Consider the following 57,671-nt stretch of genomic DNA (forward strand, 5'->3'; position numbering starts at 1 on the left):
ATGGTGGAAAAAATAGCCTAAATAGGCTAATTCGATGTGTTTGCGGGAAAAAAATCGGCCCAGATCCGCGAAATTTTAATCAGCGAGTCAGCTTGGGAAGAAATGACCTGCTTATTCGCACCTTCCCAAAGCCAATGGTTCTCTCACCATGACCACAGGGACTGTTAAAAATGGCGGCTACCGCTGCGGCTTTTTAAATCTGGCAACCTGCGGTAAAGGCTCTATTTCCGCTAACAAGCTGGTCCTTAACTCTTATCATAACTATGCCTCTGAAATGGGCGGGCAACAGCAGTATAAATATGCTGAAATAAATACTATTCGTTAAAAAATAAGCGATGCGCTGGTAACGGCGCATCGCCAATAATTAACCACAACAGGCCACGCCTTGCATCAGGCAAAGCCCATCCACCTTTAGCAAGCGATCGCCATCGTCACCTCGTGCATCGAGCATCTTATTGCAAACTAATTGGGTCAATAGAATATGCGGTGATACCTGCGATGGGCTGCACGATAATCCGTAGCTGAGTGAAAAAATGTGTAGCAAACCAGTTGAGATAAAAAAGATGCACGACGAATTCTTAAAACGGAAGCCAATATATAACTTATATTGGCTAAAAAATTTACAATTAATCATTTTTAATCGGGCCCGATGCAATAATTATGCACCAGACCCGATCGATCAGGGCTCGAATGGACGACGCTGGAACTGATCGTGCCCGCATTTTGGACAACGCGGCAGCACGTCCGGCGTATAAACCGGCAGATGATAATGACACTTCTCACAAACCAGATTGCCGAGTCCAACCACTTCGCCGCTGTGATAAACGCCGTGGTGGCTGAGATCCTGGAAGACTTCGCGCCACTCAAGCTGGGTTTTGTCAGTGATATCCGCCAGCTCCTGCCACAGACTCTCCTTAATCACGCGCATAAAGACGCTATCGGTGAGCTCCTCCTGGCTCTCTTCATAGCTGAGAGCAAACTCTTCCAGATCGCGTCTGACGGCGCGAATGACGTTGTCGATTTCACTCTGCGTTAACTCGCCGGACTGGCTAATTCTTACCCTGGCCTGCTCCACCAGCGCATCGATATCGCGTTCTCCATTGCGTAACCGCTCGCTGAGCGTCGACACCAGCTCTCGGTAAAACTGAGCTACCTTGTTCATCTTTTCGCCTCCGGTGTGGTTAACTTCTTCTAATGATAGACGTTATCTGCGCATAGCTCTGCCCGTCATGCCACAGAGTCGTGAAATATTCTCTGGCGCTTTCCTCGCGGTAAGTGTGTGAAAGGCTGTTTTGACGTTGGCGTTTGGGCTATGCTATGCCGATCTGAAATAACACATCCATTGGCTACATTTTGTAGCTGTATTGAAAACAGGACCACTGGCTGCCATGCAAGAGCAATACCGCCCGGAAGAGATAGAATCAAAAGTCCAGCAACACTGGGACGAGAAGCGTACCTTTGAAGTTACCGAAGACGAGAGTAAAGAGAAGTATTACTGCCTGTCGATGCTTCCCTATCCTTCTGGTCGACTACACATGGGCCACGTGCGCAACTACACCATTGGCGACGTGATTTCCCGTTACCAGCGCATGTTAGGCAAGAACGTGCTGCAGCCTATCGGCTGGGATGCGTTTGGCCTGCCTGCGGAAGGCGCGGCGGTGAAAAACAACACAGCTCCGGCACCGTGGACCTACGACAATATCGCCTACATGAAGAATCAGCTGAAAAAGCTGGGCTTTGGCTATGACTGGAGCCGCGAAGTGGCGACCTGCACCCCGGAATACTACCGCTGGGAGCAGAAGTTCTTCACCGAGCTGTATAAAAAAGGCCTGGTCTACAAAAAAACCTCCGCGGTGAACTGGTGCCCGAACGACCAGACCGTTCTGGCGAACGAGCAGGTTATCGACGGCTGCTGCTGGCGCTGCGATACCAAAGTTGAGCGTAAAGAGATCCCGCAGTGGTTTATTAAAATCACCGCCTACGCTGACGAGCTGCTGAACGATCTGGACAACCTGGATCACTGGCCGGATACCGTGAAGACCATGCAGCGTAACTGGATTGGCCGCTCCGAAGGCGTCGAAATCTCCTTCGATGTTAACGACTACGCCGACAAGCTGACCGTCTACACCACCCGCCCGGACACCTTTATGGGCTGTACCTATCTGGCCGTGGCGGCGGGTCACCCGCTGGCGCAGCAGGCAGCAGCCAATAACCCCGCGCTGGCGACGTTTATCGACGAATGCCGCAATACCAAAGTTGCCGAAGCCGAAATGGCAACTATGGAGAAAAAAGGCGTCGATACCGGTTATAAAGCGATTCATCCACTGACCGGTGAAGCGATCCCGGTCTGGGCGGCAAACTTTGTCCTGATGGAGTACGGCACCGGCGCGGTAATGGCCGTTCCGGGTCACGATCAGCGCGACTACGAGTTTGCCAGTAAATACGGTCTGGAGATCAAGCCGGTCATTCTGGCCGCCGACGGTTCCGAACCGGATCTCTCCGAACAGGCGCTGACCGAAAAAGGCGTGCTGTTCAACTCTGGCGAATTCGACGGTCTGGATCACGAAGCTGGCTTTAACGCCATCGCCGATAAGCTGGCTTCACTTGGCGTCGGCGAACGTAAAGTGAACTACCGCCTGCGCGACTGGGGCGTTTCCCGTCAGCGCTACTGGGGCGCGCCGATTCCAATGGTGACGCTGGAAGACGGTACCGTAATGCCGACTCCGGAAGATCAGCTGCCGGTAATTCTGCCGGAAGATGTGGTCATGGACGGCATCACCAGCCCCATTAAAGCCGATCCTGAGTGGGCGAAAACCACCGTAAACGGCCAGCCGGCGCTGCGTGAAACCGATACCTTTGATACCTTCATGGAATCCTCCTGGTACTACGCGCGCTATACCTGCCCGCAGTACGACCAGGGCATGCTGGACCCGGAAGCGGCGAACTACTGGCTGCCGGTGGATATTTATATCGGCGGTATCGAACACGCCATCATGCACCTGCTGTACTTCCGCTTCTTCCACAAGCTGATGCGCGACGCGGGCATGGTTAACTCTGACGAACCGGCAAAACAGCTGCTTTGCCAGGGCATGGTGCTGGCGGATGCCTTCTACTACGTTGGCGCGAACGGCGAGCGTAACTGGGTCTCTCCGGTTGATGCGATCGTTGAGCGCGATGAGAAAGGCCGCATCGCGAAAGCGAGAGATGCTGAAGGCCATGAACTGGTCTATACCGGCATGAGCAAGATGTCCAAGTCGAAAAACAACGGCATCGACCCGCAGGTCATGGTTCAACGTTACGGTGCCGACACCGTGCGTCTGTTTATGATGTTCGCCTCGCCGGCTGACATGACGCTGGAGTGGCAGGAGTCCGGCGTGGAAGGGGCCAACCGCTTCCTGAAACGCGTCTGGAAACTGGTTTACGAGCATACCACGCAGGGTGAAGTTGCCGCGCTGGACGTTGCCAGCCTCAGCGAAGATCAAAAAGCGCTGCGCCGCGACGTACACAAAACGATCGCTAAAGTGACCGATGATATCGGCCGCCGTCAGACCTTCAATACCGCGATCGCGGCGATTATGGAGCTGATGAACAAGCTGGCGAAAGCGCCGCAGGAAAGCGAACAGGATCGCGCGCTGATGCGTGAGGCTCTGCTGGCGGTCGTTCGCATGCTCAACCCGTTCACCCCGCACGCCAGCTTTACCCTGTGGCAGGAGCTGGGCGGCGAAGGCGATATTGACAACACGCCGTGGCCGGTTGCGGACGAAAGCGCTATGGTTGAAGACACCACGCTGGTTGTCGTCCAGGTAAATGGTAAAGTTCGTGGTAAAATTACCGTTGCGGTAGATGCAACCGAAGAGCAGGTGCGCGAGCGTGCGGCTCAGGAGCATCTGGTCGCGAAATATCTCGACGGTGTGACCGTGCGTAAAGTGATCTACGTTCCGGGTAAACTGCTCAATCTGGTCGTTGGCTAAGCGCGGGAGGAAGCGTGCGATATCTGGCAACATTGTTGTTAACTCTGGCGGTGTTAATCACCGCCGGTTGTGGCTGGCACCTGCGTAGTACTACGCAGGTTCCGACCGCAATGAAAACCATGATCTTCCAGTCGGGCGATCCAAATGGTCCATTAAGTCGCGCTGTCCGTAATCAGCTGCGCCTGAACGGCGTCGAGCTGGTTGATGCCAGTACGCTGCGCAAGGATATCCCTTCCCTGCGTCTGGAGTCATCGTCCATTCAGAAAGACACGGCATCTATTTTCCAGGATGGCCGTACTGCTGAATATCAGATGGTGATGACGGTGAATGCCAGCGTCCTGATCCCTGGTCATGATATCTATCCCATCACGACCAAAGTCTACCGTTCGTTCTTCGATAACCCGCAGGCGGCGCTAGCGAAAGATGCCGAGCAGGACATGATCATTCAGGAAATGTACGACAAAGCAGCCGAACAGCTGATCCGTAAGCTGCCGAGCGTACACGTTGCGGATGTCGAAGCCACCAAAGAGGATGAGAAGCCGGTGAACGCCGCTTCCACCTCCGGCAATCGCGTCTCCACCACGCTGGGTAACTGATGATTCGGTTGTACCCGGAACAGCTCCGCGCGCAGCTCACTGAAGGGCTGCGCGCGGCCTATCTGCTGCTTGGCAACGACCCGCTGCTGTTGCAGGAAAGCCAGGACGCCATCCGCGAAGCCGCTGCCGCCCAGGGCTTTATCGAACACCATACCGCCAGCATTGATGCCAGCACCGACTGGTCTGCCCTTTTCTCCCTCAGTCAGGCGATGAGCCTGTTTGCCAGCCGCCAGACGCTGCTGCTGATCCTGCCGGAGAACGGCCCCAATGCGGCAATCAACGAACAGCTCGCCACGCTTGTCAGCATGCTGCATGACGATCTTCTGCTGATCGTGCGCGGCAATAAGCTGACGAAAGCGCAGGAGAACGCCGCGTGGATCGCCGCTCTTGCCAGCCGTGCCGTTCAGGTTAGCTGTCAGACGCCGGAATATGCCCAGCTGCCGCGCTGGCTTGCCGCGCGCGCAAAGCAGCATCATCTGCAGCTTGATGACGCAGCCAGCCAGCTGCTGTGCTACTGCTATGAAGGCAATCTGCTGGCGCTGGCGCAGGCTCTGGAGCGCCTCTCGCTACTGTGGCCGGACGGTAAACTGACCCTTCCGCGCGTTGAGCAGGCAGTCAACGACGCCGCGCATTTCACGCCTTATCATTGGGTTGATGCGCTGCTGGCGGGTAAAAGCAAACGCGTCCTGCACGTTTTGCAACAGCTGCGGCTGGAAGGCAGTGAACCGGCTATCCTGCTGCGCACCCTACAGCGTGAACTGCTGCTGCTGGTCAACCTGAAGCGGCAATCAGCCCATACGCCGCTGCGTACCCTGTTTGACAAGCATCGGGTGTGGCAAAACCGACGCCAGCTGGTCAGCGACGCGCTGGCCCGCCTGAGCGCCGACCAGCTGCGCCAGGCCGTCACGTTGTTGACCCGCGCCGAGCTCACCTTTAAGCAGGATTACGGGCACTCCGTCTGGCCCGAGCTGGAAAGTCTCTCTTTGTTGCTCTGCCATAAAGCGCTGGCAGACGTTTTTATTGATGGTTGATATGACTCAGTTACAGGCGATGTACGGCGGCACCTTCGATCCGGTGCATTACGGTCACCTCAAACCGGTGGAAATTCTGGCCAACCAAATCGGCCTCAATCGCGTCACCATTGTGCCTAACAACGTGCCGCCGCATCGCCCGCAGCCCGAAGCGACCAGCGACCAGCGACGGCATATGCTGGAACTGGCTATCGCCGATAAGCCGCTGTTTATCCTCGACGATCGTGAACTTAGGCGCGACACGCCGTCCTATTCTGCGCAGACCCTGCGCGAGTGGCGCCAGGAGCAGGGTCCGGGACGGCCGCTGGCGTTTATCATAGGCCAGGATTCGCTGCTGACTTTTACCTCCTGGCACGACTATGCCAGCATCCTTGATAACGTTCATTTGATCGTCTGCCGACGCCCCGGCTACCCGCTGACGATGGCGTGCGAGCAGGATCAGCAGTGGCTGGACAAGCATCTCACCCATGACGTCGAGCGGCTGCATAGCGCCCCGGCAGGCGTTATCTACCTGGCCGAAACGCCGTGGTTTGATATCTCAGCAACCCTTATTCGCCAGCGTCTGGAAGCAGGCGAGTCCTGCGCGGACATGATGCCGGAAAGCGTGCTTGAGTATATCCACCAGCAAAAGCTTTACTGCTAGCCTGGCAGCCAGGACGGTCTCAGAGACGCCTTTCGAGAGGGTCATCATGAAATTATGGTTAGTTCGGCATGGTGAAACCGAGGCCAACGTCGCAGGCCTCTACAGCGGGCATGCCCCCACTGCGTTAACGAAACGTGGAATCAGACAGGCCCAAACGCTCGGACAGCGTCTGCATGCCGTTCCGTTTGAGCGCGTGTTTTGTAGTGAGCTTGAGCGCACCCAGCGCACGGCCAGCCTGCTGCTGGGGGAACGGAGCATCCCCCGTCATACCTTCGCTGAGCTCAATGAAATGTTCTTCGGCGACTGGGAAATGCGCCACCATCGCGATTTGCAGCAGGAAGATGCTGAAAACTACGCCGCCTGGTGCGCCGACTGGCAGCATGCGGCGCCTACCAACGGAGAGGGCTTTCAGGCCTTTTCCGAGCGCGTTTGCCGCTTTACTGCCACCCTCTCTCAGTGTCAGGAACTTAATCATCTGCTGATCGTCGGTCACCAGGGGGTTCTGAGCCTGTTAATCGCTCATCTTCTGCACATGCCGGCTTCGGCGATGTGGCACTTTCCCATCGAGCATGGTGCGTGGAGCCTGATCGATCTCCAGCCTGAATTCACCACTCTGCGGGTGCTAAATAGCCGGGCCGTTTGGCTGGCGGAAGAAGAATTGCGCGCAGACCATTGACAGTGCAAAGCAGGCTGCTATTCTCCGCAGCCAGGCTGTATCCGCCATTTGAACTTTGCAGAAATTGTTTTACAAAAATGGCGATGCAATCATCGGCGATGGATGGGATGATAGCCGCCTTCACCGCCCGTTTATCGACATTTATCCCGACTTTGCCAACAGTTCGGGTATACTGTCAGGCTGTTTATTGTTTTTCACTCTTCACACACCCAGGGGGAACTCTTGCAGGGTAAAGCACTCCAGGATTTTGTTATCGACAAAATTGATGACCTGAAAGGTCAGGACATCGTTGCCATTGACGTTCATGGCAAATCCAGCATTACAGATTGCATGGTCATCTGCACAGGCACTTCCACGCGCCATGTTATGTCCATCGCTGACCACGTCGTGCAGGAGTCTCGCGCCGCCGGGATGCTGCCGCTGGGCGTTGAAGGCGAAGCCGCCGCGGACTGGATCGTGGTCGATCTCGGCGACGTTATGGTTCACGTCATGCAGGAAGAGAGCCGTCGTCTGTACGAGCTGGAAAAACTCTGGAGTTAACGCGTGAAGCTGCACCTGGTAGCCGTTGGCACCAAAATGCCGGACTGGGTTCAGACCGGCTTTAGTGAATATCTGCGCCGTTTTCCAAAGGATATGCCGTTCGAACTGGTGGAAATCCCCGCCGGTAAACGCGGCAAAAACGCCGACATCAAACGCATTCTTGAAAAAGAGGGCGAAATGATGCTGGCGGCAGCAGGCAAAAACCGCATCGTCACCCTGGATATTCCGGGGAAACCGTGGGATACGCCGCAGCTGGCGCGCGAACTGGAACGCTGGAAACAGGATGGCCGCGACGTCAGCCTGCTTATCGGCGGCCCGGAAGGCCTTTCACCCGCCTGCAAAGCGGCGGCGGAACAAAGTTGGTCGCTCTCAACGCTCACCCTACCTCACCCGCTGGTTCGCGTACTGGTGGCCGAGAGTCTGTATCGGGCGTGGAGCATTACCACCAACCACCCTTACCACCGTGAGTAATGATGACCAGGGTAGACTAAGCAGCGAATGAAATTACAGAATTCTTTCCGCGACTATTCGGCTGAATCCTCGCTGTTCGTGCGCCGGGCGCTGGTCGCTTTTTTGGGGATTTTGCTGCTTACCGGCGTACTGATCGCCAACCTTTATAACGTGCAGATTGTGCGTTATACCGACTATCAAACGCGTTCAAACGAAAACCGCATTAAACTGGTCCCGATTCCGCCGAGCCGCGGCATTATCTACGATCGCAACGGCACGCCGCTGGCGCTTAACCGCACGATTTACCAGCTGGAGATGATGCCGGAGAAGGTCGACAACGTTCAGCAAACGCTGGATGCGCTGCGCGACGTTATCGATCTCACCGATGACGATGTGGCGAACTTTAAAAAAGAGCGCGCCCGCTCGCATCGTTTTACCTCCATTCCGGTCAAAGTTAACCTCAGCGAAGTGCAGGTTGCCCGTTTCGCGGTCAACCAGTATCGCTTTCCCGGGGTGGAAGTTAAAGGCTATAAGCGCCGCTACTATCCCTATAACTCCGCTCTGACCCACGTTATCGGCTACGTCTCTAAAATTAACGATAAAGACGTCGATCGCCTGGATAAAGAGGGCAAGCTGGCAAATTACGCCTCCACGCACGATATCGGCAAGCTGGGGATCGAGCGCTACTACGAAGATGTCCTGCACGGGCAAACCGGCTATGAAGAGGTTGAAGTGAACAACCGCGGCCGCGTGATTCGTCAGCTCAAAGAGGTGCCCCCGCAGGCCGGGCGCGATATCTATTTAACGCTCGACCTTAAGCTCCAGCAGTATATTGAAACCCTGCTCGCCGGCAGCCGCGCGGCGGTCGTCGTCACTGACCCGCGAACCGGCGCTATCCTCGCGCTGGTTTCGACGCCAAGCTACGACCCTAATCTGTTCGTTGACGGTATTTCCAGCAAGGATTACTCCGGACTCCTCAACGATCCTAATACGCCGCTGGTCAACCGCGCGACCCAGGGCGTTTACCCGCCGGCTTCGACGGTTAAGCCATACGTTGCGGTCTCAGCGCTCAGCGCCGGGGTCATAACCCGCAACACCAGCCTGTTTGACCCCGGCTGGTGGCAGCTTCCCGGCTCGGAAAAACGCTACCGTGACTGGAAAAAGTGGGGCCACGGCCATCTGAATGTCACCAAAGCGCTGGAAGAGTCCGCCGATACCTACTTCTATCAGGTTGCCTATGATATGGGCATCGACCGCCTGTCTGAGTGGATGGGTAAATTCGGCTACGGCCACTATACCGGCGTTGACCTGGCGGAAGAGCGCTCCGGTAATATGCCGACTCGCGAATGGAAGCTCAAGCGCTTCAAGAAACCGTGGTACCAGGGCGATACCATCCCGGTCGGGATCGGACAGGGCTACTGGACCGCAACGCCTATTCAGATGAACAAGGCGCTGATGATCCTGATTAACGACGGAGTAGTTAAAGTACCGCATCTGCTGCAAAGCACGGTGGAAGACGGTAAACCGGTGCCCTGGGTTCAGCCGCATGAACCGCCGGTCGGAGACATTCACTCTGGCTTTTGGGAAATCGCTAAAGACGGGATGTATGGCGTAGCCAACCGAGGCAACGGTACCGCGCATAAATACTTTGCCAGCGCACCTTATAAAATCGCGGCCAAGTCGGGTACCGCCCAGGTCTTTGGCCTGAAAGCCAATGAGACCTATAACGCGCACAGAATCGCCGAACGCCTGCGTGACCATAAACTGATGACGGCGTTTGCCCCTTACAATAACCCCCAGGTTGCCGTAGCCATTATTCTTGAGAACGGCGGCGCAGGTCCGGCAGTCGGTACCATTATGCGTCAGATTCTCGATCATATAATGCTGGGCGATAACAACACCAATCTGCCGACTGAAAATCCGGCGGTAACGGCTGGGGAGGATCAATAATGACTGATAATCCGAACAAAAAATCGCTATGGGATAAAATCCACCTCGATCCCACCATGCTGCTTATCCTGCTGGCGCTGCTGACCTACAGCGCGCTGGTTATCTGGAGCGCCAGCGGTCAGGATATGGGCATGATGGAGCGTAAAATCGGCCAGATCGCTATGGGGATTGTTATTATGATCGTCATGGCGCAAATCCCGCCGCGGGTCTATGAAGGCTGGGCGCCCTATCTCTATATTTTCTGTATTATTCTGCTGGTGGCGGTTGATGCCTTCGGCGCCATTTCCAAAGGGGCGCAGCGCTGGCTGGATCTCGGCATCGTTCGCTTCCAGCCGTCGGAAATCGCTAAAATAGCCGTACCGCTGATGGTGGCGCGCTTTATCAACCGCGACGTGTGTCCGCCATCGCTGAAAAATACCGCCATCGCGCTGGTGCTGATTTTCCTGCCCACGCTGCTGGTCGCCGCGCAGCCTGACCTCGGAACCTCGATTCTGGTCGCCCTGTCCGGTCTGTTTGTCCTGTTTCTCTCTGGCCTGAGCTGGCGTCTGATTGGTATTGCGGTGGTGCTGGTCGCCGCCTTTATTCCAATCCTCTGGTTCTTCCTGATGCATGACTATCAGCGCCAGCGCGTAATGATGCTGCTCGACCCGGAAACCGATCCGCTCGGCGCGGGTTACCACATTATTCAATCAAAGATCGCTATCGGCTCCGGCGGGTTGCGCGGTAAAGGCTGGCTGCACGGTACCCAGTCGCAGCTGGAGTTTCTGCCAGAACGCCATACCGACTTTATCTTTGCGGTACTGGCGGAAGAACTGGGGCTGATTGGCGTACTGATCCTGCTGGCGCTGTATATACTGCTTATCATGCGCGGACTCTGGATCGCCGCCCAGGCGCAAACCACCTTTGGCCGAGTGATGGCCGGTGGTTTAATGTTGATTTTATTCGTTTATGTCTTCGTAAATATTGGTATGGTAAGTGGTATTTTACCGGTGGTGGGGGTACCTTTGCCGCTGGTCAGCTACGGGGGCTCTGCCCTAATCGTATTGATGGCCGGGTTTGGTATCGTCATGTCGATCCATACTCACAGAAAAATGTTGTCGAAAAGCGTGTAAGGGGTTCGCGATGCGTAAGCAATGGCTGGGGATCTGCATAGCAGCAGGGCTGCTGGCGGCATGTTCGGGTGAAGACGTTCAACAGAAAACGGTCAGCACTCCACAGCCGGCCGTTTGCAATGGCCCAACGGTGGAGATTAGCGGCGCCGATCCGCAGTACGAAACGCCTAACGCCACGGCGAATCAGGATTATGAACGCGACGGCAAAAGCTACAAAATCGTTCAGGATCCGTCCAACTTTACCCAGGCCGGTTTCGCCGCTATCTACGACGCCGAGCCCAACAGCAATCTGACCGCATCGGGAGAAGCGTTCGATCCTACGCAGCTCACCGCTGCCCATCCTACGCTGCCGATCCCAAGCTACGCGCGGATCACCAACCTGGCGAACGGCCGCATGATCGTCGTGCGCATCAACGATCGCGGGCCTTACGGTAACGATCGCGTGATCTCACTGTCGCGCGCCTCAGCCGATCGTCTGAATACATCAAATAATACCAAAGTACGTATCGACCCTATCATCGTCGCACCGGACGGCTCGCTTTCCGGGCCGGGCATGGCCTGTACGACGGTAGCCAAACAGACCTACGCCCTGCCGGCGCGCCCGAATCTTGACGGTGACGGCAGCGCGGCAATGGGGCAACCCGCGCCAACTGACGTGCACGCCATCAGCAACGCAACGCTGAAGCCGGAAGATAGCACCGGCGCACCGGTCAACAGCGGCGGTTTTCTCGGCGCGCCGACGCCGCTGAATAACGGTGTGCTGGAAGGCAGCGAGCCCGTGGTGCAAACCGCGCCGGTTACCGCGCCGGGTTCTGTTCAGGGAAGCGTAGCGCCCGCCGCCGTCGCGACCGCAGCAGTGACGCCAGCCGCAGCGGCAAGCGCCAACGGCGATTTCGTCGTACAGGTCGGCGCCGTCAGCGACCAGTCCCGTGCGCAACAGTACCAGCAGCGTCTGAGTCAGCAATTTTCCGTTCCGGGCCGCGTCATGCAAAACGGCGCGGTATGGCGTATTCAGCTTGGCCCATTCAGCAGCAAAGCGGAGGCCAGCACGATCCAACAGCGCCTGCAAAGCGAAGCTCAGCTGCAATCATTTATAACTCGCGCCAACTAAAGGCATTGGTCCAGCCGCCCGGTTCATTGCGTATGACAAAGTCATTAACAAAGTCGTACGCAATGTCGGATGCTGGTTCGTAGTGCATTTGTTATAGTAAGGCACTTTTTTTAACTCCATCACGGATGCCGTTGTTCAGACCATGAAGACCTCTTTTACCGCTCGTTTACTCGTTACGGCGCTCTCCGTGGCAGCGCTGTCCTCCGCTGCCCGCGCCGATGACCTGAATATCAAAACTATGATCCCAGGCGCCCCGCAGATTGACGCCGAATCCTGGATTCTTATCGATTACAACTCAGGCAAAGTGCTGGCGGAAAACAACGCTGACTCCCGTCGCGACCCGGCAAGCCTGACTAAAATGATGACCAGCTATGTCATTGGTCAGGCCATGAAAGCGGGCAAATTTAAAGAGTCCGACCTGGTCACCGTAGGCAACGACGCGTGGGCAACCGGTAATCCGGTGTTCAAAGGTTCTTCGCTGATGTTCCTCAAACCGGGTATGCAGGTGCCGGTATCCCAGCTGATCCGCGGTATCAACCTGCAGTCGGGCAACGATGCCTGCGTGGCGATGGCCGACTACGTCGCCGGTAGCCAGGACGCCTTCGTCAGCCTGATGAACAACTACGTTAACGCGCTGGGCCTGAAGAACACCCATTTCCAGACCGTTCACGGCCTGGATGCCGATGGTCAGTTCAGCTCAGCGCGCGACATGGCGCTGATTGGCCAGGCGCTGATTCGCGATGTTCCAAACGAATACACCATCTACAAAGAGAAAGAGTTTACCTTCAACGGTATTCGTCAGCTCAACCGCAACGGCCTGCTGTGGGATAACAGCCTCAACGTCGACGGCATTAAAACCGGCCACACGGATAAAGCGGGCTACAACCTCGTGGCATCGGCAACTGAAGGCCAGATGCGCCTCATCTCCGCCGTGATGGGCGGTCGTACCTATAAAGGACGCGAGTCCGAAAGCAAAAAGCTGCTGACCTGGGGCTTTCGCTTCTTTGAAACCGTTAACCCGATTAAAGCCGGTAAAGAATTCGCCTCTGAACCTGCCTGGTTCGGCGATAGCGATCGCGCCTCTCTCGGCGTGGATAAAGACGTTTATCTGACGATTCCTCGCGGTCGGATGAAAGATCTGAAAGCCAGCTACGTGCTGAATAATGCCGAGCTGCACGCGCCGCTGCAGAAAAACCAGGTTGTGGGCACCATTAACTTCCAGCTTGATGGCAAAACCATCGATCAGCGTCCGCTGGTGGTCCTGCAGGAAATCCCGGAAGGCAATTTCTTCGGTAAAATCATTGATTACATTAAATTAATGTTCCATCACTGGTTTGGTTAAAAACCGAACGCTTGAAAGTGTGATTTACATCCCCATATACTAGATATCCTGATAACTCCCACACGTCGTGGGAGTTATTATTTTTTGTTGTAACACCGGAGCTGACATGAAAACCAAACTTAACGAACTGCTTGAATTCCCTACCCCATTTACTTACAAAGTAATGGGACAGGCGTTGCCGGAGCTGGTTGACCAGGTGGTTGAAGTGGTACAGCGCCATGCACCAGGTGATTACTCTCCGACGGTAAAACCCAGCAGCAAAGGCAACTACCACTCTGTCTCTATTACCATCAATGCAACCCATATTGAGCAGGTAGAAACTCTCTACGAAGAGCTGGGCAATATTGAAATCGTTCGGATGGTGCTGTAAATCTCTTCCCCTGACCCGGCGTCCACGCCGGGTCATTCTCGCTTTCTTGCTGTGATATACTTTCCCACTCAAATCATTCTCTCTCTGCGGAGACGTTGTTTTGCAGCACAATAAAATTCTCATCCGCCAGCTCGGCCTGCAACCTTACGAACCTGTCTCGCAGGCAATGCACGAGTTTACCGACACCCGCGACGAGACTACGCTGGATGAAATCTGGCTGGTAGAGCACCATCCCGTATTCACTCAGGGGCAGGCAGGCAAAGCCGAACATGTTCTCGTTCCCGGCGAAATCCCGGTAATTCAGAGCGATCGCGGGGGGCAGGTCACCTATCACGGTCCCGGCCAGCAGGTGATGTACGTTCTGCTGAACCTGAAACGCCGTAAGCTGGGGGTGCGCGAGCTGGTCACGCTTCTGGAGCAAACCGTCGTGAACACCCTGGCGGAATATGACATCGAATCACACCCGCGCGCCGATGCTCCCGGCGTCTACGTGGGCGATCGGAAAATCTGCTCTCTGGGTCTGCGCATTCGTAGAGGTTGCTCATTCCACGGCCTGGCGCTAAATATCAACATGGATCTGTCGCCGTTCCTGAGAATTAACCCCTGCGGCTATGCCGGAATGGAGATGACGCAGATGCGTCAGTGGCAGCCAGATGCCCAGCCGGAAAACGTATCGCCACATTTGGTCGCTCATCTGCTGGCGCTCCTGAACGATCCGCCCTCGGAATACATTTTATCCCGCTAGCCATCACGTCCCGTTGCCGCGGGACGTCTCGTTTTTCCTCGGGCCGGATTAAGCCTTTTATTTGCAATCTATCATCACTAATAAAATAAATGTGACCGCTATAATGGTGCTAATTATCACTAGCGGAAATAAAGAGTGGACGACAATAACTCTCAGGCAGAATCAGGCGATCGGCTTGACGATCGCCACGGTCGGCAGATGTTTCGCATTCTGCGTACGATAGACCTCAATTTACTCACTATTTTTGAAGCGGTTTACGTCCATAAAGGCATCGTTAACGCGGCAAAGGTACTCAATATCACGCCGTCGGCGATAAGCCAGTCAATCAACAAGCTGCGCGCGCTCTTCCCTGACCCGCTATTTATTCGTAAGGGACAGGGCGTGACCCCCACGGCCTACGCTACGCATTTGCATAAGCATATTAGTCAGGGGATGGAGGCGTTTCTCAACGCGCTGGATCTCACCGGCAATACGCAGCGGGAGCGGGTGATAACGATTGCCACTTCCCCGGCTATTGGCGCGTTAATCATGCCGGTTATCACCCAAAAACTGCGGGCCGTCTTTCCCCAGATACTGCTGCACAATATCGCTATCAACGACGCAGTCAGTCAGCTAAACCAGCGTCAGGTGGACCTGCTTATCGACAGCTATCCCCACAGCGGGCAGACGATTACGCACCATGTGCTTTACCAGGACAGCGTGCACATCTTCTGCCGGGCAGGACATCCGGCTCTCGCCTTGCCTGCAACCGCAGATAATCTTAGTCAATATGAATTCGCTCTGCTGCAGCCAGAGGGGCAGCGCTACACCACCATCCTGCGTCGCCTGCAGGAACACCTCGGCGAACGCCGCTGCGGTTTTAGTAGCTACAATCTGTTAACTCAGGCGGCGCTGGTCAGCGAAAGCGATATGCTGGGGCTGATAACTTCCGGGATGTTTTCTCTGGTTGACAGAATATGGCCTTTGAAAATGATCGACTTCGCCCCTCTGCGCGAAGAAAAAATTGATATTGCGTTGCACTATAACAAGCTCAGCGCGCAGGAACCCTTGTTGAAAGAGATCGTCGGGACAATTCGTCAGGCTTTCTAGTCGATAAGGCACGTGTGGGAAAAGCATAAAACAACAACTATTTTACAATTTGCCCGGCAAGCAGGCTGCTTTATGCCCCGTATCAATGATATACTGCCTGCGTTTAATTCAAAAATAGTTGATAAATGCAACATTTACTTGAATTGATTCGCTTTCCTTCGTCACTCGCAACTGGAACACGCACGCTATGAGTAAACCCATTGTGATGGAACGCGGTGTTAAATACCGCGATGCCGATAAAATGGCCCTTATCCCGGTGAAAAACGTGGCAACTGAGCGTGAAGCTCTGCTCAGAAAACCGGAATGGATGAAAATCAAACTTCCGGCTGACTCGTCCCGTATCCAGGGGATCAAGGCAGCGATGCGTAAGAACGGCCTGCACTCCGTGTGCGAAGAAGCCTCTTGCCCTAACCTCGCGGAATGTTTTAACCACGGAACGGCGACCTTTATGATCCTGGGCGCCATCTGCACCCGCCGTTGCCCGTTCTGCGATGTTGCCCACGGACGCCCGATAACGCCGGACGCCAATGAGCCGCAAAAGCTGGCGCAAACCATCGCCGATATGGCGCTGCGCTATGTGGTTGTAACCTCCGTGGACCGCGACGATCTGCGCGATGGCGGCGCTCAGCATTTTGCCGACTGCATCAGCGCGATTCGTGAAAAAAGCCCGACGATCAAAATTGAAACTCTGGTGCCGGACTTCCGCGGCCGTATGGATCGTGCGCTGGAGATCCTCCAGGCCACGCCGCCGGACGTGTTTAACCATAACCTGGAAAACGTTCCGCGCCTCTATCGTCAGGTTCGCCCTGGCGCCGACTACAACTGGTCCCTGAAGCTGCTGGAGCGCTTTAAAGAAGCGCACCCGGAGATCCCGACGAAATCGGGACTGATGGTGGGTTTAGGCGAAACGAATGCTGAAATCATTGAAGTCATGCGCGATCTGCGCCGCCACGGCGTGACGATGCTGACTTTAGGCCAGTATCTGCAGCCGAGCCGCCACCACCTGCCGGTACAGCGCTACGTGAGCCCGGATGAATTCGAAGAGATGAAAGCCGAAGCGATGGCGATGGGCTTTACCCACGCCGCCTGCGGACCCTTTGTTCGTTCGTCCTATCATGCCGACCTGCAGGCCAAAGGTATGGAAGTGAAGTAATTCCTGTTGCGACCGCGGCGTTATATTTGTAGCGCAGCGGTCTTTCCTGCCACTCATTTTGCTCGCCAATAATAAAACCCAACGCGGTAACAGTTAGTTGCATCTTTTTAAGCAAAATCCGTGCAGATGACAAAAAGAGGCCGCAGCGCTATCGCTGCGGCCTCTTTGCCGACGCGGTTTCCCCGTCGGTAGCGAGCCTCCTTCAGCGGGAAACTCGTCGCGAATTACTCTTTATGAGAGAGCTTCTGCGCCGGAGCCTCTTCGGCACTGGTCTTTTTCGCACTATCATCGTCATCGCTCATGGCTTTTTTGAAGCCTTTGATAGCCGAGCCCAGGTCTCCACCCAGCGTGCGTAACTTTTTGGTACCAAACACCAGGATAATCAGCGCTGCGACTACCAGCAGTTTGGTAATACTAATCTCACCCATAGCTAACCTTCTTCTCTAATACAAGCTGCGAATACGCCATCATACACGCATACAATTAACGGCTATTTGACGCGCGGACACAATAGCAATCTGTAACAAGGTGAATCAAGCCTTGTTTAAAAAAACGTCATAATAATTGCGGTGGCGCAAAGCGACGATTCTGCAGCACCGGCAGGCGCTCTCTTACCTGCTGAATATAATCGGTTGAAAGCTCCGCGAAAATCAGCTGCGGCTGCTCCCCTGCCCCGGCAATCGTCGTTCCTAAAGGATCGACAATTCGACTCTGACCAATATTACGCGTTCCGCACTCCCCCGCAGCGACAATATAGCAGGTGGTATCCAGCGCCCGTGCCGCCAGCAGAGTCGCCCAGTGATGCTCTTTCAGCGGCCCTTTTACCCACGCGGCGGGCAGGACAATAAGCTGCGCGCCGCTGAGCGCTAAGGATAGCGCCAGCTCAGGAAAGCGTAAATCGTAACAGGTCATTAACCCGACTCGCATCCCGTCGACCTCAATGAGCGGCGGAATTTGCTGACCGGCATCGACCAGCCGGGATTCCTGAATATTGAAAGCATCATACAAATGCAGTTTCTGATATTGCGCAATAATTTTCCCGTGACGTAACGCCACCAGCGTATTCGTTGCCCGCCCTTCTGCAGAAGGCACGTGCAGGGTCAGCACCGTCGTCAAGGGACTGTTTTCGCTTTCCGCCAGCAGAAGCTGTAAAAAACCGCCGTCCAGCTGCTGGGCGGACTTGACTGATAAATCCGCATCGGCGTCGTTTCGCGCCAGCAACGCCTCGGGTAGCACCAGAAGCGTTGCTCCGCGCTCCCCGGCCTGACGCATCATGCTCACGCAGGTCTGAGCATTGACCGTCCAGTCCGGCGTTACGGCAAATTGTCCGGCAGCAACAAGCATCTTTTCTCTCCCGTCAGGTAATTCATAGCCAGCAAGGTATTTCGCGCGCTACACTCGAAGTTTAGTCGCAATCAATAAGCAGAGAACAATCGTGTTGCAACTCCTTTTGGCTGTATTTCTTGGCGGCGGCACCGGCAGCGTTTTGCGCTGGTGGCTGGGTATGAAGTTTAACCCCATGCACCATGCTATCCCCATTGGTACTCTCACCGCTAACCTGCTAGGGGCATTTATTATCGGGGCCGGTCTGGCCTGGTTTAATCGCCTGACGGACGTCGATCCGATGTGGAAGCTACTCATCACTACCGGCTTTTGCGGCGGGTTGACCACCTTCTCCACATTTTCCGCTGAAGTGGTGTTTTTGCTGCAGCAGGGGCGCGTTAGCTGGGCGCTGCTGAACGTTTTCGTCAATCTGTTAGGTTCATTTGCCATGACGGCCGCTGCGTTCTGGCTGTTTTCGCAAGCCGCCAGCCGCTAGACGCAGGCAAAAAAAAACCCGCTGAGAGCGGGTTTTTATATTCTGCTGACGCGTTGCTTAGATAGGCATTACGTTTGCAGCAGAAGGGCCTTTGGCACCGTTAGTGATTTCGAACTCTACGCGCTGACCTTCAGCCAGAGTTTTGAAACCGTTGGACTGGATTGCAGAGAAATGTACGAATACATCTTTGCTGCCATCTTCCGGAGTAATGAAACCGAATCCTTTGGACTCATTAAACCACTTAACGTTACCTTTAATCTTAGACATCAAAATTACCTTTATATGAAAAAATCGACACTAATACTGTGTCGGGTATCAGTACACCAATTGTGGTACCTTTTGTCCAGCGCAACTTTGCTAAAAAGTGATAAAAGTCTCTATCTTTTTGGGCAGGGTTCACTTTAGTCTTTGTTTTTCCTCAAGACAGCCTGCTTATCTCTTTTATTGCTATGGAAAATCGCCTCAAAACTGAATGCGTGCCCATGCGAAGTAAACGTTTCCGTTGTTATAGGTGCCGGGAATATAGGTCATCTGGAAGGTGGCCGGGCCGTAGCCGATGGAAGCCAAAGGCAGCACTACCGGGATCGGGATATATTTCCAGTTGTCACGCGCCGTGACGCCGAGCGTATAGCCTAAGCCAAGATGGAAATTATCATCTGCCAAAGGACGCCAGGTCTTCTCCCAGCCATAGCCGCCGATGGGCTCCCACTTATTATAAGAATCCTTAAAAGCCATCAGATAGATGCCATGCCAGTTCCCTTTATCATCCCAGCGTGAAACGCCAAAACCGGCACCCCAGGGGCGCTCGTTGTACCTGTCGGTTTTCTCCTTGTCATAGGCAAAACGCGCATGCCAGGTCACCGCAGGGATATAAAGATCGTAGTGCTCAGGCTCATTCCAGGTCTGCGCAACGTTATCAGTCAGCGTGTTGTAACCATCGCGAAGCGTCGAGCTGAACGAAGCGTTAGCAGAAGTAGACGACAGCAGCAGCCCCAGGCACCCAAGAAAAAAACCTATAAATCGACGATGCATTAACACTTTTCTCTTACCAGTATCATTTTTTGAGCGGGTTAAAATAGCAAGGATAAGCTTAATACTTCCTTAACGAAATTAGGCAAACTCTTGATTTGCCCGCTACAAAAAATCTGAAAAACTCTCCGCGCGGTTTTGCCGGTTACGCCAGTAAAGCCCAACCATCCAGGGATTCTCATCGATTTATTGATTTGCATCAGCGAGTTTTGCCCGTTTTTTAGGCACATTCCCTCACTAAATTTTTCCTTCGCTTTATTTATCAGTAGATTCTTTGGGTTAATGGTTTAGGGGTTTAAGAATGCTTACGCTAGTAGAGATCCTGATTGGGATTGTGGTCATTGTGGGCGTCGCCCGCTATATCATTAAAGGTTATTCCGCCACCGGAGTGCTGTTCGTCGGTGGCTTAGTATTACTCATCGCCAGCGCGCTAATGGGGCATAAGATTTTACCTGGCGACGCAAAGAGCACCGGCTACTCTGCTACCGATATCGTTGAGTATATTAAGATACTGCTCATGAGCCGCGGCGGCGACCTCGGCATGATGATCATGATGCTCTGCGGTTTCGCCACCTATATGACGCATATTGGCGCCAACGATATGGTCGTCAAACTGGCCTCAAAACCGCTGCGCTATATTAACTCCCCTTATCTACTTATGATCGCTGCTTATTTCGTGGCCTGCCTGATGTCGCTGGCTGTTTCCTCAGCCACCGGCTTGGGCGTCCTGCTGATGGCCACGCTGTTCCCGGTCATGGTCAACGTTGGTATCAGCCGCGGCGCCGCCGCCGCAATCTGCGCCTCCCCGGCGGCGATTATTCTCTCACCGACTTCCGGCGACGTCGTGCTGGCCGCCAAAGCCGCCGAAATGCCGCTGATTGACTTTGCCTTTAAAACCACGCTGCCTATCTCTATCGTGGCGATTATCAGCATGGCGATTGCTCACTTCTTCTGGCAGCGCTATCTGGATAAGAAGGAAAACGTCGCGCATGAAATGCTTGATGTGAACGAGATCACCACCACCGCCCCTTCTTTCTACGCCATCCTGCCGTTTACGCCGATAATCGGGGTGCTGATTTTTGATGGCAAATGGGGTCCGGAGCTGCACATCATTACCATCCTCGTACTCTGCATGCTGCTGGCGGCAGTTCTGGAATTCTGCCGCGGCTTTAATACTAAAAATGTGTTTAATGGGCTGGAAGCGGCATATCGCGGGATGGCCGACGCCTTTGCCGGTGTGGTGATGCTGCTGGTCGCCGCTGGCGTCTTTGCGCAGGGGCTGAGCACCATTGGCTTTATTAACGGCCTGATCTCCATTGCAACTTCTTTCGGCTCCGCCAGTATTATTCTGATGCTGGTACTGGTCATTCTGACCATGCTGGCGGCGATGACCACAGGCTCTGGTAATGCCCCCTTCTATGCTTTCGTTGAGATGATCCCGAAGCTGGCGCACTCGTCCGGCATTAACCCGGCTTATCTTTCGATCCCGATGCTGCAGGCGTCTAACCTTGGCCGAACCATTTCTCCGGTCTCCGGCGTCGTGGTCGCCGTGGCCGGTATGGCAAAAATTTCGCCGTTCGAAGTGGTGAAACGCACCTCTGTCCCGGTACTGGTTGGTTTATTAGTGGTTATTATCGCCACCGAAGTCCTCGTTCCCGGTAGCGCAATCCGCTAACGCTGAAACCGTGTGAAAAGGCGCCTGCTGGCGCCTTTTTTATGCTTTAATAACTCAAAGTTATTAATGACCATTCGTCATCAGGAATAAAAATGTTCAGGAAGGATTTCGTCGCTCTCGCTCTTTTGCTAAGCGCTCCTCAGGTCAGCGCCGATCCGCTGATCGCAACGCAATACGGCGATTTCGATCGCTACGTGCTGGCCCTCTCCTGGCAAACGGGGTTTTGCCAGAGTATGCAGGACCGAAACCGCAGCGAGCCGGAAGAGTGCCGCCTGCAGCAGGAACCAGACAACAAAGCCGATTTTCTCACCGTTCACGGCTTGTGGCCAGGCCTGCCCAAATCTATCGCCGCGCGCGGAGTGGACGAACGCCGCTGGATGCGTTTTGGCTGCGCGACCCGCCCTGTTCCCAATATGCCTGAAGCGAAAGCCGGGCAAAAATGTCGGGCGGCTGAAACCGGCCTTTCGCTGGAAATGGCGAATAAGCTTAACGGCGTGATGCCGGGATCCGGCGGCAATTCATGTCTTGAGCGTTATGAATACGCCAAGCACGGGGTTTGTTTTGGTTTCGATCCTGACAGTTATTTCGGCACCATGGTGCGCCTGAACGGCGAGATTAAACAAAGCCCCCTTGGTCATTTCCTGGCCAGTCACTATGGGCAGACCGTTAGCCGGGATGATTTCAACGCCGCGGTCGCAGAGGCCTATGGAAATCAGAACGTTAAGGCTTTCAAGTTAACCTGTAACGGCAATCCCGCCTATCTGACCGAGATGCAAATTTCCATCAAAGCGGCGGCCATCAACGCGCCTCTCGCGGTAAATTCATTCTTACCTCAGCCTCATCCCGGGAACTGCGGTAAACAATTTCTGCTGGATAAAGCCGGCTAAGTTTCATACGGTTTAACTATTGTTCGTTGATGAATGTGCGTTTAATCACTTCAAACCATCCGCAAGTCTCAGTATGATGAGAGAACATTAACCCTTGCCATTTTCGGTGAGGGTTTTCTTTTACGGACAGGTTCCTGGATAACATGGAGTATGAGATGACCAGACCCGCAATCATCATTAATGAACTGGATGCAGAACGCATCGACAGGCTGCTGGAACAACCGGCATTCGCTAACTCGCCGGTAGCGGGCGCACTGAACGACGAGCTTGACCGCGCGCAGATGCTGGCTCCGGAAGCCATGCCGCATGATGTTGTCAGCATGAATAGCCAGGTGAGATTCCGCGATTTAACCACCGGCGAAGAGCGCATCCGCACGCTGGTTTTCCCGGCTCAGGTGACCGATAGCGCCACCCAGCTCTCGGTTATGGCGCCGGTTGGCGCAGCGTTGCTGGGGCTCAAGGTCGGCAGCGCCATTCACTGGGAGTTGCCCGGCGGCACCTCAACGCATCTTGAAGTGCTGGAACTGCTATACCAGCCGGAGGCCGCAGGCGATTTTCACCGTTAATCTCCCCGCTGCCTGAAGCGTTTCGCGCTTTATCCAGAGGATGTCGCTACATCCTCTTTCTGCACCTTCTCCTCCACGCCTCTCTTTTGACAAACTTTTACGCCACCCTCTAACCGATCTGACAATTTTGCGACCTGAATGGCACAATATTTTCCTATAATGTGTTGATATAAAAGCAGACGAACAAGGAGGAATGCATATGTATAAAACAATCATTATGCCCGTTGATGTCTTTGAAATGGAGTTAAGCGATAAAGCCGTTCGCCATGCGGAGTTTTTAGCCCAGCAGGACGGGGTTATCCATCTTCTCCACGTACTGCCCGGTTCATCAAGCTTTACCATGAGCCGGTTTACCGCCGATCTGCGCCGCTTTGAAGAGCATTTGCAGCATGAAGCAGAAACGCGCCTGAAAACAATGGCCGGGCATTTCAGCATTGACCCGTCGCGAATCAAAATGCACGTTCGCTTTGGCAACGTGCGCGATATGGTCAATGAACTGGCCAATGAAATTAAAGCCGACGTAGTGGTGATAGGCTCGCGTAATCCGTCTATCAGCACGCATCTGCTCGGCTCCAATGCCTCAAGCGTGATCCGCCATGCGCATATTCCGGTGATGGTGGTGAGATAGCGTCAGAGAGCTAAAAAAAAGAGGCTACCCAGGGGTAGCCTCTTTGCTGTGCAGGTTCGGTCTTACTTTATTATGAATTATGCCGTTTTAGTGCGGATCAGATAATCAAACGCGCTCAGAGACGCTTTTGCACCTTCGCCGGTGGCGATAATAATCTGCTTGTACGGTACGGTTGTGCAGTCCCCCGCCGCGAAGACGCCCTTCACGTTAGTTTCACATTTCGCATCAATGATGATTTCACCCATGCGGTTGCGCTCAATCGCCCCTTCCAGCCAGTTGGTATTCGGCAACAGGCCAATCTGTACAAAGATCCCCGCCAGCGCGACGTGATGCTCATCGCCGCTCACGCGGTCACGATACTGCAGGCCGGTCACTTTACTGCCGTCGCCCACCACTTCTGTGGTCTGGGCATTGAGGATAATATCGACGTTCTTCAGGCTGCGGACTTTATCCTGCAGAACCTGGTCGGCCTTCATTTCCGGCGCGAATTCAAGCAGCGTTACATGTTCAACAACGCCTGCCAGGTCGATGGCCGCTTCCACACCGGAGTTACCGCCGCCGATAACCGCCACGCGCTTACCTTTAAACAGCGGGCCGTCGCAGTGCGGACAGTAGGTTACGCCCTTCGTGCGATACTGATCTTCACCTGGAACGTTCATGTTACGCCATTTCGCACCGGTGGCAATGATAACGCTACGCGCTTTCAGCACCGCGCCGGAGGCGGTTTCAATCTGGTGCAATCCGCCTTCAACCGTCGCAGGAATCAGCCTGGAAGCGCTTTGAGAATCAATAACATCAACATCGTATTCGCTGACGTGCGCTTTTAATGCGCCAGCCAGTTTCTGACCTTCGGTCTTCGGTACCGAAATATAGTTTTCGATATCAACAGTATCCAGCACCTGGCCGCCGAAGCGTTCACCCATCAGACCGGTACGAATGCCTTTACGCGCTGAGTAAACGGCAGCCGCTGCGCCTGACGGGCCTGAGCCGACGATTAAGACATCATAGGATTCACGTTTATTCAGCTCTTCCGCCGCACGTTTTTCCGCACCGGTATCCACTTTGGCCACAATTTCAGTCAGCGTCATGCGACCCTGGCCAAACTCTTTACCGTTCATGAATACCGCCGGTACGCCCATCACGTTGCGTTCGGTGATTTCATTCTGATAAGTGCCGCCGTCAATCGCCGTGTGCTTGATACGCGGGTTCAGTACCGCCATCAGGTTCAACGCCTGAACCACATCCGGGCAGTTATGACATGAAAGTGAATAGTAGGTTTCAAATTCAAAATCACCGTCGATATTGCGGATCTGCTCCAGCAGGCTCTGGGCTTCTTTTGACGGATGGCCGCCGGTCCACAGCAGAGCCAGAACTAAAGAGGTGAATTCATGTCCCAGCGGAGAGCCGGCAAAGCGCGGCCCCTGGCTGGAGCCTGGGTTGGTAATGAGGAATGACGGCTTACGCACCGCCAGGCCGTTATCTTCTTTGAAGGTGACTTTATCTGACAGTTCAGCAATTTCAGCCAGCAGTTCCCTGATTTCTGCCGATTTAGCGCCGTCATCCAGCGTGGCAATCAGCTCAACAGGTTTGGTCAGCTTCTCAAGATAGGCCTTGAGCTGGGTTTTCATGTTGGTGTCGAGCATTTTTATCTCCTGGGCTTAAAACATCATCATGCAAGCGGCCTCGTTCAGGCAGCCTGAATGCGCTTGCATCATGGTGTTGGAATAAAACGGGCGCAGATGCGCCCAGATATTACTACGCAATTTCCTCAGCATTTCACGCAAGAGCAAGGCGGCTAGCCTGAGAATCCCCGGAAGCTTACCTCAGTAAGTGACCGGGGTGAGCAGGCGACGCCAACGCAGCAATTGCGTGAAAGGAGACGGAAATTTAGATTTTGCCGACCAGGTCCAGAGACGGAGCCAGAGTCGCTTCACCTTCTTTCCATTTAGCCGGGCAAACTTCGCCTGGGTGAGAAGCTACGTACTGAGCTGCTTTGATTTTACGCAGCAGGTCAGACGCGTCGCGGCCGATACCTTCAGCGGTAACTTCGATAGCCTGGATGATACCCTGCGGGTCAACAACGAAGGTTGCACGATCTGCCAGACCTTCATCTTCACGCATGTTGTCGAAGTTACGGGTCAGGGCGCCAGTCGGGTCGCCAATCATCGCATATTTGATTTTAGCGATGGTTTCAGAGCTGCTGTGCCACGCTTTGTGGGTGAAGTGGGTGTCGGTAGAGACGGAGTAAACGTCTACGCCCAGCTTCTGCAGTTCTTCATAATGATCTGCCACGTCGCCCAGTTCAGTCGGGCAAACGAAGGTGAAGTCAGCCGGGTAGAAGAAGAAGACGCTCCAGCGGCCTTCAGTATCTTTCTCGGTTACTTCGATGAATTCACCGTTTTTGAATGCCTGGTTTTTAAAAGGTTTGATTTTGGTATTAATTAAGGACATCTATACTTCCTCCGTGTTTTCGTTGAGGTCTAAGTTAACGAATTTTTCCTGACTCGACCAATGCGTTTGCATTATCGAATCAATAAGCGTTATCTAACAACCGGAACAAGACAACTTTGTGAACCTGTCAACGCGATGGCAAACTTCTGTCGCGTTTCGCATTATATGCGCTGAAAAGTAAAAAGGCCGCCCTCGCAGGCGGCCCCGTTACCTGAAACACCCGCAGGTAGGTTCAGCGCCAGTAGCTGGCAATGTGTTGCGCTCTACACCTTAATGTAACAGCTCAGGGATTACATCACCCACAGAACGAAAGGGCAATCCGCCCGGCCGCAGGTCTTACCTATGGCTGTAATAGGTTTTACCGCTACACTTACTCTTCTCTTTGATTTTACAAGGCATAATTATGTTAAAACGACTGTTCTTTCTGAGCTTATTACCTTTTTACTGCTCTGCAGAGGAGCTTCCCGCCCCCGTAAAAGCGATAGAAAAACAGGGAATTACCATTATTAAACCCTTCGAGGCGCCCGGAGGGATGAAAGGCTGGTTAGGGAAGTATCAGGATATGGGCGTCGCCATCTACCTCACGCCGGACGGCAAACACGCCATCTCGGGCTATATGTACGACGAAAGCGGTACTAATCTTAGTGAACAACTCTTCCAGCAAGAGCTCTATACCCCCGCGGGCCAGGAGATGTGGAAAAAGCTGGAAAGCGCTCGCTGGCTGCTTGACGGTAACGAAAACGCGCCGACGATTCTGTACGTTTTTGCCGATCCCTTCTGCCCCTACTGCCAACAGTTCTGGCAACAGGCTCGTCCGTGGGTAGAATCAGGGAAAGTTCAGCTGCGCACCCTGCTGGTTGGCGTCATAAAACCGGAAAGTCCCGCAGTCGCGGCGGCCATCCTGGCCAGCAAAGACCCGGCGAAAACCTGGCATCACTATGAGCAGTCTGGTGGCAAAACAGCGCTAAATATTCCCACCAGTATTCAGCCAGAGCAAATGAAGATACTTAATTTCAACCAACAGCTGATGGACGAACTCGGCGCCAGCGTCACCCCTGCTATTTATTACATGAATAAAGAAAATATGCTGCAACAAGCGATCGGGCTTCCAGATAAAGAAAAACTACAGATTATGATGGGGGCAAGATAAGCATTTATAAACTAACTCCTCCGCCGGGTTTAGCAGTACACAAAAGGATCTGGCGGAATGCGCCGCTGTAGTATATATTTAGATAAACTTAATAAGGCATTAGCAATTAATAATAAAAAATGAATAATCACGTAATGTATATAATGCAGACATATAATAACCTCTTTTTCTACTCGCCAGCTTAACAGGACGTTGAAAATGGCTAATCTTTACGATCTCAAGAAGTTCGATCTGAACCTACTCGTTATTTTCGAATGTATTTACCAGCATTTAAGTATCAGTAAGGCTGCAGAAACGCTATTTATTACGCCGTCTGCGGTAAGCCAGTCGCTTCAGCGGCTACGCAACCAGCTCAACGATCCGCTATTCGTGCGTTCAGGTAAAGGGATTACCCCAACTACCGTCGGCGTTAATTTGCATCACCACCTGGAAAATAACCTTAATCAGTTAGAACAAACCATCAATCTCACCAATCGTTCTGAATTAAGGAAACGCCTCGTTGTCTATGCGCCGCAGCTTTTTATAACGCCCAAAACCACCAGCCTGATTCATATGTTATTAGATGATTCAAATCTGCAGGTTGAACATCATGATCTGCTCGCTTCAGGTGAATCGATAGAAAGTTTGTTATCCTACCGGAAGGCCGATCTGATATTTAGCACCACGGCGCTGTCATCACGAGCGACCGTCTGTAAACGCATCCAGGAGCTGGACATTTCATTAGTGTGTAATGAAAACCATCCGCGACTGGCGTCGCTAACGACGACAAAAGCCATAATGCAGGAGCGTTTCACCTATTATATTTGTAACGATCAGGGTACAAAATCCTTTCAGAGTCAAACTGCAGGTATGCTTTCTGACAGAAAAATCTCTTTCAGCAGCGATTCATACATAGCCATTCTTAATGTTATTCAACAAACGGATATAATTGGTTTCGTTCCGACATGTATTTTAGAACACATTAGCTTTCAGAATAAATTCAGGATCATTGAGACTCCCTTCAAAATTCCATCTATCAATATTTATATGATTTACAACCGGGTGAATCTTGACGACCCCAACTTCGCAAATTTTATCGAAGAGTGTGAAAGAAATAATATTATTGAATAGTTAAAGTGATTTCATTGAATTGGTGAATGATAACTAATCTCTTGATTAAGAAACGAATATGATATAAGTACACAGTCTCTTTGGCATTAAAGGAATAATGGCTGTGTCTTTTATTAAAATTCCATTACCAGAATCTGTTCTGCAAGCCAGTCAGCAAAGAATAGAGTGGGTTATGGAAAACTTCTCCCGCGTTTGCGTCTCTTTTTCTGGCGGTAAAGATTCAACAACCATGCTGCATCTCACGGCGCAGCATGCCCGCCAGGCCGGTAAAAAGATTTGCGTCCTGTTTATTGACTGGGAAGCGCAGTTCTCCTGCACCATTGCTCATTGCGAAAAGATGCGCGAGGAGTATCGCGACGTTATTGAGCAATTTTTCTGGGTGGCGCTACCTCTCACCACCCAGAACTCGCTAACCCAGTTCACGCCGGAGTGGCAGTGCTGGGAACCCGGCGCGCCCTGGGTGCGCCAGCCGCCGGAGGATGCCATCACCGATCCCGACTATTTCTCGTTTTATCAACCCGGAATGAGTTTTGAAACCTTCGTCCGCGAATTCGCCGATTGGTTCTCGCAAAATCGTCCGGCCGCGGTAATGGTCGGCATCCGCGCCGATGAATCGCTTAACCGGTTTATCACCATCTCCTCGCAGCGCAAACTGCGCTTTGCCGACGACAAACCCTGGACCACGTCGGCGCCGGGCGGACACGCCTGGTATATCTATCCCATCTATGACTGGAAAACCGCCGATATCTGGACCTGGTTCGGCAAAAGCGGTCTTTCCTATAACCCGCTCTATAACCTGATGTATCAGGCGGGGGTACCGCTGCGTTATATGCGCATCTGCGAACCCTTTGGCCCGGAGCAGCGCCAGGGTCTGTGGCTCTACCACGTCCTGGAGCCTGAACGCTGGGCCGCCATGTGCCAGCGCGTCAGCGGCGTTCACTGCGGCGGGGTTTACGCCGGTCACGACAATCAGTTCTACGGCCATCGAAAGCTGGATAAACCCGAACATCATACGTGGAAAAGCTACGCCCTGTTTTTACTCGACAGCATGCCGGAGAAAACGGCGGAGCATTACCGCAATAAAATCGCCGTCTATCTCCACTGGTATCAAAAAAAGGGCATGCTGGATATTCCGGACACCCAGCCGGCGGATATTGGCTCCAAAGACGTCCCGTCCTGGCGGCGCATCTGTAAAGTGCTGTTAAACAATGATTACTGGTGCCGCCAGCTCTCTTTCAGCCCAACCAAAGCGACTCAATATAAACGCTATCGCGAGCGGATGAATAAAAAGCGCCAGCAATGGGGAATACTATGCAACGACAATTAATCCAGGAAATAGAACGCTATCTGCAATCGCTGGAAAATGAAGAAGAAAAGATTACTGCGCTTAACGCCTTTCGCCAGATTCTGCATGAATATAGCCCCTTCAAATCCCAACCGGTTGATTGCGTACTGTGGGTAAAACAGGAAGCCGTTTCGCCTAATGATTACAACCCAAATAACCTTGCACCACCGGAAAAACGCCTGTTGTTCACCTCGCTGGAGACGGATGGCTTCACCCAGCCTATCGTGGTGCTGAAACAGGGGCGGGAGCGCTATTCGATTGTCGATGGTTTTCATCGTCATGAACTGGCCAACGGCAAAGCGGCGCTGAAAAAACGGCTGAAAGGCTATCTCCCCGTCACCTGTCTGGAAAGGAGCAGCGCCAGGCGTGATTCACTGATGGCCGCCACCATCCGCCATAACCGGGCGCGCGGGCGTCACCAGATTCATGCGATGTCGGAAATCGTTCAGGAACTGGCGCGTCTCGGCTGGACCGATGAGAAAATCGGCAAAGAGTTAGGGATGGACGCCGACGAAGTATTACGCCTGAAGCAAATCAACGGTCTGGTGGAGATGTTCGGCGACCGTCAATTTTCTCAGGCGTGGACCGTTAAATAACTACAGACGGCACAGGCGTTCCGCAGCAGCCAGCAGCGTGGCTGGCTGTTTGGCGAAGCACAGGCGTATCAGCTTATGCGAGAACGGATCGGCACAAAACACCGACAGCGGGATCGCCGCGACGCCGATCTCGGTGGTGAGCCAGCGGCAGAAGTTGACGTCATCCAGATCGGAGACTGCGCTGTAGTCCGCCAGCAGGAAGTAGGTCCCTTCGCAGGGCAAAATTTCCAGACGGCTGGAACGCAGCGCATCAATAAACAGGTCCCGACGCTCGCGGTAAAACGTCGGCAGCTGGCGATAATGCTCCGGCTCGCTGCGCAGCATATCGGCGATCGCCAGCTGAGCGGGGGTGTTGACGGCGAAGGTCAGATACTGATGCACTTTACGCAGCTCAGCGCTGATAGCGGCAGGCGCCACGCAGTACCCCACCTTCCAGCCGGTCATATGAAACGTTTTACCGAATGAAGAGACCGCCACCGCGCGCTCGCGCAGCTGCGGATGCGCCAGCACGCTGGCATGCCCTTCGGCAGCAAAGCAGATATGTTCATAAACTTCATCGCTAAGTACGTAGATTTCGCGATCGGCAATCGCCTGCCACAGCGCGGCAAAATCTTCACGCTGCCACACCGTCGCTGACGGGTTGTGCGGCGTATTGAGAATAACCAGACGAGTTTTGTCGCTGAGGGTAGCGGCGAACTGCTGCCAGTCAACGCGAAAATAAGGCGGCTGTAGAGCAATGCGCTTCAGCACGCCGCCCGACAGCTCAACCGCCGGGGCATAGCTATCGTAGCTGGGGTCAAAGCAAATGACTTCGTCGCCGGAACGGACCAGCGCGGTAATCGCCGCATACAGCGCTTCCGTCGCCCCGGCGGTGACGGTTACGTCGCTATTGGCATCGGGGCGATAGCCGAACAGCTCTTCGGTTTTATTGACAATCGCTTCGCGTAGCGCGGCGACGCCGGTCATCGGCGCGTACTGATTGGCCCCCTGCGCGACGTGATACGCCAGACGCTCCTGCAGATAGCGCGGGCCATCGAAATCCGGAAAACCCTGCGACAGATTAATCGCCTGATGCTGCTGGGCCAGGGCGCTCATCTGGCTAAAGATAGTGGTGCCCAGTGAAGGGAGTTTACTCTCAGGAATCAGTGGCTTATTGCTCATTCTTTTTGTACCGTCTGTGATGCTGTTGTTGAAGCCACTATAACACGATGTTAATATTTGGCAATCAAGACGCTTAGACGTCTAAATGATAATGTTATTTCGCTTAGGCTTTAATAACAGCTCTCAACACAACGCCACCGTCAGCACGACCCACCGCTCACTCTGGAGAACTCATGATCCGCGCTATCGTGACCGATATTGAAGGCACCACCAGCGACATACGCTTCGTCCACAACGTCCTGTTCCCGTACGCCCGCGAACGTCTGGCTGGTTTTGTGACCGCTCAGCAGTTTGGCGAGCCGGTCAAGACCATTCTCGATAACCTGCGCCAGGAGATCGCCCAGCCGGCGGCTGGCGCCGAACAGCTTATTGCTACCCTGTTCACGTTTATGGATGAAGACCGCAAATCCACCGCCCTCAAGGCGCTCCAGGGGATTATCTGGCGCGAAGGCTACGTCAACGGCGACTTCACCGGCCATCTCTATCCGGACGTTTTGCCGGCACTGGAAAAATGGAAGTCACAGGGTATTGATTTATATGTATATTCCTCAGGCTCTGTCGCTGCGCAGAAATTGTTATTTGGCTACAGCGATGAAGGTGATATTACTCATCTGTTCAACGGCTATTTTGACACCCTGGTAGGGGCCAAGCGTGAAGTACAGTCCTACCGCAATATTGCTGAACAACTGGGGCAGCCTCCTGCCGCCATCCTGTTTTTGTCCGATATCCATCAGGAGCTGGATGCCGCTGAAGAGGCCGGTTTCCGTACCCTGCAGCTGGTACGCGGCGACCGCGACCCGGCCAGCCATCATCCGCAGGTTCAGCGTTTCGACGATATTCACCCGGAGCAGATCCCAGCATGAGCGCATTAACCATATTTTCCGTAAACGACCCGCAAAACTCTCTCTGGCACAGTACTAACGCCGAAGAGATCCAGCAGCAGCTCAACGCTAAAGGCGTGCGTTTTGAGCGCTGGCAGGCCGACCGCGATTTAGGCGCGGCGCCAACGTCTGAAGCGGTCATTGCCGCCTATCAGCACGCGATTGATAAGCTGGTTGCAGAAAAGGGCTATCAGAGCTGGGATGTGATTAGCCTGCGCGCCGATAATCCGCAGAAAGAGGCGCTGCGGGAGAAGTTTCTCAATGAGCATACCCACGGAGAAGACGAAGTGCGTTTCTTCGTCGAGGGCGCCGGTCTGTTTTGCCTGCATATTGGCGACGAGGTGTTCCAGGTTCTGTGTGAAAAGAACGACCTGATTTCGGTCCCGGCGCACACGCCGCACTGGTTTGATATGGGCTCGGAACCCAACTTCACCGCCATCCGTATCTTCGATAATCCGGAAGGCTGGATTGCCCGGTTTACCGGCGACGATATTGCCAGCGCCTACCCGCGGCTGGCGTAACGCGCCCTATCCGGGCTACCGATCTGCAGACAACTGTGAACATGTAGCCCGGGCAGGCGCCCTGCGCCGCCCCCGGGAGCAGAACGCAGCGTGGCTGATTTTCCCGGAGGCGATGCTGCGCATCTGTTCGGGCTATCCGCCCGCGGAGGGCTTTGATTCCGTAAGCCGGGTATTACCGGGCGCCTAACCCTCAATAAACCTCGGCGGATCGAAAGCGGTTACCGGCGGCAGCGCGTCCCGCCACGGTTCGATCTCCACCCAGCAGCTTTGAGCGCTACAGCCCTGCCCCAGGCGCGAGCTGCCGCGATCCTCGGTTAACACGTTGGGATTGCCGTGCTTATCCAGCGAGCCTTTTTCATTCGGGTCCAGCGGATCGTACCAGGCCCCGGTCGACATCTGCACCACTCCCGGCAAAATCTGCTCGCTGAGATGGACGCCGGCGAGAATCGCTCCGCGCGCGTTAAAGACCTTGACCACGCTGCCTTCGCTGATGTCCCGCGCCTGTGCATCCTGCGGATGCATCCACAGCGGCTCGCGTCCCTGAATTTTCGTCGCCCGGCTGACGCTTCCGTGATCGTACTGGCTGTGCAGGCGGGTACGCGGCTGGCTGGAGAGCAGATGCAGCGGCCAGCGCGCAGCTTCCTGCCGCCGCCAGGCCGCTTCCTGCTCATCCCACCACGGATGGCCCGGGCACTCGCGATAGCCAAAGCCGGCAATGGTTTCTGAAAAGAGCTCAATCTTGCCGGAAGGCGTAGAGAGCGGATAGCGCTGCGGGTCGGCGCGAAAATCCGCCAGAAAAACCTGCGGCTGCTCAGGCGCGCTGTACTCCAGCACTCCCTGCTGCCAGAACGCCTCAAATGACGGCAGCGTAATCCCCTCTTCCTGCGCGCGCGGTCGCGAGGCTTCGTAAATCTCCCTCAGCCACTGCCCGGCATCGCGCCCCTCGCTAAAACGTTCGCCGCAGCCCAGCCGTTCGGCAAGATCGCAAAAGATGGCGTAATCATCACGCGCGTCGCCCACCGGCGGGATCTGTGCGCTCATGGCGATCATAAAACCGTCGTGACCGCCGCTGCCAATATCTTCCCGCTCCAGCGACGTGGTGACCGGCAGGACGATATCGGAAAATTTAGCCTGCGCGGTCCAGTACTGTTCGTGCACCACCACCGTTTCTGGTCGCCGCCAGGCTTCGCACAGGCGGTTAATATCCTGATGATGATGAAACGCGTTGCCGCCGGCCCAGTAGACGAGGCGGATGTCGGGATAGCGCAGATGCTGGCCGTCAAACTCATACGCTTCGCCCGGATGCAGCAGCATATCGGAGAGGCGCGCCACCGGAATCACCTGGTTCACCGCGTTCTCCCCGGCGGGAAGGCGCGGCCCGGAAAAGGCCTTACGCCCCGCCCCCGCCAGATTGGTGCAGGCATAGCCAAATCCCAGCCCGCCGCCCGGCGTACCGATTTGCCCCAGCAGCGCGGTGAGCGCCACCGTCGCCCAGTAGGCCTGCTCGCCCTGGCGCGCCCGCTGAATCGACCAGGAGATATTGACCATCGTACGCTGGCTGGCCATCTCACGCGCCAGCGCGACAATCCGCTGCGCGTCAATACCGGTTATCGCCGCCGCCCACTCCGGCGTTTTTGCGACGCCATCGCTCCCCCCCATCAGGTAGGCGCGGTAAGGTGCGAAACCCACGGTATGGCTGGCGATAAAACCGCTGTCGTAGAGGGATTCATTAATCAGCACGTAACACAGCGCCAGCAGCAGCGCGGTATCGGTTCCGGGACGGACGGCGAGCCACTCGGCGCTCTCCACGGCGCTCAGATCGTTGCGCACCGGACTAATATTGATAAAGCGTGTCCCCTGCGCCTGCATCTTTTCCAGCCAGTATTTCAGCATATGGTCGTTGGCGCCGCCGCCGTTGACCTGCGCATTACGCAGCGGCAGGCCGCCGAATGCGACGAACAGCTGGCACTCCCGCGCCAGCTCGGAAAAATGGGTATGCTGACGGTGCAGCGGGCTCAGCGGCCCGAGAATATGCGGCAGGATACGCTCCCCCGCCGCGCTGCTGTAGGTATTAGTGCTGGCGGTATAACCGCCAAAGCATTTGAGGAACCGGTGCAGCTGGCTTTGCGCGTGGTGAAAACGGCCGGCGCTGGCCCAGCCATAGGAACCGCCGAAAATCGCCTCATTACCGCAGCGCGCTTTGACCGACTGCAGCTCGCGGGCCAGCAGATCGAGCGCCACTTCCCAGCTCACCTCAACAAACGGCTCTTTACCGCGCCCGTCGCGGGAAGCCGGGCCATTTTGCAGGTAGCCGGCGCGCACCGCCGGACGGCGAATGCGCGTCTTGCTGGTGACCGCATCAGGGAGCGACTGACCAATGCGCGAGGGATTTTTATCCCAGGGCACCGGCGTCACCGCCTCAATTTTGCCGTCACCGGCCTGTACTCGCCAGGTTCCCCAGTGCATTACGGTCAGATTATGTTGTTTTCTCATGCGGTTTTTTCTCACCTGCTAACGGCCGCTATAATAAAGCGTGCGAATCCTGGGAATAAAATACGTATCACCATACAATCTGCTGCTGAGAAAGGATTTTCCACGCAGAATAGTTCTACGCTATTCCGGGATGCGATATATTACAGCGACAGAATAATTTTAATTAAGCAGCAATCTTTATTTGAATAAATAAGAGTTGCAAGCAAATTAAGCCCACAAAATAAAAAGGGATTAAACTGCATCATGAAATATTTTCAGGTTGCAGATGACAAATTTACGTTTTCCTCAGGCAAATCTGCGATATAACATTGTTGATATAACTTAGACATATTTTGTATTTGAGGTTGTGTAGTTGTTGTTGTCATGCTACTGCTCCGCACAACCACCTCCATTACAGGACCATAATAAGAATGTCGCAGAAAAAGAAATTATTGCCCATCGCGCTGGGCCTGCTCTCGCTTGCCTCCGTTAACGCTCTGGCAGCAGAGGCTTTATCGCTTCAGGGAAAAACCATCGGTATTGCCGTCGTCGGCACGCAGCACTTCTGGGATCGCGAAGCCTATAAAGGCGCCAGCGAAGAGGTTGAGAAACTGGGCGGTAAAGCGATCGGCGTCGACGGCGGACGCGATAACCAGGTTCATGCTAATAACCACGATATTTTACTGTCGCGTAAAGTTGATGCGGTAATTAGCATTCTGGGCGACAGTTCCGTTGAGCCTAAATTTAAAGCGCTGCGCGATGCCGGCATCCCGGTATTTACCGTTGACCATGTCTCAAAATACTCGGTCAATAACACCACCTCCGATAACTACACGCTGGGGTCAACCATTGGTCGCTATATGGCCGATGAACTGGGCGGCAAAGGCAACGTGGCGGTATTTAACGCATTCTCCAGTTCCCTGCGTATTTGCGGGATTCGTTACGACCAGTGGAAATATGTCCTTAAGGATTACCCGGATATTCATATTATTCAGCCAGAGCTGGCCGAACAGTTCGCCAACTCGCCGGAAGATGCGCGGAAGAAAACCCTCGAACTGCTGAGCCAGTATCCGAAAGGCAAACTCGATGCGATTCACGTTGCCTGCTGGGATCAGCCGGCTATCGGTATTGTCCAGGCTCTGGAAGAGACCGGCCGCGATAAAGACGTCAAGGTTACCGCTATTGATGCTGGCCCGGAGACGCTGGAGATCATGGCCGAGCCGGGTAGCCCGCTTGTCGCCAACGTCGCCCAGCAGCCGCACCTGATCGGCCAGACTTCAGCCGATAACGTCGCTCGCTACTTCGAAAAACAGAAGCTGCCGCTGCAAACCTTTATCCCGGTGGTCCCGGTGAAAGGCCCGCAGGAGGCGAAAGCGGTCTACAAACAGCTGGGATATGGCGAACTGCAGTGATCACTCAATCCTCCGGCGGGGCGAATCCCGCCGCTGGTCTGGCGATGAACCAGATCGGCAAAAGCTTTGCCAACGTGACTGCATTAAATGCGGTCACGCTGCTTCTGAATCCCGGTGAAATTCACGGTCTGATTGGCGAAAACGGCGCGGGAAAATCGACGCTGATAAAAATCCTCGCCGGGGTCTACCAGGCCGATAGCGGCAGCGCCACCCTTGACGGCGCGCCGCTGCCGCTTGGCAATCCAGCGGCGATTGAAGCGCTGGGTATCCGCGTCATTCACCAGGAGCTCAATCTGATCCCCCACTTTACGGTGGCGGAATCGGTGTTTCTCGGCCAGGAGTACCGCACCCGCTGGGGCGCGCTGGACCGGCGGCGGATGAATGCCGCCGCCGAAGCGTTTTTCCGCGACAGCTGGCAGCTGGACATCAATCCCCGCCGCCTGATTCGCGACCTCAGCCTCGCCGAACGCAAGCTGGTGCAGATCGCCAGGGCGCTGATTGACGGCGCGGCAAAGCTGGTGGTCTTTGATGAACCCACCGCGCCGCTGGAAGCGCAGGAGGCCAGCCTGGTTTCCTCAGCGATTTTGCGCCTGCGGGAGCAGGGGATCGGCATTCTCTATATTTCCCACTACCTCAACGAAATCGCCGCCCTCTGCGATCGCGGCACGGTACTGCGTAACGGCGAGGTCGTTGGCTATCCCGACAGGGCGCTGCTGCAGGACACCGACGCGCTGATTAAAATGATGGTCGGTCGCGACATCGAACAGCTCTATACCCCGCGCCAGATCAGCGCTCAACGGGTAGATGCCGCCGCGCCGGTTCTTTCGGTTCGCCATCTCAGCGACGGCGTCCATCTGAATGATATTACCTTTGATATTCAGCCGGGCGAGATCGTCGGCGTCGCTGGCCTGCTGGGCGCCGGGCGCGACGTACTGGTCGATCTGCTTTATGGGCTGCGCCGCGCGCGCAGCGGCACAATAAGCATCGACGGCCAGCCGAAGCGGCTGCGCACGCCGTATCAGGCCACCCGAGCGGGGATGGCGTTGGTGCCGCGCGACCGCCGCCATCAGGGGCTGATTCTCCCCTTCTCCACCGCCGACAATATCAATCTGGCCTCGCTAGCGGAGACCGCCACTTTCGGCTGGGAGCATCGCGGCCGGGCGCTGGCAAAAGCGCGCAGCTGGATTGAGCAGCTCTCCATCCGCCCTGGCCGTCCGGAGCTGCCGGTGCGCTTTATGAGCGGCGGCAACCAGCAAAAGGCGATACTTGCCCGCTGGCTCGGCACCGATGCGCGGCTTTTTATTCTTGATGAACCCACTCTCGGGGTGGATATCGGCGCGCGCAGCGATATTTATCAGCGCACCCGCGAGCTGGCGGATCGCGGTCGCGGCGTGCTGGTCTCATCCAGCGATGCGCCGGAGCTGCTCGGCCTTTGCGACCGCATCCTGGTGATGTGGCGCGGCGAGCTGGTGGCCAATCTCCCGACCCGGGGGCTGACGCTGGACGCGCTGCTGGTGACGATTAACGGTGGACAGGAACAACAGGTATGAGTGCAGATATTCAGCGCCGCCCCCTTCCGGGCATCACGACGCTTATCGAAAAATTCCCCCTGATTCTCTTTTTTGCGCTGCTGGTCTGGCTCAGCCTGCAGTCGCCTTTCTTTTTAAGCTGGCAGAATATCAGCATGATGCTGGTGCAGAGCGTGCCGCTGGCGATCCTCTGTTTCGGCCTGGTCTGCGTGATTGCCGTCGGCGGCGATGACGTGGTTTCCGGCGGTATCGATCTGTCGCTGCCCGCCATCGCGGTGCTCGGCGTCGCGTTACTCAGCCTCGGTATGGCGGAGTGGAACACCCCTTACCTGGCGCTGATTCTGCTGCTGGTCGCCGTGAGCCTGGCCTGCGGCGCGGTCAACGCCGTGCTGGTGCTGGCGGCAGGCCTGCCGCCGCTGCTGGCGACCCTGTCGACCTCGGTAGCCTTCACCGGCCTGACCGACCTGCTGACCGGCCAGCGACGCATCGCGGTAAGCGACCCGCTGATGGTGGCCTTTCGCGATAACGCTCTCTTTGGCATTCCCTGGCCGCTTCTCTATCTGCTGGCGGTCTTCGCGCTGTTTCAGCTTTTGCTCCACCACTCCCGCTTCGGCCAGCATTTACAGGCGGTGGGCGGTAACCGCGATATGGCGCAGATGAGCGGGCTCAACGTTCGCCGTTTAACCCTTCTCGTCTGGCTGCTGGCGGGCCTCGCCGCCGGTCTGGCGATTTTACCGCTGCTCAGCCAGGGCTCAGGCAGCTCGAGCGGCACGGCGACGCCGCTACTGCTGGAAACCGTCCTTGCCACTTTTATCGGCGCGGCGTTCTCGCGGCGTCGCGTGGTCACCATCTGGGGAGCGCTGCTCGGCGCGTTGCTGGTCAACGCGCTCTCTAACGGGCTCGGCCTGCTGGGAGTAAATATTTTCTGGATGGGCGCGATCAAAGGCGGCCTGATCCTCGTGGTGCTGGCGGCGTCAGCGGTCAGACATAAAGGAGGCAACTGATGAGCCAGATGACGCTCAAGACCCCCGCTACGGGACAAACCGGCAGCAGCCCGCTGGCGTGGCTATCACGGGCAGGGTTCGGCATCATTACCCTGCTGGCGATTGCCCTGTTCGGCTGGGCGAACCCGGTATTTCTGACCTTCGACAACTGGGCCAATTTGCTGCAGGGTAGCGCGATTCTGCTGATCGTGGCGATGGCGATGACCCTTATCGTTAGCGCCGGAGCGATTGACCTCTCCGTCGGCGTGGCGCTGGATTTCGGCGCCGCCTTTGCGCTGGTGGCGCTGAAAACCTGGCACCTGCCGTGGCAGGCGGCGGTGGGCTGCGCGCTGCTCGGCGGGGTGATTATCGGCCTGCTGAACGCCTTCCTGATCCTTGTCTGCCAGATTCGCCCGTTCCTCGCCACCCTCGGCACCTGGTTTATCGCCAGCAGCGCCGAGCGCATCTATACCGACGGCGGCGGCTCTATCTCCTACCGCCGGATGGCGCCGGAGTATCACGATCTGGCCGTCGGCACCGTCGCCGGAATTCCGACGCCGGTGGTGATAGTTCTGGCGCTGTGGTTGGCGGCCTGGCTGCTGACCGAACGCACGCTGTTCGGCAAGTACGTGCGCGCTATCGGTCAGAACGGCGAAGCGGCGCGTATCGCCGGGATCCGCGACCGCCGGACCATGCTGTGGGTGCTGGTAGCGGCCTCCGCGCTGTGCGCCGTCGGCGGCGTCATTCTCTCCGCCAACCTGCGCCAGTTTACGCCGCTGGCCGGCCAGGCCTACCTGATGGATGCCATCGCTGCGGTCTTTATCGGCACCGCCTTTAACCGGCTGGGCCGGGTCAGCATTGCCGGCACCCTCGGCGGCGTGCTGTTCCTCGCCATTATTGATAACGGCCTGAACCTGATGGGGCTGAACTACCTGGTGAAAGATGCGCTGGTTGGCGTAATCCTGGTGGTGGCGCTGGCCCTCTCCTTCTGGCAGGCGCGTTTGCGCCAGACCCACCGTTAAGCGGAGCACCTATGGCAGCTTTTGACGCCGTCTTTGTCGGCCTGACTATTCTGGATATCGCCGGTCGCCCGGTGATCGACATCCCGCCGCGCGGCGGGGTGGCCTTTATCGAACAAATTCGTCTGAACCCCGCCGGAACCGCCGCCGGAGCCAATATTAATGCCGCTAAGCTGGGCATTCGTACCGCCGCGGTGGCCTGCCTCGGCGAAGATGAAAAGGCCGATTTTATACTCGCCAGCTATGCGCGGCTGGGAATCGACTGTTCTCTGGTCCAGCGTACCGCGCAGCAGGAAACGTCGGCGACGATCCTCCCTATCCGCCCCAACGGCGAGCGCCCGGCGCTACACTGCCGGGGCGCTTCCGATACGCTTTTTATCCGCGAAGAGGAGTTTGATGCCGTCCTCGACTGCCGCTTCCTGCACCACGGCGGCACTGGCCTGCTGGCGGCGATGGATCGCGGGCAGAGCGCCCTTCTGCTGCAAGCGGCGAAGGCTCGCGGCGTCACCACCAGCTTCGATTTGATTGCCCCCAATGAACATACCCTGGAACTGCTGCGCCCGCTGCTGCCGTCGGTGGACTACTTTATGCCCTCCCTTGAAGAAGCGGCGTATCTCTCCGGGGAGACCCAGCCGGAAGCGATCGCCCGCTTCTTTTTTGCCCTTGGCGTCGGGACCTGCATTTTGAAGGACGGCGAGAACGGTTCCTGGCTGCTGACCCGCGACGGCGCCGTTGAACATATCCCGGCGTACCGGGTCGATGCCGTGGATACCACCGGCTGCGGCGACAGCTACTGCGGCGGCTTTATTGCCGCGCTGGCCCGCGGGCTAAGCGTCAGACAGGCATGCGAGGTGGCTTCCGCCGTCGCCGCGCTGGTGGCGACCGGCATGGGATCGGATGCCGGCGTGGTGGACTGGCCGCATACCCGGCAGTTTATGGCGGCAAACCGGCGCGGATAACAAGCTTTGCCGCCGCATCGCGCGGCGGCAAAAGCCGGTTAACGCCACTGATAGAGCAGCGGCTCGCCGGCGACATAGCGCTGAAGGTCGGCGGCAATCATCGCCGTATGCTTAGCGATGCTCTCCCGCGTCGCCCCGGCAATATGCGGGGTGATAATGACGTTATTCAACTCGGTGACAAACGGATGATCGCGCCACAGCGGCTCGCGATGGTAGACATCCAGCGCCGCGCCGCCCAGCGGGCCGTGGCGCAGGGCGTGAATCAGCGCCTCTTCATCCACGACCGCCGCGCGCGAGGTATTAATCAGCAGCGCGCCCGGCTTCATGCTATTCAACAACGCCGCGTTCACCAGGCCATCGCTGTGCGGGCCGCTGCTCAGATGCAGACTTACGATATCCGCCTCGCGGAACAGTCCCTCAAGGGTCGTTTTTTGCAGCCCCGGCTCGTTAATCTCTTCGGCAGCGACAAACGGGTCCACCACCAACACCGCCATGCCAAAGGCGCGAGCGATGCGCGCCACGCGGCGGCCAATATTACCGTAGCCAATCAGCCCCAGGGTTTTGTTACGCAGCTCGCTGCCTTTAAACACTTCGTAAGGGCTTTGCGGACTGACGTCCCACACCACATCGCGGCGCAGTCCGCTCTGGGTGGCCTGCGCCGCGTTTTCGGCGTGGGTGAATTCGCCGCGCTTCAGCGCCGCGTGCGATTGCGGAATATGCCGCGCCAGGCTCAGCATCAGCCCCAGCGTCAGCTCGGCGGCGGCGTCCGCGTTACGACCCGGCGTATAGAGCACGCGGATACCGCGCGCCAGGGCGGCTTTGGTATCGATGTTCACCGGATTGGCGCGCGTGCAGGCGATCACCTGCAGACGCGGACAGGCGGCGATCACCGCTTCCGTCACCTCATCGTAGCTGGTCACCAGCACCTCGGCGTCGTGGGCCAGCTCGATCAATTGGTCTGCGCTCAGCTTTGGCTTGCCCAGCGCCCAGCCTTCCACCCGCAGTTCGCCCAGTTGCTGAAAAGCGCTGAGGTCGCCGGCGTGTTCGGCGGTAAAAACAATTTTCATATGCGTTGTTCCTGAGAAATACGTTGAAGCGCCTCGCGGCGGGCGTGCCACACCGGCAGCATCTGCTCGCGTAGCAGGCGATAAACCGGATAGAGCGCGACGTAGCGGCTGTGCGCCTGTGGATTGGGCCGATAGCGGGTCTGCTCCAGCGCCGGATAGCGGCTGAGGGCATCAACGCTGCGCGCCGCCAGAATCGCCGCACCGCGCGCGCTAAGCTCGTTGAAAGTACTGGAAACCACCGTTCTGCCGGTACAGTCGGCAATAATTTGCAACCAGGTCGCTGAAGCCGCGCCGCCGCCGGTCAGGTACAGTTCGCCGCCCTGCGGGTAGCCCTGAAGCGAGTCGACGATAGCATAAGCCAGACCTTCAAATACCGCCCGCTGCAGCTCTGCGCGGGTAGTGTGCTGGCTAATGCCGAAATAGCCTGCCCGCGCCTCGGGGCTGAAGAACGGCGCGCGTTCGCCGTTGAGATAAGGCTGCCAGAAGACGCCGCCGCTGCCCGGTTCAACGCTGGCGATATGCTGTTCCAGCTGCTGTAAATCCGGATCCAGCGAAATCTGCTGCTGGAGCCAGTCGATGTTCGGCGTCCCGGCCTGCATCGGAAAAAGGTTAATAAAGCTGCCCGCTTCGGTGTGGGTAACGTAGCGCGTCCCCTCATTGACCGTCTGGCGACCGTGACAGACGATGCCGGTGCAGCAGGTGGTGCCGAGAATAGTATAAATGTCGCCATCATTGACCGCGCCGCAGCCCAGCGCCGCGCTGCAGACATCCAGCGCGCCGGCCGCTACCGGTGTGGCAGCGGGAAGCCCGGTCAGCGCCGCGACCTCTTCACACAGCGCGCCAGCCTGCGCGTCCGGCGCCAGCAGCGGCGGAAACAGAGGTTGTAAATCTGCCAGCCCCATCTCGTTGAGCACCACCGCGGATAGCTTCCCGCTCTGCTGATTCAGCAAAGAGGTGCTGGCATCGGTGAGATCCAGCGCCGCGACGCCGGTGAGGCGAAAGCGGATCCAATCCTTGGCGAAGAACAGATAGCGGGCCGCCGCCAGCCGCTCCGGCTGATGATGCTTGAGCCAGCACAGCTGCATGCTGGTGTTGCAGGGCTGAAGATGGGTACCGGTATCGTCAAAGAAACGGCGGTCAAAACCGGGGCGGCTGAGGAGTTCGTTCATCAGTTCCCGGCTGCGGGTGTCGCTCCACAGGATACCCGGCCCGACCGGTTCGCCCTCGGCGTCGCAGAGCCAGACGCCCTCCCCCTGCCCGGCGAGGCCAATGGCGCGTAAACGCCCGTTTTGCAGCGCCGGATGCCGCGCGATATCGCGCAAAATCGCCACCACCGACTGCCACAGCTGGGCCATATCCTGTTCGGCTTCACCGTTGGCCGACAGGCGCGGGCCGGTGTTCTGCGCCGCGCTGGCGCACGCCTGAAAATGTTGATCAAACAGCACCGCCTTCACGCGCGAAGTGCCGATATCAATTCCGAGATAAAAATCCATGCCTGACCCGTTGATGGAGGGAAATTTAGTCGCGCTCGTAGCGGCGGCGCATCAGCTCGCATTCGAAAAGAAACTCCAGTCCTTCCAGCTGGCGACGGGCTTCGGGAATATCTTTGCCCCAGCAGGTCAAGCCGTGGCCGCGCAGCAGGAAGCCGTAGCGCAGCGGGTGGGTCTGCGCATAATCTTCAATGCGCGCCGCCAGGGCGTCGATATCCTGGTCATTATCAAAAATGGCGACCGGCACGGTATCAAGATGGCTGTGCTGGCCGGTCAGGGTTTTCTGCATCTCATAACCCTGTAGCGCCAGGGTGGAGCTTTTTTCAATCCGCGACAGCACGGTCGCGTTGACGGTATGCACATGCAGTACGACATTCGCTTCCGGGAACAGGCGATACACCAGGGTATGCAGGCCGGTTTCAGCTGAGGGTTTACGCCCGGAAGGCGCTTTATTGCTGGCGATCTCCACCTGCAGGAAATCCTCCGTCGTCAGGCTACCTTTATCGCGCCCCGACTCGCTCAGCCAGCACCAGGTCTCATCCTGACGCACCGACATATTGCCGCCGGTAGCGGGCGCCCAACCTTTCGCACCGATCCAATGACAGGTGGTGACCAGTTGCGCGAGTCTTTCTTGCCACATAGCAGTTCCTTAGTTTAGCGATGTTGTATTTAGCCGTCTAAATGGCTATTTACCCGATACTAACACCGCCGACGTAAGCGAACAATATTTCAGGAAAGACTTACATTGAGAATGGTTATATCAGAAATGCATATGTAATTACGATTTTTAACAACAATACAACTACACATTTTCATGACGCCAAAATTACCGGCTGCGGAGTGTTAAAAAGATGGCTAATCGTTCCAGCGGGAAAAGGCGCAAAATTGACATCATTTGTCGATTCGGCACGGTCTTTCAGGGCGGGTGAGGCGCCAGCCGCCGCCCGGTATTTATGCGGCTACCGTAGCCAACCCCCGCGCCCCGCGATGGTGCAAAACATGGCACTGTGCACAGATTGATGGCAATCGACGACCGAGAAATACGATTTTATGTGCAGATTGCCCACCCTATTGTGTTATGCCTGCCTTGATTTTTTTGGCATACCTCTTGCTACCCATCAGCCATCGCTATTCGGATAGCCACTCAGAGGTTCCACCATGTCAAACAGCAATGATTTTCCACTCGTCGAAGCGCCCGCTTCCGGGCGCAAGGGCGTATTTTCCATCTCGATGGTTCTGTTCAGCTTTACCTTTTTCACCGGCACCATGTTCGCGGGCGGCAAGCTGGGCGTCTCTTTCTCCATCGTTAACCTGCTGTGGATTGCGGTAATCGGTAACTTTCTGCTGGCTCTGTACGCCGCGTCGCTCGGCTGGATTGCCGCGCGCAGCGGGCTAAATACCGTGCTGATGGGGCGTTTTTGCTTCGGGGAAATCGGCAGCAAGCTCGCCGATTTTATCCTCGGTTTCGCCGAGCTGGGATGGTACGCCTGGGGTACGGCGACGGTCGCCATCTCGCTGGTCAAAATCCTCGCCCTTCCTGAGGCGCTGACGACTCCGCTGATGATCCTGTTCGGTATCCTGTTTTGCGTCACCGCGCTGGTGGGCTACAAGGGGCTGGATGCGCTGTCGCGCGTATCGGTGCCGCTGATGTTTATTCTGCTGGTGGTGTCGATGTACCTTGCCGCCCATCACGCCGGCGGCTGGCAGGCGATGACCCAAATCGAACCCGGCGAAACCATGAGCTGGTCTGCGGCCATCACCATGGTATTCGGCACCTTTGCCAGCGGCGCGACCCAGGCGACCAACTGGACGCGGCTGGCCAACTCCAGCCGTACCGCCATCGTCGCCAGCATGAGTAGCTTCCTGATCGGCAACGGGCTAATGATTATCGCCGGCGCCTGGTGCGCCATCGTTTACCAGCAGGCTGATATCGTGGAAGTGCTGATTTTGCAGGGGCTGTCGGTCGCCGCGGTGGTGATGCTGTGCCTCAATCTGCTGACCATTCAGGGGCCGACGATTTATAACGTCTCGGCGGCGGCCTGCCATCTGCTGCGCAGCGAGCGTCGCCGCACCCTGACCGTAGTCGCCGCCGGGGTCGGCATTCTGCTGGCCATTGGCGGTATGTATGAAATGCTGATTCCTTTCCTGGTGCTGCTGGGCAGCATCATTCCCCCCATCGGCGGCGTGATCCTCGCCGACTACTGGTTTTATCGCGGCGGCCGCTACCCGCTGCTGCACACCGCCCGTTTGCCGCGTTTTAACTGGCTGGGGCTTAGCGCCTACGCCGTGGGCGCGGTGGTGGCCTACCTCTCGCCGTGGATCGCCCCGCTGGTCGGTATCACCGTTTCCGCGCTGGTCTATATCGCGCTGACTCGTCTGAGCAAACGCCAGCCCGCCGCTGATTCCGTCGTGGAACAGTAGTCATGAGTCTGACGGTGGGCGAAATCCTCGCCCTTGATGGGCTTTCCGCCATGCGCCTGCGCGCCGGTAAGCAGGGGCTACAGCTGGCGGTGCGCTGGTACTACGTGGCGGAAAATGAAAATATCGCCGAATGGATTATGGGCGGGGAGCTGGTGTTCATCACCGGGATCAACCATCCCCGCGATGAAGACAACCTGATCCATTTGCTGATGGAGGGCAAGCAGCGCGGGATTGCCGGGATGGTGATCCTCACCGGCGATGCGTACATTCAGGCGATCCCGCCGCGCCTGATTGCGCTGGCCGATGAACTGGGCATACCGCTGATCGAACAGCCCTATCTGCTGAAAATGGTGATCGTGACCGAACGCATCGGTACCGCGCTGGTGCGCAGCGAAAACGCCCTGCAATCGCAGCGCGATATTCTGCTGCAGCTGTTAACCGGCGACTTTCCCGACCTGCAAATTCTGCATCAGCGCGCGCTCCACCAGCAGCTGGACTTTACCCGGCCGCTGCGGGTAGCGGCGCTGCGGCTGGAAGGTATCCAACGCCTGTTTCGTCAGTTTCCGCCGGAGCAGGCCGAGGCCTGGCTGCAGCAGGCCCGCCGCACCGTACGCCAGCGCCTGCAGCAGCAGCTCAATCAGCAGGGCAATCCCTTTCCGCTGGTCGAGCGCGGCAATATGTTTCTCTTCCTGCTGCCGGATGAAGAGGGCGAGTTTTATCAGCAGAAAGCGTGGCTCCAGACGTGGCTGCATGCGCTGGCGGAGGGCGACGACGGGCTATCGCTGCTGTGCGGCCTTTCGGCGCCGGTGCAGCAGCTACAGGAATATCAGCGCGCGCTGTCGCAGGCCCGTCAGGCGCTGGACCTCAGCGATAGCCTGCGTCCGGCCCAGCGCATCAGCGACTACCAGCAATTGGGCTTTATCAAGCTGCTCTCCGCCGTCGGCGACCCAGGGCTACTGAGCGATTTTATGCACGATACCCTCGGCTGTCTGATCGAACCCGATCGCAAAAGCCCATGGCTGCTGATGGAGACGCTGGAAACGCTGCTTCAGGAGAGCGGCAACGTGGTCCGGGCCGCCGAGCGGCTGGGTATCCACCGCAACACGCTGCATCAGCGTATCCAACGCATTGAAAAGCTGACCCGCTATCCGGTCAGCCACCCGCAGTTTCATCTCAACGCCTCGGTCGCCCTGGCGATCTGGCGTATGTCGCAAAACCATTTACGGGAACAACCATGAAAATTATCAACGCGCGTCTGCGCCAGCAAGAAGCGCTTTATACCCTTGAGCTAGAGGACGGTCTGTTTAAGAGCATCACCGCGCAGACCGCCGTGCAGACGGCTGACGCCGACGATATCGACGCAGAGCAAAAGCTGGCGATCCCGCCGTTCGTCGAGCCGCATATTCATCTCGATGCCACCCTGACGGCGGGCGAGCCGGAGTGGAATATGAGCGGTACCCTGTTTGAGGGCATCGCCCGCTGGAGCCAGCGTAAAGCGAGCGTCACCGTCGAAGATACCCGCCAGCGGGCGCTGAAAACCATCGGCATGCTGCGCGACAACGGCGTGCAGCACGTGCGTACCCACATTGATGTTACCGACCCTTCCCTGACCGCCCTTGAGGCAATGCTGAGGGTGAAAAAGGAGGCGGCTCATCTTATCGATCTGCAGATCGTCGCCTTCCCGCAGGAGGGCATTGAGTCCTTCCCCGGCGGACGCGAGCTGATGACCCGCGCCATCGAAATGGGCGCCGACGTGGTGGGCGGTATCCCGCACTACGAAAACACCCGCGATAAGGGCGTCAGCTCGCTGGTTTTTCTGATGGACCTGGCCCAGCGCCACGGCTGCCTGGTGGACGTGCATTGCGATGAAACCGACGATCCGCAGTCGCGCTTTCTGGAGGTGCTGGCGGAAGAGGCCCGGGTGCGCGGCATGGGCGCGCAGGTCACCGCCAGCCATACCTGCGCTATGGGTTCTTACGATAATGCCTACTGCTCGAAGCTGTTCCGCCTGCTCAAAGCGTCGGGCATCAACTTTATCTCCTGCCCGACCGAAAGCATTCACCTGCAGGGGCGCTTCGACAGTTGGCCGAAACGCCGCGGCGTGACGCGGGTGGCGGAGCTGGACCGCGCCGGGATCAACGTCTGCTTCGCCCAGGACTCCATTCAGGACCCGTGGTACCCGCTGGGCAACGGTAACATCATGCGCATTCTCGACGCCGGGCTGCATATCTGCCATATGCTGGGATACGAAGATTTGCAGCGCTGCCTCGATCTGATTACCGATAACAGCGCCCGCACGCTGTGCCTCGGCGATAACTACGGTATTGCCGAAGGGCGCCCGGCGAACCTGCTGATCCTCGATGCGGAAAACGACTATGACGCGCTGTGCCGCCAGGCAAAAGTGCTGACCTCCATTCGTCACGGCAAAATCATTTTGCAGCGCCAGGCGGAGCAGATTCGCTATCCGGCATAAGCCTGACGTTGGCGCGGTACCTGTGCCGCGTCAACCCGCTGCTCGGCCGAGGATTTATGTGGTACCTTCTTACTACTTTTTCCGTGCCGACGATGGGCTCCTGCGTCGGCGCGGGCTCACTGAGGACAACCCGTACCCTGATACTATGAGCGAAAAAAAATGGATTAAGGCAGAGGACGTTGCCCGGCTCGCTGGCGTCTCCCGTTCCGCAGTTTCCCGCACCTTTACCCCCGGCGCGTCGGTGGCGGAAAAAACCCGCCAGAAGGTTCTCGCCGCGGCGGAAACGCTGGGTTATCAGGTGAATATCATCGCCCGCACGATGAACACCGGCAGCAGCAACTTTATCGGCATCGTCACCGCCGGATTTGATAACCCGTTCCGCAGTAAGCTGCTGTCGCCGCTGGTCCACCAGTTGGCGCTCAACGGTTTTATGCCGCTGCTGATGAACGCCGACGATCCGCAGCAGCTCGCCCCGTCGCTCAGACAGTTGCTGAGCTATCACGTCGCAGGCGTCATTATTACCTCCGGGGCGCCGCCGCTGTCGCTGGCGGAGGAGTATCTGGAGCGAAAAATCCCGGTCACCCTTATCAACCGCCACGCCGACCTGGCCGGCTGCGATCGCGTGTGCAGCGACAACGCGCAGGGCGCGAAGCTGGTCGCCGACCTGTGTACTCAGCGCCAGTGGCGCCAGGCCGGGTTTATCGGCGAAAGTCTGGATAACTTCAGCACCCGCCAGCGCTACGAAGCGTTTGTTGCCCATAGCCAGGGCATGGAGATCGCCGCGCACTTCTGCGATAGCAGCGGCTATCAGGCGGGATTTGCCGCCGCCAGACAGCTGCTTGCCGCACATCCGCAGCTGCAGGCGCTCTTCTGCGCCACCGATATGCTGGCGCTCGGCGCCCTGGACGGTCTGCGGGCAGACAACCCCGCCGCTTCGCTACCCGCTATTATCGGCTTCGATGATATCCCGCAGGCGGACTGGCAGCCCTATCAGCTGACTACCGTGCAGCAAAATACTGCCCTGCTCGCCCACCATGCGGTGGATCTGCTGGTCACGCGGATCGCCAAATTCAGTCTGCCGTCACGCCATCGTGAAGTGCCGGTGAAACTGATCGTTCGTCAAAGTGCAAAATGAAAAATTCATTTTATGCTGGAGCGATCACAGAATAATTTTTTTAATCCATCCACACTCATTTTGCCCTTCGGGGCTGTTTTTTTCAGGCAAATTGCACACGTGTGCAAAATAGGGAGTTACGATGAAATCACTGGAATTACATGAACTGCAGGCCCGCTACCGCCTGGCCTGCGAGCTGGCGCAGGCCGGCGCGGAACTGGCGTTCGAATTCTATCAGCAGCGCGACCGGCTGGCGGTGGATCATAAAGGCGATGACCTGCAGGACGTGGTCAGCGTCGCCGATAAACAGGTCGAAGCGTTTGTGAAGCAGCGCATTATGGACGCCTTCCCGCAGGACGGCTTTCTCGGCGAAGAGAGCGGAACGCAGATGCCGGACGCCCGCGTCCTGTGGGTTGTCGATCCTATCGACGGCACCAGCTGTTTTCTTAACGGCCTGCATACCTGGTGCCTGTCGCTGGCTATCGTCGCCGACGGGGAACCGGTTATCGGCGTGGTGTACGACCCCAACCATCGCGAGCTGTTCCACGCCCTGAAAGGCCAGGGCGCATGGCTTAACGATGCGCCTGTCGCGCCGCATCCGGGTGCGACGGTCAAAGAGGGAGTGATGGGCGTCGGCACCTCGCACCGCGTGACGCCTGCGCTCTTTCTGCCCTTCCTCGATGCGCTGCTGAGCGACGGCGGGATGTTTATCCGCAACGGCTCCGGAGCGCTGATGAGCGCCTGGGCGGCGGCAGGCAGGCTTATCGGCTACTACGAACCGCATATGAACCCCTGGGACGGGCTGCCGGGGCTGGTGCTGATGCGCGAAGCGGGCGGCCTTAGCAACGATTATCTGGCAAACGACGGGATTCGTCACGGCAACCCGCTGCTGCTGGCCAGCAAGACGCTCTACCCACAATTAAAAAACATGCTTTGTCACCCATTACCTTAACCGTATCGGGTCAGGCTTTATCTGATTATGTACTCTACACAACGACGATAAACCTCACGGACGAACCACACTAATCAGTCAGGCCTCCGACCTTCGGAGATACCATTATGTCTGGAAGAATTATCGCATTTTTTCGCGCTTCGCCGCCCAAAGCGGGCGGAGAGTTCGATGAGCGGCGCTTTCGCAGCGTGCGCTGGCAAACCTTTATTACCATGACCCTGGCGTACGTCACGTTCTACGTTTGCCGGCTATCGTTCACCGTCGCCAAAAGCGCGCTGGTGGAACTCGGCATAACCCCAACGGAGCTGGGCATGATCGGCTCAACGCTATTTTTCAGCTACGCCATCGGCAAGCTGGTCAACGGCTTTATTGCCGATCATGCCAACGTAGTGCGCTACATGAGCCTCGGGCTACTGCTAAGCGCCGGAATGAACCTGATGATGGGGATGACCAGCAACGCCATGCTGCTGGCAATCTTCTGGGGGATTAACGGCTGGGCGCAGTCGATGGGCGTTGGCCCGTGCGTGGTATCGCTGGCGCGCTGGTACGGCTGTAAAGAACGAGGCACTTTTTACGCGATCTGGTCGACGGCGCATAACATCGGCGAAGCGATGACCTATATGGTGATCGCCGCGGTGATTGCCGGATTCGGCTGGCAGATGGGCTACCTGTCGACCGCCGCGCTCGGCGCCGCCGGGGTGGTGCTGATGCTGTTGTTTATGCGCGACTCGCCGCAAAGCTGCGGCTTCCCGCCCATCAACGTCATTCGCGATGAACCGCAGGAGGAGACGGAAGCCCGCGGCTCGGTATTTAAAAACCAGCTGCTGGCGCTGCGTAACCCGGCCCTGTGGACGCTGGCCCTGGCCTCGGCGTTTATGTATATCGACCGTTACGCGGTGAACTCGTGGGGGATCTTCTTTCTGGAACAGGATAAAGCCTACTCTACTCTCGAAGCGTCCGGGATTATCGGGGTCAACGCTATCGCGGGTATTGCCGGAACCATTATCGCCGGGATGCTCTCCGACCGCTTTTTCCCGCGTAACCGCAGCGTGATGGCCGGGTTTATCAGCCTGCTCAACACCGCCGGCTTCGCGCTGATGCTCTGGTCGCCGCACGGCTACTACACCGATATTCTGGCGATGATTATCTTCGGCGCCACCATCGGAGCGTTGACCTGCTTCCTTGGCGGACTGATCGCGGTCGATATTTCATCGCGTAAAGCCGCGGGCGCCGCGCTCGGCACTATCGGTATCGCCAGCTACGCGGGGGCGGGACTCGGCGAGTTTCTCACCGGCATCATCATCGATAAAACCTCGATGATCGAAAACGGCAAAACGCTATATGACTTCAGTACGCTGTCGCTGTTTTGGGTAGGCACCGGCCTCGTGTCCGCGCTATTCTGTTTTACCACCGCTGCGATTGTCGCCAGGCGACACGCGATAGAACGTCAGACCTCATTCTCGTCATAACCTTTTAACTTATAAGGAAGATTTTATGATGCCTGTACGACATCAGGTTTTGCTACGCCTGCTGCTTGCCTGCGCTCTGCCGCTGCTGGCCGCACCGGGCCATGCCGCCACGCAGTATGCGCTGGAAAAAGTGGTTGAACTCAGCCGCCACGGCATTCGTCCGCCGACGGAGGGCAACCGGGAGGCCATCGAAGCCGCGACCCAGCGTCCGTGGACGCAGTGGACCACCCACGACGGCGAGCTGACCGGCCACGGCTATGCCGCCGTCGTCAATAAGGGGCGCGATGAGGGCGCGCGCTTTCGCCAGCTGGGGCTATTGACGGCGGGCTGCCCGGCGAGCGGTGAGATTTATGTACGCGCCAGCCCCCTGCAGCGTACGCGGGCCACCGCCCAGGCGCTGGTGGACGGCGCCTTTCCCGGCTGCGGCGTGATGATTCATCACGTCAGCGGCGACGCGGATCCGCTGTTTCAGACCGACAAATTTGCCGCCACGCAAACCGACCCCGCCCGCCAGCTGGCGGAAGTGAAGAAGAAGGCCGGCGATCTGGCGCAGCGTCGGCAGGCGCTGGCTCCGGCAATTCAGCTGCTGAAAAACGCGGTCTGCGTACCCGATAAGCCCTGCCCGGTGTTTGATCTACCGTGGCAGGTGGAGCAGAGCAAAAGCGGCAAAACCTCGATTAGCGGGCTGAGCGTGATGGCCAATATGGTTGAGACGCTGCGTCTGGGGTGGAGCGAGAACCTGCCTCTCAGCCAGCTGGCGTGGGGCCACATTACCCGTTCCAGCCAGATAACCGCCCTGCTGCCGCTGCTGACGGAGAACTACGATCTGAGCAACGATGTGTTTTATACCGCGCAAAAACGCGGCTCGATTCTGCTCAACGCCATGCTTGAAGGGGTAAAAGAGAGCGCCGCGCCGAACGTGCGCTGGCTGCTGCTGGTGGCGCACGATACGAATATCGCCATGGTGCGGACGTTAATGGACTTTAGCTGGCAGCTGCCAGGGTACAGCCGCGGCAATATCCCGCCGGGTAGCAGCCTGGTACTGGAACGCTGGCGCGATACCCGCAGCGGTCAGCGCTACCTGCGCGTCTACTTCCAGGCGCAAAGTCTGGACGATTTGCGCCGCCTGCAAACGCCGGATAGCCAGCATCCGCTGCTGCGCCAGGAGTGGCGTCAGGCGGGCTGCCAGACGACCGATGTCGGGACGCTGTGCCCTTACCAGGCGGCGCTGACCGCGCTGGGCCGCAATATCGATCCGCAGTCCGCTCCGGCGGTGGAGATGGTGCTGCCATAAATAAGTAGAAGGCGAAGCTTTGGCGGTCGCTTCGCTTTTTGGCTCAGGTTCAGGCTTTTTCTGGTTTGAAGGCCCCGGCGGCGACCTGCTCCGGGGTGACCACGCCGCTATCCAGCACCCAGCCGCTGACTAACGTTGCGGGCGTGACGTCGAACGCGGGATTGTAAACCGCAGCCTCTTTCGGCGCCCACTGCACCGCGCCAAAGCTGCCGGCGACGCCGGTGACTTCGGCGGCTGCCCGCTGCTCAATCGGGATCGCCGCGCCGTTCGGGCAATGGCGATCCAGGGTAGTTTGCGGCGCGGCTACGTAAAACGGGATCTGGTGATATTTTGCCAGAACCGCCAGCGAATAGGTGCCGATTTTATTGGCTACGTCGCCGTTGGCGGCAATACGGTCAGCGCCCACCCAAACCGCGTCGATCTGGCCCTGCGCCATCAGGCTGGCGGCCATCGAATCGGTAATCAGCCGATACGGCACTCCCAGCTCACCCAGCTCCCAGGCGGTCAGGCGTCCGCCCTGCAACAGAGGGCGCGTTTCATCCACCCAGACATTTGCCACTTTCCCCTGCTGATGCGCCAGCACAATCACTCCCAGCGCGGTGCCGACGCCCGCCGTCGCCAGGCCGCCGGTATTGCAGTGGGTCAACAGGCGGCTACCCGGCGTCACCAGCGCGCTGCCCGCCTCGGCGATGCTGGCGCAAAGCTGTTTATCCTCGGCGATCAGGCGCAGCGCTTCCGCTTCCAGCGCCTGCGGATAGTGCTCCTTCGCCAGCGCCAGCTTCATGCGATCCAGATTATTCATCAGGTTCACCGCCGTTGGACGCGCGGCGCGCAGCGTCTCCAGCGCCTCAGATAGCGCATCGCGGGTCAGACCGCGCCGCGCCAGCAGCGCCAGCAGCAGGCTGGCGGACAGGCCAATCAACGGCGCGCCGCGTACCCGCAGGGCGTGAATATGGTCCACCAGCAATTCGACGTTATCCGCCGCCAGCCAGCGTTTTTCCTGCGGTAAGGCCTGCTGGTCAAGAATAAAGAGCTGATTTTCGCTTACCCGCAGGCTGGTGGTCTGTAGTGTCTGCATTTAGTTAAATCCCTGTTGCGTTGTTGTATCACATTGTGTCAGGATGAAATCCAGAAGTATAGACGTCTGAACGGCTTAATCAGAATTTTGAGGATCGAGGCAATGTCGCAATACCATACTTTCACGGCCAGCGATGCGGTGGCTTACGCCCAACAATTTGGCGGTATCGATAATCCGACAGAACTGGTGTCCGCGCAGGAAGTGGGCGATGGCAACCTCAACCTGGTGTTTAAAATTTTTGATACCGAGGGCGTGAGCCGGATTATCGTTAAGCAGGCGCTGCCCTACGTGCGCTGCGTAGGAGAGTCCTGGCCGCTGACCCTTGACCGCGCGCGCCTTGAGGCGCAAACCCTGATGGCTCACCATCAGCACTGCCCGCAGCACACGGTGCGGATTGTGCATTTCGATCCCGAGCTGGCGGTGATGGTGATGGAAGATCTTTCCGATCACCGCATCTGGCGCGGTGAGCTGATTAACAACGTTTACTACCCGCGCGCCGCCAGCCAGCTGGGGGAATACCTGGCCCAGGCGCTGTTCCACACCAGCGACTTTTATCTGCATCCTCACGAGAAAAAGGCCCAGGTGGCGCAATTTATCAACCCCGAGATGTGCGAAATTACCGAGGATCTGTTCTTTAACGATCCGTATCAGGTTCATGAGCGCAACAGCTATCCATCAGCGCTGGAAACCGACGTCGCCGCCCTGCGAGAAGATGCCCAGCTGAAGCTGGCGGTGGCCGCGCTCAAGCACCGGTTCTTCTCCCATGCCGAAGCGTTACTGCATGGCGATATTCATAGCGGCTCAATTTTCGTCGCCGAAGGCAGCTTTAAGGCCATCGACGCCGAGTTCGGTTTTTTCGGCCCGATTGGCTTCGATATCGGCACCGCCATCGGCAACCTGTTGCTCAACTACTGCGGCCTGCCGGGGCATCTGGGCATTCGCGATGCCGCCGCCGCTCGCGAACAGCGCCTCAACGATATACAGCAGTTCTGGACCACCTTTGCCGAGCGTTTCCAGGCGCTGGCGGCGGAGAAATCCCGCGACGTGGCGCTGGCCTGCCCCGGCTATGCCTCCGCGTTTCTGAAGAAAGTGTGGGCCGACGCGGTGGGCTTCTGCGGCACCGAGCTGATTCGCCGCAGCGTCGGGCTATCACACGTGGCGGATATCGACGCTATCCCGGACGAAGCCATGCGTCATGAATGCCTGCGCCACGCCATCACGCTGGGTAAAGCGCTGATTGTGATTGCCGATCGCATCGACAGCGTGGATGAGCTGATTGCGCGAATTCGCCAGTACGGTTGAATCTCCGTCCAGCCTTTCCCGGCTCGCGCTGCGCTTAGCCGGGCTACGGGGGCACCACCGTCTGTAGCCCGGTTAAGGCGTTTGCGCCGCGACCCGGGAAGGCAACAACCCACCATCCCCTACCCCAAATACTCAATCACCGACAGCCCGCCGTTATAGTCGGTGCTGTAGATTATTCCCTGAGCGTCGACGAACACATCGCAGGACTGGATCACCCGCGGACGACCGGGGCGGGTATCCATCATTTTCGCCGGCGCGGCGGGCACCAGCGCCCCGGTTTCCACCGGCCGATAAGGGTTGGAAATATCGTAAGCGCGAACGCCCGCGTTCTGATAAGTGGCGAAAATCAGCGTTGAGCTGACAAAGCTGCCGGGGCGATTCTCATGCAGGTTATGTGGACCGAAGTGCGCACCTTTCGCCACGTAATCAGCTTCATCCGGCTGCGGGAAAGTGGCGATACTCACCGGATTCGTCGGCTCGCGAATGTCGAACAGCCAGATCAGCTTCTCCCCATCCTGCTGGTTATCCAGTACCGCCTCATCAAGCACCACCAGCAGATCCCGGTCCGGGAGCGGCAGCGCGGTGTGGGTACCGCCGCCAAACGGCGGGCTCCAGTTACGGTGGCTGATTAGCTTCGGCTGAGAGCGATCCTGCACATCGAGCAGGGTCAGGCCGCCGTCGCGCCAGCTGCCGTAGGCGGTGTCGCCGGCGATAATCGCGTGATGCAGGGCATAGCGCTTACCTTCCGGCCACTGCGCGGTCTCCCCCGCCGCCTGGTTCATCCCCGGCAGCCACCAGCGCCCGGCAACTTCCGGCTTACGCGGATCGGCCAGGTCGATAGTCAGGAAAATATAGTCGCTAAAGCCGTCAATCAGCGCGGAAACGTAGGCCCAGCGCCCGCCGACGTACCAGATTCGGTGAATACCGATGCCGTTAAGCGACAGAAAGGCGATCTCTTGCGGTTTATCCGGGGTGGAAATATCAAAAATCCGCAGCCCGGCGCTCCAGCCCTTCTCCCGTACGTCGCTAACCGTCTCGCCCACCGAACGGGTGTAATAAACCTTCTCGTCGGCGAAGCGGGCATCGGCGAACAGATCCCGGGCGTTGATCACCAGCAGCAGATCGTCGTGCGCCTGTAAATGGACGTTCCAGGTACCGGGTGGCGCGGCGATGTAATTGACCGTTCGCGGATTTTTCGCGTCACGTACGTCCACTACGGAAAAGCCCTGCGATACCATATGGCCAATATAGGCATAACCACGATGTACCATCAGCTGGACGCCGTCCGGGCGTCCTCCCTGATCGCTATGTCCAATCAGCCGCATATTGCGGCTGTATTCCGGGCGCGGTAATTCAGCCACATAACCTCCTGTTGCCGGGCAGCGCTGGTTCCCCTCTACCGCTGGCAGAGGGTACCTGACAGCCGCCGGACGCTATTATTTGTTTTTCGCTTCGAGAGTGGCAAACCACGGGGCGATAAAGTCTTCAGTCTGGCCCCAGCCTGGAATAATTTTACCCAGCGAAGCGACGTTGACCGCTCCCGGCTGCGCCGCCAGCAGCGCCTGCGGAATCGCCGCCGCTTTAAAGTCGTAGGTTGCAGGGGTTGGTTCGCCGGCAATCTTATTGGCGATCAGACGCACGTTAGTGGCGCCGATAAGCTTCGGATCCACCGCTACGCTCACCTTCCACGGACTGCCGGATTCGCGCATCAGCTGCAGATCCTGGTTAGAAATATCGATGCTGTAGAGTTTGATCTCGCTGCGACCGTTCTCTTTCAGCGCTTTATAAGCGCCCTGGCTGAACGCGTCCCAGGTTCCCCAGATAGCATCAATTTTACCTTTCGGGTATTTCGCTAAGATCGCGCCAACCTTGTTGGCCGTATCACCCTGCACATCGGATGAGACGGCGCCGATCGATTCCAGCTCTTTGATGCCGGGATTTTGTTTAAGCAGCGTCTGGTAGGCCGCCTGGCGACGCTCCATCGGCGGGAAGCCTGCAACCCACAGTTTGACGATATTGGCTTTGCCGTTGAAATCTTT

Annotated in this window: 54 protein-coding genes and 1 pseudogene (1 of these 55 running past the window's edge); 40 read left to right on the top strand and 15 right to left on the bottom strand. The window is 56.9% G+C overall.

Annotated features, from left to right (window positions below):
• Positions 1-127: 127 nt before the first annotated feature.
• A pseudogene (locus K2184_RS25375) lies at positions 128-325 on the top strand (filamentous hemagglutinin N-terminal domain-containing protein); the annotation flags it as partial.
• Between the two features lie 354 nt (positions 326-679).
• Here K2184_RS25375 and K2184_RS25380 read toward each other — a convergent pair.
• A complete protein-coding gene (locus K2184_RS25380) occupies positions 680-1,162 on the bottom strand; it encodes a zinc ribbon-containing protein (RefSeq protein ID WP_004100180.1) in 483 nt (160 codons plus the stop codon).
• Between the two features lie 226 nt (positions 1,163-1,388).
• Between K2184_RS25380 and leuS the strand changes: the two genes are divergently transcribed.
• The 15 genes from leuS to lipA all read left to right on the top strand — a co-directional run bounded on the left by leuS (position 1,389) and on the right by lipA (position 16,779).
• Complete coding sequence (gene leuS / locus K2184_RS25385; protein ID WP_004111380.1) at positions 1,389-3,971, top strand: leucine--tRNA ligase; 2,583 nt, start codon at positions 1,389-1,391, stop codon at positions 3,969-3,971.
• A 14-nt stretch (positions 3,972-3,985) separates the two neighbouring features.
• Positions 3,986-4,567, top strand: a complete 582-nt coding sequence (lptE, locus tag K2184_RS25390) for an LPS assembly lipoprotein LptE (protein WP_004100169.1) — start codon at positions 3,986-3,988, stop codon at positions 4,565-4,567.
• Positions 4,567-5,598: a DNA polymerase III subunit delta gene (gene holA / locus K2184_RS25395; protein WP_023320564.1), complete on the top strand. Its 1,032-nt coding sequence runs from the start codon at positions 4,567-4,569 to the stop codon at positions 5,596-5,598. The genes lptE and holA overlap by 1 nt, the downstream gene beginning before the upstream one ends.
• Positions 5,591-6,241 carry a nicotinate-nucleotide adenylyltransferase gene (gene nadD / locus K2184_RS25400; protein WP_004111375.1) on the top strand — a complete coding sequence of 217 codons (651 nt, stop codon included), beginning with the start codon at positions 5,591-5,593 and terminating at the stop codon, positions 6,239-6,241. The genes holA and nadD overlap by 8 nt, the downstream gene beginning before the upstream one ends.
• 46 nt (positions 6,242-6,287) lie before the next feature.
• A complete protein-coding gene (locus K2184_RS25405; protein ID WP_004100164.1) occupies positions 6,288-6,917 on the top strand; it encodes an adenosylcobalamin/alpha-ribazole phosphatase in 630 nt (209 codons plus the stop codon).
• 222 nt (positions 6,918-7,139) lie between these two features.
• Positions 7,140-7,457: a ribosome silencing factor gene (rsfS, locus tag K2184_RS25410; protein WP_004100162.1), complete on the top strand. Its 318-nt coding sequence runs from the start codon at positions 7,140-7,142 to the stop codon at positions 7,455-7,457.
• Between the two features lie 3 nt (positions 7,458-7,460).
• The gene (rlmH, locus tag K2184_RS25415) at positions 7,461-7,928 is read left to right on the top strand and encodes a 23S rRNA (pseudouridine(1915)-N(3))-methyltransferase RlmH (protein WP_004100160.1); all 468 of its coding nucleotides are present in this window, start codon (positions 7,461-7,463) and stop codon (positions 7,926-7,928) included.
• A 27-nt stretch (positions 7,929-7,955) separates the two neighbouring features.
• The gene (mrdA, locus tag K2184_RS25420) at positions 7,956-9,857 is read left to right on the top strand and encodes a peptidoglycan DD-transpeptidase MrdA (RefSeq protein WP_004100158.1); all 1,902 of its coding nucleotides are present in this window, start codon (positions 7,956-7,958) and stop codon (positions 9,855-9,857) included.
• On the top strand, positions 9,857-10,969 hold the full coding sequence (gene mrdB / locus K2184_RS25425; protein ID WP_004100156.1) for a peptidoglycan glycosyltransferase MrdB: 1,113 nt from the start codon (positions 9,857-9,859) through the stop codon (positions 10,967-10,969). The genes mrdA and mrdB overlap by 1 nt, the downstream gene beginning before the upstream one ends.
• A 10-nt stretch (positions 10,970-10,979) precedes the next feature.
• Entirely contained in the window at positions 10,980-12,080 is a 1,101-nt protein-coding gene (gene rlpA / locus K2184_RS25430) for an endolytic peptidoglycan transglycosylase RlpA (protein ID WP_004100155.1), read from the top strand.
• Between the two features lie 142 nt (positions 12,081-12,222).
• Entirely contained in the window at positions 12,223-13,422 is a 1,200-nt protein-coding gene (gene dacA / locus K2184_RS25435; protein ID WP_004100154.1) for a D-alanyl-D-alanine carboxypeptidase DacA, read from the top strand.
• A gap of 106 nt (positions 13,423-13,528) precedes the next feature.
• On the top strand, positions 13,529-13,792 hold the full coding sequence (gene ybeD, locus K2184_RS25440) for a DUF493 family protein YbeD (RefSeq protein WP_004100153.1): 264 nt from the start codon (positions 13,529-13,531) through the stop codon (positions 13,790-13,792).
• Positions 13,793-13,892: 100 nt separating this feature from the next.
• Entirely contained in the window at positions 13,893-14,537 is a 645-nt protein-coding gene (lipB, locus tag K2184_RS25445; RefSeq protein WP_016809088.1) for a lipoyl(octanoyl) transferase LipB, read from the top strand.
• Between the two features lie 135 nt (positions 14,538-14,672).
• Positions 14,673-15,626 carry a YbeF family transcriptional regulator gene (locus K2184_RS25450; RefSeq protein ID WP_004100151.1) on the top strand — a complete coding sequence of 318 codons (954 nt, stop codon included), beginning with the start codon at positions 14,673-14,675 and terminating at the stop codon, positions 15,624-15,626.
• A gap of 187 nt (positions 15,627-15,813) precedes the next feature.
• A complete protein-coding gene (gene lipA / locus K2184_RS25455; protein WP_004100150.1) occupies positions 15,814-16,779 on the top strand; it encodes a lipoyl synthase in 966 nt (321 codons plus the stop codon).
• A gap of 224 nt (positions 16,780-17,003) precedes the next feature.
• On the opposite strand, the gene tatE is transcribed toward lipA, so the two are convergent.
• Together tatE and K2184_RS25465 are read right to left on the bottom strand one after the other, a co-directional pair.
• Positions 17,004-17,207, bottom strand: a complete 204-nt coding sequence (tatE, locus tag K2184_RS25460; RefSeq protein WP_004100149.1) for a twin-arginine translocase subunit TatE — start codon at positions 17,205-17,207, stop codon at positions 17,004-17,006.
• 127 nt (positions 17,208-17,334) lie between these two features.
• On the bottom strand, positions 17,335-18,123 hold the full coding sequence (locus tag K2184_RS25465; RefSeq protein ID WP_004100148.1) for a deaminated glutathione amidase: 789 nt from the start codon (positions 18,121-18,123) through the stop codon (positions 17,335-17,337).
• Between the two features lie 91 nt (positions 18,124-18,214).
• Between K2184_RS25465 and crcB the strand changes: the two genes are divergently transcribed.
• The gene (gene crcB / locus K2184_RS25470; RefSeq protein ID WP_004100147.1) at positions 18,215-18,598 is read left to right on the top strand and encodes a fluoride efflux transporter CrcB; all 384 of its coding nucleotides are present in this window, start codon (positions 18,215-18,217) and stop codon (positions 18,596-18,598) included.
• Between the two features lie 57 nt (positions 18,599-18,655).
• Here the strand turns inward: crcB and cspE are convergent, their stop codons facing one another.
• Positions 18,656-18,865: a transcription antiterminator/RNA stability regulator CspE gene (gene cspE / locus K2184_RS25475; protein WP_004100146.1), complete on the bottom strand. Its 210-nt coding sequence runs from the start codon at positions 18,863-18,865 to the stop codon at positions 18,656-18,658.
• Positions 18,866-19,060: 195 nt separating this feature from the next.
• Positions 19,061-19,636 (bottom strand): lipid IV(A) palmitoyltransferase PagP, encoded by a 576-nt coding sequence (gene pagP / locus K2184_RS25480; protein ID WP_160887563.1) that lies wholly within the window; start codon positions 19,634-19,636, stop codon positions 19,061-19,063.
• Positions 19,637-19,928: 292 nt separating this feature from the next.
• On the opposite strand from pagP, the gene dcuC reads away from it, so the two are divergent.
• From dcuC to uspG, 4 genes are all read left to right on the top strand, one after another.
• Positions 19,929-21,302, top strand: coding sequence for an anaerobic C4-dicarboxylate transporter DcuC (gene dcuC / locus K2184_RS25485; RefSeq protein WP_004100144.1), 1,374 nt, complete (start codon positions 19,929-19,931; stop codon positions 21,300-21,302).
• A 92-nt stretch (positions 21,303-21,394) separates the two neighbouring features.
• Positions 21,395-22,189: a ribonuclease I gene (gene rna / locus K2184_RS25490; RefSeq protein ID WP_017146359.1), complete on the top strand. Its 795-nt coding sequence runs from the start codon at positions 21,395-21,397 to the stop codon at positions 22,187-22,189.
• A gap of 155 nt (positions 22,190-22,344) precedes the next feature.
• On the top strand, positions 22,345-22,755 hold the full coding sequence (rnk, locus tag K2184_RS25495) for a nucleoside diphosphate kinase regulator (protein ID WP_004100142.1): 411 nt from the start codon (positions 22,345-22,347) through the stop codon (positions 22,753-22,755).
• Positions 22,756-22,954: 199 nt separating this feature from the next.
• Positions 22,955-23,383: a universal stress protein UspG gene (gene uspG, locus K2184_RS25500; RefSeq protein ID WP_004100140.1), complete on the top strand. Its 429-nt coding sequence runs from the start codon at positions 22,955-22,957 to the stop codon at positions 23,381-23,383.
• A 77-nt stretch (positions 23,384-23,460) separates the two neighbouring features.
• On the opposite strand, the gene ahpF is transcribed toward uspG, so the two are convergent.
• Together ahpF and ahpC are read right to left on the bottom strand one after the other, a co-directional pair.
• Positions 23,461-25,026: an alkyl hydroperoxide reductase subunit F gene (gene ahpF, locus K2184_RS25505; RefSeq protein ID WP_004100138.1), complete on the bottom strand. Its 1,566-nt coding sequence runs from the start codon at positions 25,024-25,026 to the stop codon at positions 23,461-23,463.
• Between the two features lie 244 nt (positions 25,027-25,270).
• The gene (gene ahpC / locus K2184_RS25510) at positions 25,271-25,834 is read right to left on the bottom strand and encodes an alkyl hydroperoxide reductase subunit C (RefSeq protein WP_002894394.1); all 564 of its coding nucleotides are present in this window, start codon (positions 25,832-25,834) and stop codon (positions 25,271-25,273) included.
• Positions 25,835-26,237: 403 nt separating this feature from the next.
• Between ahpC and dsbG the strand changes: the two genes are divergently transcribed.
• The 4 genes from dsbG (at position 26,238) to K2184_RS25530 (ending at position 30,035) form a co-directional block, all read left to right on the top strand.
• Positions 26,238-26,984: a thiol:disulfide interchange protein DsbG gene (gene dsbG / locus K2184_RS25515; protein ID WP_049594329.1), complete on the top strand. Its 747-nt coding sequence runs from the start codon at positions 26,238-26,240 to the stop codon at positions 26,982-26,984.
• Positions 26,985-27,182: 198 nt separating this feature from the next.
• Positions 27,183-28,094 (top strand): DNA-binding transcriptional repressor CitR, encoded by a 912-nt coding sequence (citR, locus tag K2184_RS25520; RefSeq protein WP_004100136.1) that lies wholly within the window; start codon positions 27,183-27,185, stop codon positions 28,092-28,094.
• A 103-nt stretch (positions 28,095-28,197) separates the two neighbouring features.
• A complete protein-coding gene (locus K2184_RS25525) occupies positions 28,198-29,421 on the top strand; it encodes a phosphoadenosine phosphosulfate reductase (protein ID WP_024273911.1) in 1,224 nt (407 codons plus the stop codon).
• On the top strand, positions 29,406-30,035 hold the full coding sequence (locus K2184_RS25530) for an IbrB-like domain-containing protein (protein WP_004100133.1): 630 nt from the start codon (positions 29,406-29,408) through the stop codon (positions 30,033-30,035). Before K2184_RS25525 ends, K2184_RS25530 begins: the two co-directional genes overlap by 16 nt.
• Here the strand turns inward: K2184_RS25530 and K2184_RS25535 are convergent, their stop codons facing one another.
• Entirely contained in the window at positions 30,036-31,181 is a 1,146-nt protein-coding gene (locus K2184_RS25535; protein WP_162556692.1) for a pyridoxal phosphate-dependent aminotransferase, read from the bottom strand.
• 188 nt (positions 31,182-31,369) lie between these two features.
• On the opposite strand from K2184_RS25535, the gene mtnC reads away from it, so the two are divergent.
• Together mtnC and K2184_RS25545 are read left to right on the top strand one after the other, a co-directional pair.
• Positions 31,370-32,059, top strand: a complete 690-nt coding sequence (gene mtnC / locus K2184_RS25540; RefSeq protein WP_004100131.1) for an acireductone synthase — start codon at positions 31,370-31,372, stop codon at positions 32,057-32,059.
• Positions 32,056-32,598, top strand: coding sequence for a 1,2-dihydroxy-3-keto-5-methylthiopentene dioxygenase (locus K2184_RS25545; protein ID WP_004111302.1), 543 nt, complete (start codon positions 32,056-32,058; stop codon positions 32,596-32,598). Before mtnC ends, K2184_RS25545 begins: the two co-directional genes overlap by 4 nt.
• A gap of 183 nt (positions 32,599-32,781) precedes the next feature.
• Here K2184_RS25545 and K2184_RS25550 read toward each other — a convergent pair whose 3' ends face one another.
• Positions 32,782-35,091: a molybdopterin-dependent oxidoreductase gene (locus K2184_RS25550; RefSeq protein WP_023329439.1), complete on the bottom strand. Its 2,310-nt coding sequence runs from the start codon at positions 35,089-35,091 to the stop codon at positions 32,782-32,784.
• 410 nt (positions 35,092-35,501) lie between these two features.
• Between K2184_RS25550 and K2184_RS25555 the strand changes: the two genes are divergently transcribed.
• The 5 genes from K2184_RS25555 to K2184_RS25575 are packed head-to-tail and all read left to right on the top strand — an operon-like array spanning position 35,502 to position 40,972.
• Positions 35,502-36,482 (top strand): sugar ABC transporter substrate-binding protein, encoded by a 981-nt coding sequence (locus K2184_RS25555; RefSeq protein WP_004111301.1) that lies wholly within the window; start codon positions 35,502-35,504, stop codon positions 36,480-36,482.
• A gap of 44 nt (positions 36,483-36,526) precedes the next feature.
• Positions 36,527-38,032, top strand: a complete 1,506-nt coding sequence (locus K2184_RS25560) for a sugar ABC transporter ATP-binding protein (protein WP_163525230.1) — start codon at positions 36,527-36,529, stop codon at positions 38,030-38,032.
• On the top strand, positions 38,029-39,015 hold the full coding sequence (locus K2184_RS25565) for an ABC transporter permease (RefSeq protein WP_024273907.1): 987 nt from the start codon (positions 38,029-38,031) through the stop codon (positions 39,013-39,015). The genes K2184_RS25560 and K2184_RS25565 overlap by 4 nt, the downstream gene beginning before the upstream one ends.
• Positions 39,015-40,016, top strand: a complete 1,002-nt coding sequence (locus tag K2184_RS25570; RefSeq protein WP_004100121.1) for an ABC transporter permease — start codon at positions 39,015-39,017, stop codon at positions 40,014-40,016. The genes K2184_RS25565 and K2184_RS25570 overlap by 1 nt, the downstream gene beginning before the upstream one ends.
• Before the next feature lie 11 nt (positions 40,017-40,027).
• The gene (locus tag K2184_RS25575; protein WP_163525209.1) at positions 40,028-40,972 is read left to right on the top strand and encodes a carbohydrate kinase family protein; all 945 of its coding nucleotides are present in this window, start codon (positions 40,028-40,030) and stop codon (positions 40,970-40,972) included.
• Positions 40,973-41,010: 38 nt separating this feature from the next.
• Here K2184_RS25575 and K2184_RS25580 read toward each other — a convergent pair whose 3' ends face one another.
• From K2184_RS25580 to K2184_RS25590, 3 genes are read right to left on the bottom strand one after another with little or no spacing between them, the layout of a single operon-like run.
• Positions 41,011-42,039: a 2-hydroxyacid dehydrogenase gene (locus K2184_RS25580; protein WP_004100117.1), complete on the bottom strand. Its 1,029-nt coding sequence runs from the start codon at positions 42,037-42,039 to the stop codon at positions 41,011-41,013.
• Positions 42,036-43,532, bottom strand: coding sequence for an FGGY-family carbohydrate kinase (locus K2184_RS25585; protein ID WP_023320552.1), 1,497 nt, complete (start codon positions 43,530-43,532; stop codon positions 42,036-42,038). Before K2184_RS25585 ends, K2184_RS25580 begins: the two co-directional genes overlap by 4 nt.
• A gap of 25 nt (positions 43,533-43,557) precedes the next feature.
• Positions 43,558-44,169 (bottom strand): methylthioribulose 1-phosphate dehydratase, encoded by a 612-nt coding sequence (locus tag K2184_RS25590; RefSeq protein ID WP_064370975.1) that lies wholly within the window; start codon positions 44,167-44,169, stop codon positions 43,558-43,560.
• A gap of 518 nt (positions 44,170-44,687) precedes the next feature.
• On the opposite strand from K2184_RS25590, the gene codB reads away from it, so the two are divergent.
• From codB to K2184_RS25625, 7 genes are all read left to right on the top strand, one after another.
• Entirely contained in the window at positions 44,688-45,950 is a 1,263-nt protein-coding gene (gene codB, locus K2184_RS25595) for a cytosine permease (protein WP_004111297.1), read from the top strand.
• 2 nt (positions 45,951-45,952) lie between these two features.
• On the top strand, positions 45,953-47,188 hold the full coding sequence (locus K2184_RS25600) for a PucR family transcriptional regulator (RefSeq protein WP_064370976.1): 1,236 nt from the start codon (positions 45,953-45,955) through the stop codon (positions 47,186-47,188).
• Positions 47,185-48,423 carry a cytosine deaminase gene (gene codA / locus K2184_RS25605; RefSeq protein WP_064370977.1) on the top strand — a complete coding sequence of 413 codons (1,239 nt, stop codon included), beginning with the start codon at positions 47,185-47,187 and terminating at the stop codon, positions 48,421-48,423. Before K2184_RS25600 ends, codA begins: the two co-directional genes overlap by 4 nt.
• A 145-nt stretch (positions 48,424-48,568) precedes the next feature.
• A complete protein-coding gene (locus tag K2184_RS25610; RefSeq protein ID WP_024273902.1) occupies positions 48,569-49,558 on the top strand; it encodes a LacI family DNA-binding transcriptional regulator in 990 nt (329 codons plus the stop codon).
• A 121-nt stretch (positions 49,559-49,679) separates the two neighbouring features.
• Positions 49,680-50,489 carry an inositol monophosphatase family protein gene (locus K2184_RS25615; RefSeq protein ID WP_004100102.1) on the top strand — a complete coding sequence of 270 codons (810 nt, stop codon included), beginning with the start codon at positions 49,680-49,682 and terminating at the stop codon, positions 50,487-50,489.
• 107 nt (positions 50,490-50,596) lie between these two features.
• Positions 50,597-51,958 carry an MFS transporter gene (locus tag K2184_RS25620; protein ID WP_004100101.1) on the top strand — a complete coding sequence of 454 codons (1,362 nt, stop codon included), beginning with the start codon at positions 50,597-50,599 and terminating at the stop codon, positions 51,956-51,958.
• Positions 51,959-51,983: 25 nt separating this feature from the next.
• Entirely contained in the window at positions 51,984-53,252 is a 1,269-nt protein-coding gene (locus K2184_RS25625; protein WP_053064695.1) for a histidine-type phosphatase, read from the top strand.
• Positions 53,253-53,301: 49 nt separating this feature from the next.
• On the opposite strand, the gene mtnA is transcribed toward K2184_RS25625, so the two are convergent.
• On the bottom strand, positions 53,302-54,330 hold the full coding sequence (mtnA, locus tag K2184_RS25630) for an S-methyl-5-thioribose-1-phosphate isomerase (RefSeq protein ID WP_163525210.1): 1,029 nt from the start codon (positions 54,328-54,330) through the stop codon (positions 53,302-53,304).
• Between the two features lie 102 nt (positions 54,331-54,432).
• On the opposite strand from mtnA, the gene mtnK reads away from it, so the two are divergent.
• Positions 54,433-55,632, top strand: a complete 1,200-nt coding sequence (mtnK, locus tag K2184_RS25635; protein WP_049591146.1) for an S-methyl-5-thioribose kinase — start codon at positions 54,433-54,435, stop codon at positions 55,630-55,632.
• A gap of 119 nt (positions 55,633-55,751) precedes the next feature.
• Here the strand turns inward: mtnK and K2184_RS25640 are convergent, their stop codons facing one another.
• Both K2184_RS25640 and K2184_RS25645 read right to left on the bottom strand, forming a co-directional pair.
• Positions 55,752-56,993, bottom strand: coding sequence for an LVIVD repeat-containing protein (locus tag K2184_RS25640; protein WP_004100095.1), 1,242 nt, complete (start codon positions 56,991-56,993; stop codon positions 55,752-55,754).
• A 75-nt stretch (positions 56,994-57,068) separates the two neighbouring features.
• Positions 57,069-57,671, bottom strand: partial view of a sugar ABC transporter substrate-binding protein gene (locus K2184_RS25645; protein ID WP_004100093.1) — the 3' portion only. 462 nt of this gene lie beyond the right edge of the window; only the last 603 of its 1,065 coding nucleotides appear in the window; its start codon lies beyond the right edge, outside the window; its stop codon occupies positions 57,069-57,071.

Source organism: Klebsiella sp. K5-306 (assembly GCF_051835185.1).
Lineage (GTDB): Bacteria > Pseudomonadota > Gammaproteobacteria > Enterobacterales > Enterobacteriaceae > Klebsiella > Klebsiella oxytoca.

Coding starts and splice junctions, on each gene's coding strand:
- mtnK (WP_049591146.1), top strand. CDS start 54,433: ATGTCGCAATACCATACTTTCACGGCCAGCGATGCGGTGGCTTACGCC.
- K2184_RS25620 (WP_004100101.1), top strand. CDS start 50,597: ATGTCTGGAAGAATTATCGCATTTTTTCGCGCTTCGCCGCCCAAAGCG.
- dcuC (WP_004100144.1), top strand. CDS start 19,929: ATGCTTACGCTAGTAGAGATCCTGATTGGGATTGTGGTCATTGTGGGC.
- dacA (WP_004100154.1), top strand. CDS start 12,223: ATGAAGACCTCTTTTACCGCTCGTTTACTCGTTACGGCGCTCTCCGTG.
- ahpC (WP_002894394.1), bottom strand. CDS start 25,834: ATGTCCTTAATTAATACCAAAATCAAACCTTTTAAAAACCAGGCATTC.
- K2184_RS25590 (WP_064370975.1), bottom strand. CDS start 44,169: ATGTGGCAAGAAAGACTCGCGCAACTGGTCACCACCTGTCATTGGATC.
- ybeD (WP_004100153.1), top strand. CDS start 13,529: ATGAAAACCAAACTTAACGAACTGCTTGAATTCCCTACCCCATTTACT.
- K2184_RS25545 (WP_004111302.1), top strand. CDS start 32,056: ATGAGCGCATTAACCATATTTTCCGTAAACGACCCGCAAAACTCTCTC.
- K2184_RS25560 (WP_163525230.1), top strand. CDS start 36,527: ATGAACCAGATCGGCAAAAGCTTTGCCAACGTGACTGCATTAAATGCG.
- K2184_RS25615 (WP_004100102.1), top strand. CDS start 49,680: ATGAAATCACTGGAATTACATGAACTGCAGGCCCGCTACCGCCTGGCC.
- K2184_RS25580 (WP_004100117.1), bottom strand. CDS start 42,039: ATGAAAATTGTTTTTACCGCCGAACACGCCGGCGACCTCAGCGCTTTT.
- K2184_RS25530 (WP_004100133.1), top strand. CDS start 29,406: ATGCAACGACAATTAATCCAGGAAATAGAACGCTATCTGCAATCGCTG.
- mtnC (WP_004100131.1), top strand. CDS start 31,370: ATGATCCGCGCTATCGTGACCGATATTGAAGGCACCACCAGCGACATA.
- tatE (WP_004100149.1), bottom strand. CDS start 17,207: ATGGGTGAGATTAGTATTACCAAACTGCTGGTAGTCGCAGCGCTGATT.
- cspE (WP_004100146.1), bottom strand. CDS start 18,865: ATGTCTAAGATTAAAGGTAACGTTAAGTGGTTTAATGAGTCCAAAGGA.
- rlpA (WP_004100155.1), top strand. CDS start 10,980: ATGCGTAAGCAATGGCTGGGGATCTGCATAGCAGCAGGGCTGCTGGCG.
- K2184_RS25465 (WP_004100148.1), bottom strand. CDS start 18,123: ATGCTTGTTGCTGCCGGACAATTTGCCGTAACGCCGGACTGGACGGTC.
- citR (WP_004100136.1), top strand. CDS start 27,183: ATGGCTAATCTTTACGATCTCAAGAAGTTCGATCTGAACCTACTCGTT.
- K2184_RS25570 (WP_004100121.1), top strand. CDS start 39,015: ATGAGCCAGATGACGCTCAAGACCCCCGCTACGGGACAAACCGGCAGC.
- codB (WP_004111297.1), top strand. CDS start 44,688: ATGTCAAACAGCAATGATTTTCCACTCGTCGAAGCGCCCGCTTCCGGG.
- K2184_RS25380 (WP_004100180.1), bottom strand. CDS start 1,162: ATGAACAAGGTAGCTCAGTTTTACCGAGAGCTGGTGTCGACGCTCAGC.
- K2184_RS25405 (WP_004100164.1), top strand. CDS start 6,288: ATGAAATTATGGTTAGTTCGGCATGGTGAAACCGAGGCCAACGTCGCA.
- K2184_RS25550 (WP_023329439.1), bottom strand. CDS start 35,091: ATGAGAAAACAACATAATCTGACCGTAATGCACTGGGGAACCTGGCGA.
- K2184_RS25555 (WP_004111301.1), top strand. CDS start 35,502: ATGTCGCAGAAAAAGAAATTATTGCCCATCGCGCTGGGCCTGCTCTCG.
- leuS (WP_004111380.1), top strand. CDS start 1,389: ATGCAAGAGCAATACCGCCCGGAAGAGATAGAATCAAAAGTCCAGCAA.
- K2184_RS25600 (WP_064370976.1), top strand. CDS start 45,953: ATGAGTCTGACGGTGGGCGAAATCCTCGCCCTTGATGGGCTTTCCGCC.
- uspG (WP_004100140.1), top strand. CDS start 22,955: ATGTATAAAACAATCATTATGCCCGTTGATGTCTTTGAAATGGAGTTA.
- rnk (WP_004100142.1), top strand. CDS start 22,345: ATGACCAGACCCGCAATCATCATTAATGAACTGGATGCAGAACGCATC.
- mrdA (WP_004100158.1), top strand. CDS start 7,956: ATGAAATTACAGAATTCTTTCCGCGACTATTCGGCTGAATCCTCGCTG.
- mtnA (WP_163525210.1), bottom strand. CDS start 54,330: ATGCAGACACTACAGACCACCAGCCTGCGGGTAAGCGAAAATCAGCTC.
- K2184_RS25625 (WP_053064695.1), top strand. CDS start 51,984: ATGATGCCTGTACGACATCAGGTTTTGCTACGCCTGCTGCTTGCCTGC.
- holA (WP_023320564.1), top strand. CDS start 4,567: ATGATTCGGTTGTACCCGGAACAGCTCCGCGCGCAGCTCACTGAAGGG.
- K2184_RS25575 (WP_163525209.1), top strand. CDS start 40,028: ATGGCAGCTTTTGACGCCGTCTTTGTCGGCCTGACTATTCTGGATATC.
- ahpF (WP_004100138.1), bottom strand. CDS start 25,026: ATGCTCGACACCAACATGAAAACCCAGCTCAAGGCCTATCTTGAGAAG.
- K2184_RS25565 (WP_024273907.1), top strand. CDS start 38,029: ATGAGTGCAGATATTCAGCGCCGCCCCCTTCCGGGCATCACGACGCTT.
- codA (WP_064370977.1), top strand. CDS start 47,185: ATGAAAATTATCAACGCGCGTCTGCGCCAGCAAGAAGCGCTTTATACC.
- rna (WP_017146359.1), top strand. CDS start 21,395: ATGTTCAGGAAGGATTTCGTCGCTCTCGCTCTTTTGCTAAGCGCTCCT.
- lipA (WP_004100150.1), top strand. CDS start 15,814: ATGAGTAAACCCATTGTGATGGAACGCGGTGTTAAATACCGCGATGCC.
- dsbG (WP_049594329.1), top strand. CDS start 26,238: ATGTTAAAACGACTGTTCTTTCTGAGCTTATTACCTTTTTACTGCTCT.
- K2184_RS25610 (WP_024273902.1), top strand. CDS start 48,569: ATGAGCGAAAAAAAATGGATTAAGGCAGAGGACGTTGCCCGGCTCGCT.
- nadD (WP_004111375.1), top strand. CDS start 5,591: ATGGTTGATATGACTCAGTTACAGGCGATGTACGGCGGCACCTTCGAT.
- mrdB (WP_004100156.1), top strand. CDS start 9,857: ATGACTGATAATCCGAACAAAAAATCGCTATGGGATAAAATCCACCTC.
- K2184_RS25585 (WP_023320552.1), bottom strand. CDS start 43,532: ATGGATTTTTATCTCGGAATTGATATCGGCACTTCGCGCGTGAAGGCG.